Origin of the sequence: Dyella sp. LX-66 (genome assembly GCF_018599165.1) — a bacterium.
GTDB classification, from domain to species: Bacteria; Pseudomonadota; Gammaproteobacteria; order Xanthomonadales; family Rhodanobacteraceae; genus Dyella_D; species Dyella_D marensis.
Map to the genome: position 1 here is coordinate 1 of NZ_JAHFVJ010000007.1, position 54,961 is coordinate 54,961.

Below are 54,961 nucleotides of genomic sequence, written 5' to 3' on the forward strand. Positions count from 1 at the left end.
GGCGTGTCCCAGGAACCCGGTGTTGGGGTTCGCCTGCGGCTCACCCCAACCTACGCCGTCGTTATACGGCCAGGCCGGACAGGCCCGACGGCAACTCCTCGCACGGCAGCTCCGGCATCGCCGACGCCACTTCCACCGCTTCGGCCACACGCGCCGGCAGCCGCCCCGTGCGCACCAGGCGGTCGATGCACACCTGCACCTCGCGCCGGCCGAACGGCTTCTTGAGGAAATCGTCGGCGCCGAAGCGCTGCACGTAGAACTGCTCGGTGGCCTGCTGGTTGCCGCTGATCATCACGATCGGGATGTCGCGGGTGAGCGGATCGTGGCGCAGCGTGCGCAGCACGGCGAAGCCGTTGATGCCGGGCAGCACGATGTCCAGGAAGATCAGCGCCGGCTGTTCAGCGCGCGCCACGTCCAGCGCGCTTTCGCCGTCCAGCGCCCGCAGCGTGGCATAGCCTTCCTGGCCGAGCTGCCGGCCGAGCACGGCCAGCAAGGTGGGCGAGTCGTCGACCATCAGCACGCGCGCGCCTTCCGGCGCCTGCAGCCGCACGGCCTCTGCCTGCTCCTGTGCCGCGGCACCGAGCAGGCGCTTGAAGAATCCGATTCCAGACATGATGCGCGGCCCCTTTTCCGCTTGCTGCCGGGGCGGAACACGCCATCGCGCCGCGCCGTAGCCGATGCGAATGCTCGCTCAGAAGCGCCGGACAAACTGCGATGCGCTGCTCAGAGAGAGTCCTTTAAGCGTCGCAATTCCCGACGTTCCTGCTTGTCCGGGCGCCGCAGCGGGCCGACGGCGCCCACCAGGCGGCGTTGCTCGCGTGCCTTTTCGCGTGCCGCCAGGCTGGCTTCGGTCTCCCGGTACAAGGCCTGCGCCGCGGGTGCGGGGCCCCGTTTTTCGCTCAGCGCCAGCACCTCCACCTCCAGGCGTTCCTCGCCGCGGGTGATGCGCAGGCGGTCGCCTGAATGCAGGGTTTTGGCGGGTTTGCAGCCGGCATCGTTGACGTCGATCTTGCCGCCGTCGATGGCCTGCTTGGCCAGGCTGCGGGTCTTGAAGAAGCGCGCGGCCCAGAGCCATACGTCCACGCGCACGGCGTTGAGTTCGGTCGATGCAGTCATGCCGCCATTATCCGCCCAGCAGCAGGTTCGCCAAAGGCACCGTGGCCAGCGAGAGCACGATGCCCGCGCCCAGCACCGTATTGGCCAGCGACGGTTCCAGCCCGTGCTCGTCGGCCAGGATCGCCGCAGAGATCATCGGCGCCATCGCCGCCTGCAGCACGCCCACCGTCAGCACCAAGCCGCCCACACCCGCCGCCACGCCGACGGCCAGGCTGATCAGCGGCGCCAGCGCCAGCTTCCAGGCCAGGCCCATGGCCAGCGGCGCGGCCTGGCGTTCGCCGAGCTTGAACTTGAACTGCAGGCCCACCGAGAACAGCGCCAGCGGCGTCAGCGTATTGCCGACCGCGCCCAGCACGCCGTCGGCCACCGGCGGCCAGCCACCCAGCGCGCCGACGATGCCGCCCAGGACCAGCGCCAGAAACGCCGGAAAAGTGAGGATGCGCCGCACGATCGCGCCCGCATCGGTCGAACCGCCCGCGTAGAGATTGGCCACCACCACGCCGGCCGAGGCCAGCAGCGGAAAGCAGCCGAGCTGGTCGGCCACCACCGCCAGGGTCAGGCCTTCCGAGCCGTGCAGGGCCTGCATCATCGGGTAGCCCATGAACGAGGTATTGCCCAGCCCGCACACCAGGGTGAGCGCGCCGATGCGTCCGCGCGACCAGCCCAGCCCGCGCCCCAGCGCGGCGAACAAGGCCCAGGCGCCGAAGAAGGTGATCCACATGGTGGCCACCGGAAACCACAGCTGCGCATTCACCTGCACCTTCGGCACCAGCTGCAGCACCAGCGCGGGCAGCGCGATATTGATCACCCACCAGTTGATGCCCTGCACGGTGCCGGCCGGCGGCCGCGCGTAGCGCTGCACCAGCAGGCCGAGCAGGAGACAGGCGAACAGCAGGATCAGGGCGGTCATCGGCACCGGGGCTTGGAGAGAAACCAGGCCGCTAGTTTCGCAGCTTCGCCCGCGACCTTCGCCGGCCCGGCGCGAAGGCGAAGTGGAATGCCCATAATCGCCGCACCGCCACCTGAGAAAGGCATGCACCGATGAGCGACACGGACGCCCTGGTGATCGGCGCCGGCCCCGCCGGCCTGGCCTGTGCCGCCATGCTCGGCGAGCAGGGCCTGCGCAGCGTCATGCTGGAAAAAGCCGCCACCGTCGGCGCGGTCTGGCGCCGCCACTACGACCGCCTGCACCTGCACACCGACCGCGGCCATTCCGGCCTGCCGGGGCTGCCGATGCCGCGCGACTATCCGCGCTATCCGTCGCGGGCGCAGGTGGTGGCGTATCTGGAAAGCTATGCGGCGCACTTCGAGCTGCGGCCGGAATTCGGCAGCGCCGCGCGCGCCATCCTGCGCATGGAACACGGCTGGCGCGTGGAAACGCCTTCGCGCGCATGGAATGCACCGATCGTGGTGATCGCCACCGGCTGGGCCGACTTCCCGCACGTGCCCGCCTGGCCCGGGCAGGCCCAATACAGCGGCGACGTGATCCACAGCAGCAGCTACCGCAACCCCGCGCCTTACGCCGGCCGCCGCGTGCTGGTGGTGGGCTTCGGCAATTCCGGCGGCGAAATCGCGCTGGATCTGGCCGATGCCGGCGTCGACACCACCCTGGCCGTGCGCAGTCCGGTATGCATCCTGCCGCGCGAGCTGCTCGGCCTGCCCATCCTCACCTGGGCGGTCAGCCAGGCCGCGCTGCCGCCCGCTCTCGCCGATGCGCTCAACGCGCCGGCGATCCGCCTCGCCGTCGGTTCCATCGAACGGCTGGGCCTGGTGAAAGCGTCCAAGGGACCGCGCCGGATGATCGCCGAGGACCGCAAGATTCCGCTGCTGGATATCGGCACGGTGGCGGCGATCCGCGCCGGGCGGATCAAGGTGCGCGGCGGCATCGGACATTTCACCGCCGAGGGCGTGGCGTTCGAGCCCTCGCCCGCGACCGGCGGCAAATCGGTGACCGAAACTTTCGATGCGGTGATCCTCGCCACCGGCTTCCGTCCCGACCTGCGCACGCTGCTCCCCGACACGCCCGAGGCGCTCGATGCACAGGGCCAGCCACGCGTCACCGGCACCGCCGCCGCACCGGGATTGTTCTTCTGCGGCCAAAGTCCCTCGCCCACCGGCCAACTGCGCGAGATCGGCATCGAGGCGCGGCGGATCGCCCGGCTCGCCGCGGCCCGGCCGCGTTGACACCGGCCGGGGCCAGGATCAGAGTCCGCGCGGGAGGTGGCCGCAACAGCGGCCCGGAGGCCCCCACCCTCCAGCCAAGGAGCCAGCCATGAAGCGCATGCATTTCCTCGCGGTACTGGGCTTGTCGCTCGTCGCCTCGCAGGCGGCGATGGCGAGCGAATCGCTCAGCGACTTTCCCCTAAGAACCCTGCCCGTCCTGGTCAACGTCGACGCCGCCGGCAAGATCACCAGCGCCTCGCCGGCACGCGAACTGCCGCCGGTGATGGAACGGCTGCTGCGCACCAACCTGGACGAAATGGTCTCCGGCCCCGCGCACTGGAAGGGCAAGGCGATCAGCAGCCAATGCATCATCAACGTCGCGCTGAAGGCTTCGCCGCGCGACGACGGCAAGTTCGATGCGGGCTTCGCTTACCTGTCCGCGCAGCCGGTGCCGATCGGCCGCTGGCACTGGGTGAACCTGGACGGGCGCCGGCTGATGCTGGCCAATGACGACTTCCCGCGGCGCATGCACTCCCCGCGTTTCGAGGGCAACCAGAGCCGGTTCGGCTATCCGACCGGTGCCGAGCGCGCCCTGCAGTCGATGCCGTCGATGGGTGCACCTGCCAGCAATCCTGTGGCGCCGCCACCTGCCCGAGGCCACTGAGCAACCACACGGCGTCAACGAAAAAGCCCGCCGTCACCGGCGGGCTTTTTTCATGCGCGAACGGAGGCTTCGCTCAGCCGAGCAGCACGCGATTCATGCGCTGCACGAAGCCCGCCGGATCCGGCAGCTGCGCGCCGGCCGTGATCTCCGCCTGCTCCAGCAGCAGGTTGGCGAGATCGCGCGCCTTGCCCTCGTCGCCCTCCGCTTCCACGCGCTGCAGCAGGGCATGGCGCGGATTGATCTCCAGCGTCGGCTTGCTCTCGGGCGCGTCGTGCCCGGCTTCGCGCAGCAGGCGGGCCAGGTGCGGGGCCATCTCGAAATCGGACAGCGCCAGGCAGGACGGCGAATCGGTCAGGCGCGCCGATACGCGCACGTCCTTCACCCGCTCGCCCAAAAGCTCCTTCAGCTTGTGCAGCAGCGGCTCGGCGGCCTTGCTGGCTTCTTGCTGGCGCTGCTTGTCCGCCTCGTCCAGCGGCAGCTCGCCCTTAGCCACGTTCTGCAGCTTCTTGCCGGCGTATTCGTTGAGGCTGCCGAGCATCCATTCGTCGATGCGGTCGGACATCAGCAGCACTTCGGTGCCCTTGGCCTTGAACGCCTCCAGCTGCGGGCTGCCCAGCGCCGCCGCGTGGCTGTCGGCGGTGATGTACCAGATGGTTTCCTGGCCCGGCGCCATGCGGCCGATGTAGTCGTCCAGCGACACCGTCTGCGCGGCGCTCTCGCCCTTGGTCGAGGCGAAGCGCAGCAGCTTGGCGATGCGCTCGCGGTTGGCGTGGTCCTCCACGATGCCTTCCTTCAGCGTGTTGCCGAAGGCCTTGTAGAAGGTCGCGAACTTCTCGGGTTCGTCGCGCGCCATCTTTTCCAGCAGGTCGAGCACGCGCTTCACGCAGGCGCTCTTGATGCGCTCGAGCTGGCGGTTCTGCTGCAGGATCTCGCGGCTGACGTTGAGCGGCAGGTCGTCCGCATCCACCACGCCGCGCACGAAGCGCAGGTAGTTCGGCAGCAGCTCTTCGGCGGCGTCCATGATGAAGACGCGCTTGATGTACAGCTTCAGCCCCTTGCGCTCGTCGCGCCCGCCCATCATCAGCTCGAACGGCGGCTGCGCGGGGAGGTACAGCAAGGTGGTGAAGCTCTGGCTGCCTTCGACGCGGTTGTGCGCCCAGGCCAGCGCATCGTTGAAGTCGTGGCCGAGCGACTTGTAGAAGCTCTGGTAGTCCTCGTCGCTGATCTCCGACTTGGGCTTGGTCCACAGCGCCGAGGCGGCGTTGATGGTTTCCCACTCCTCGCCCGGCTTGCCGTCCACTTCCAGCGGCATGCGGATCGGGAAGGCCACGTGGTCGGAATAGCGGGTGATCAGGGACTTGAGCGTCCACGGCTGCAGGAACTCGTCCTCGTCGGCCTTCAGATGCAGGACCACCGTGGTGCCGCGCCCGGCCAGCTCCAGGCGCTCCAGCGAGTACTCGCCCTTGCCGTCGCTCTCCCACTTCACGCCCTCGCCCAGCGGCGCGCCGGCGCGGCGGGTCAGCACGGTGACGCGGTCGGCCACCACGAAGGCGGAATAGAAGCCCACGCCGAACTGGCCGATCAGGCGCGCATCGGTCTTCTGCTCGGCGCTCATCGCCTCCAGGAAGCGGCGCGTGCCGGAACTGGCGATGGTGCCGATATTGGCCACCACTTCGTCCAGGCTCATGCCGACGCCGTTGTCGCGCACGGTGACGGTGCGCGCGGCCGGGTCCCAGCTCACGTCGATGCGCAGCTCGCCGTCGCCGGCCAGCAGTTCGGGCTGGGCGATCGACTCGAAGCGCAGCTTGTCGCAGGCGTCGGAGGCGTTGGAGATCAGCTCGCGCAGGAAGATTTCCTTGTGCGAGTACAGCGAATGGGTGACCAGATGCAGGACCTGGGCGACTTCGGCTTCGAACTTGCGGGTTTCGGTAGTCATGGACGCGGTTTCGGCGTGGATGATGGCGAACAATAACAAGGGAGGCGGACGCCGCGCGTCCGCCTCCCGTGAAAAACGGTGTGGCTCAGCCCTGCTGCTGCAGCGCGGCGATGCGCTCGTCCAGCGGCGGGTGGCTCATGAACAGGCGCTGGAAGCCCGAGGCCAGGTGGCCGGAGATGCCGAACGCGGCGATGGTCTGCGGCAGGGTGCTCTCGCCGTGGTTGGCCTGCAGGCGCTGCAGGGCCGAGACCATGGCGCCGCGGCCGGCCAGCTTGGCGCCGGCGGCGTCGGCACGGAACTCGCGCCAGCGCGAGAAGGCCATCACGATCATCGAGGCGAACAGGCCGAACACCAGCTGCAGCACCATCACCGACACGAAATAGCCGATGCCGCCGCCGTCGCGCTCGCGCCCGCCGGACAGCCAGCTGTCCACCGCGCGGCCGACCAGGCGCGCCGCCACGATCACCAGGGTGTTGAGCACGCCCTGGATCAGGGTCAGGGTGACCATGTCGCCGTTGGCGACGTGACCGATCTCGTGGGCCAGCACGGCCGAGACCTGCTCGCGGTCCATCTGCTGCAGCAGGCCGGTGCTCACCGCCACCAGGGAGCTGTTCTTGCTCATGCCGGTGGCGAAGGCGTTCATTTCCGGCGCGTCGTAGATCGCGACCTCGGGCATGCCGATGCCGGCGTTCTGCGCGTGGCGGCGCACGGTGTCGAGCAGCCAGCGCTCGCCCTCATTCTGCGGCTGCTCGATCACGCGGGCGCCGGTGGACATCTTGGCCATCCACTTGGACATGGCCAGCGAGATGAAGGCGCCGCCCATGCCGAACACGGCGGCGTAGGCCAGCAGGCCGGGCATGCCGCCCAGCCCGCGCGAGGCGGCCCATTGGTCGATGCCGAGCAGCCGGCACACGATGCTGAGCAGGAACAGGACGGCGATATTGGTAAGCAGGAACAGTGCGATGCGACGCATGGCTGTCTCTCTGGGCAGTCATGAAAAGGGAATGCGGCGGGGCCGCACGCAAGTAATCGTGGCAAAGCGTACCGGTTTCAAGAGCGGCCGCGCCGCTGTCCCCTACAATGCATGGATGACCTATCGCGGACGCTTCGCCCCCTCTCCGACCGGCCAACTCCACTTCGGTTCCCTCGTTGCCGCCCTGGCCAGCTGGCTGTGCGTGCGCCACGCCGGGGGCCGCTGGCTGCTGCGGATGGAGGACATCGACCCGCCGCGCGAAGTCCCCGGTTCCGCGCGAAGCATCCTCGATGCCCTGCCCGCCTTCGGACTCGCCGCCGATGAACCGGCCTTGTTCCAATCACATCGCCTTGACGCTTACGAAGCGGCCTTCGAGCAGCTGCGCGAGCGCGACCAGGTCTTCCCCTGCTGGTGCAGCCGCGCCGACCTGGCGGCGGCCGGCGGCATGCACCGCGACGGACGCTGCGTGGCGGCACCGGATCCTTCGCGCGCGCCGGCCTGGCGCTTGCGCGTGCCTGACGTGGAGGTCGGCTTCGTCGACGGCTTGCAAGGCCCGCAGCGGCAGAACCTGCGCGAAGCCGCCGGCGATTTCGTGATCAGGCGCGTGGAAGGCTTCTACGCCTACCAGCTGGCCTGCGTGGTCGACGACGCATGGCAGGGCGTGAGCCAGGTGGTGCGCGGCAACGACCTGCTCGATTCCACCCCGCGCCAGCTCTGGCTGCAGCGCTGCCTGGGACTGGCCACGCCGACCTATCTGCATCTGCCGCTGGCAGTGGATGCGCAGGGGCGCAAGCTCTCGAAGTCTGAAAATGCGCATCCGGTCGACCCCGGCGATCCGCTGCCTGCCCTGCGCCGCGCCCTGCGTTTCCTCGAGCTTCCGTACGAGATGAAAGCGAACCATCCCGAGGACCTGCTGTCCCAGACGCTCGCGCATTTCGATCCCACGCGTTTGCCGCACTGCAGCGAACGATTGGCCTCCTGAAGCGCTGATTCCGGCGGCATAAACCGCTATAAAGACCGAGCCGCCACGGCGCAGCGCATCGCGCGCATGGCGGTTTCCTTACGTCGACGAATTGCCATGTTTCCCTATCAACATGGCCAGGCAACACCAGTTCGGCTTCCTCGCACTCTTCGCGCATCTATGGAGACAACGGCATGACGCAGCGCACGGCATTGGTCACGGGTGGCACGGGCGGCATCGGCACCGCCATCGTTCGGTATCTGGCCCGCCAGGGCCATCGCGTCGCCACCAATTATCGCGACCCGGCCAAGGCTGAGGCGTGGCGCGCCGCGATGAAACAGGAAGGCTACGACGTGGTGCTGGTGCAGGGCGACGTCTCCGATCCGGCTTCGTGCGAAACCATGGTGCGCGAGATCGAGGCCCAGGCCGGCCCGGTCGAGATCCTGGTCAACAACGCGGGCATCACCCGCGACACCACCTTCCACAAGATGAGCTACCAGCAGTGGATGGACGTGGTGAACACCAACCTCAACGCCTGCTTCAACGTCACCCGCCCGGTGATCGACGGCATGCGCGGGCGCAAGTGGGGCCGCATCGTGCAGATCAGCTCGATCAACGGCCAGAAGGGCCAGTACGGCCAGGCCAACTACGCCGCGGCCAAGGCCGGCATGCACGGCTTCTCCATTTCGCTGGCGCAGGAGAACGCCAAGTTCGGCATCACGGTGAACACGGTGTCGCCGGGCTATGTCGCCACCGACATGGTGATGGCGGTGCCGGAGGAAGTGCGCGAGAAGATCGTGGCGCAGATTCCGGTCGGCCGCCTGGGCAAGCCGGAGGAGATCGCCCATGCGGTGGCCTTCCTCACCGGCGAGGAAGCAGCGTGGATCACCGGCACCAACCTGGCGATCAACGGCGGGCATTACATGGGTTGGTGAGCGCCTGACGCTCCTTGGCCGGCGCAGCTCGCCGGCTGCGGAACCTTGAAGACGGGCAGGCCTTGCGCCTGCCCGTCTGCATTTCGGGGACCGCTCGATACACCTCTTCCGCGTTGACACCATCCGGCTCGCCCAGCGAATCGATGCAGGCCCCGCCCCCAGGCATGTGGCGCATTTGTGCTACATACCGCGCCCGTTCGAGGCGATAGCGTCGCCCCTCCGTGGTTGCCCCGACATCCGCCGGGCAACTGTCATCACACAGGGGAACGCTATGTCCGTCGATGCGAAAGAAGTTCTTGCCACGCAATCACCCCGCGCAGAGGCCAGCCCAGGCGCTGCCGATCCGTTCGGAACCGCCGACAGCCGCGTGCTGTTTCGCGATGAAGGCCTGGGCGTGCTGACCTGGGCCAGGGACGATTCGAAAGCCAGGTTCAATGCGCATCTGTTCAAGAGCAATCGTCAGCTGGACGAGTCGAAGGCCCACGACTTCGCGACCGGCAACGGCACCGCCGACGCCTATCTGCGCCACGCCGTGGCGGTAGGCCGGGTCATGACGGACGACTACGACGAATGTTTTGCGCTCAAACGCCATGCGGTGACCACGCTCAATCAGCAGCTGGCCCAGGTGACCTGGGAGGTCGCCAATCTGGGCGGCCCCGCGAAGGCGGCAAACATCGCGCTCCCGTCCTTCAAATTCACGGACAGGGTGAGTCTGCATGCCGACAACATGCACATGCAGACGCCGGCGGCACTGGCGATTGCCGATCTCGACGGCCTGGTGATCGACGGCCGCACGCGCGACGAGATCATCACCGTGCGCGAGACCACCGACTCCGACGTGACGCTGGAGGTGTTCAACTTCGCGTGGGGTCTGCCGCATGCGCACACGGCGGTCCGCCTGCCGGATCCGCTGGCTTTTCTGCCGCGGCTGGGCGAGTCGCAGCGCCGGCCCGGCACGGTGATCGTGAAGACGGGCGACTTCAGCGGCAACGGCAAGCGGCAGATCCTGGTGGTCTACCACGCGGCGGAACGTGCGAACCCCGAGAAGATCCGTATCCAGGCCGTCGTCTATGACTATTCGGTCGATGCCGGCGCGCGCGCGACAGGCCTGACCTTGCGCGAGAAGATCACGGTGGCCGACAACGTGACGGGCAATACGGGGCTGGACGTGGCGGTGGGCGATTTCCTGGGCCCGACCGGCCAGCGCAGGATAAATGGCGTATTGGTCGGCCAGGGACGCGAGCAGGTGGCGGTGATCTATCACGCTGATGGCCGCCGCAGCGGAAACAACGACAACATCTGCAACCTGATCGTCACCATGCTCGATCGCGATCCGTACTACGCCGCCAAGGAAGGCGCGGTGCTGGCGGTGCGGCATCACCACAAGGCGATCAACCGGGACGACTTCAAGGCCCGCCACAGGACACCGGATCCGGTCTTTCTGCAGGGCCCGAGAAAGCAGGTGTTCGCACTGGCGGCAGGCCAGTACCGGCTGGACCCGGCCAAGGGCTACACGTTGGGCCGCAAACAGCTGGCGGTGGTGTACTCGGTGCTCGCCACCAATAGGGGCAAGTTCGACTTCTATGAAGGGACTTACAACTACGTCAAGGCGGTCGGCTTCTCCATCTCGGCGGCGCAGGCCGGGGGCGATGGTTCGGCGGCGCCGGCGTGGAATTTCTCCTGGTATGGACAGGTCCAGACCCAGGACACCGGCGAGCTGATCGTGCAGCTCGATGCCAAGGCGGCCAATCTGTTCGACGGCCAGCTCAATCCACCGTCGCCGACCGACACCCTGGTGGCGGCCAGCCTCACCAACAACGGCTCGGGCAGGCCCGGCGTGGTCACGCTGCATCGAGGCACGCTCAATATCGATGGCGACCAGGGGATCACCGTCGCCGGCTATGACGAGAAAAACGCATCGAGCGACCCCGGCTTCAGCAACGCCACCAACACCGGCATCGCCATCGTTGCCTACGATTTCAAGGGGCGTTCCACCCGGCTGGCGCCGCCGGTGCGCATCACCATCGACAACATCATCAGCACCAATTACATCCTGCAGGAGCCGCCCAAGCATATCGACTACCTGCCCAACAACGATCCGCCGAGCCCGCTCGGCATCGTCAACGTCAGCCTCCAGGCGGGCTTCAACGTCACCTATACCGACGAGCAGAGCAAACAGGTGACCACCACCCACACCGGCACCGTGGCGAACACCTTCAACCATAGCGACGAACTCACCATCGGCGCGGGCGTCACGGTGGGCGACATCAAGAAAAGCGGCATGTCGTTGAGCGTGACCGAGACCGTCAAGTTCGGCTATGCCTACAACGAAAAAAGCACCGAACACGGCAGCGAAGCCAGCAGCCATTCCACCAAACTGTCGGCGAGCACCAACAGCGATGACGCGCTGAGCTATGTGCAGCGCACCGTGGACATCTACCGTTACCGCGTGCTCGGCCGCAAGGCGGCCAACGGCGACTACGTGTTCGTCGATATTTCGATGCCGCGCCCCCTTCCGCAGCAAGCGGTCTCCTGCGATGGCAGCACGCTGCCGGATGTCTATCAGCCGACCCACCAGAACGGCAACGCGCTGAGCTATCCGGTGCTTGCGCCGGGGATGAACGTCGGCTACACGCCTGCCGACATGGGTGAAATCCGCCGCCCCGGCGACAAGCCCGGACAAAGCGTCACGGTGACCGAACCGCTGACCACGCCGATCCTGTATTTCTGCAACGGCAACAGCGAAACCCAGGACATCAGCTGGAGCACCACGGCGGCCGGCACGTCGAGCTTCGAGTACAGCAAGACCCTGAGCGGCAGCTCCGACACGACGGTCTCGTTCGAGGCGAACGCTGACTATCTCGTCATGAGCACGAGCTTCAAAGCCAGCTTCAAGACCTCGACGGGCGGCAGCCACGGCTGGACCAACCAGCGCCTGGAAAACATCACCGGTGCGCGCACCCGGAAGCTGCTGCTGACCAAGCCGAGCTTCAACAAGAACATGGGCTACGCCTTCCAGCCGCTGTTCTACGCGACCAAGGACGGCACCCTGAAGATGTCCAGCGCCACCAGCTTCACCGAGGGCGTCGGTCAGGAATGGTGGGCGAAAACCTATGCCGCGCCGGACGCGGCGCTGAATCTGCCGTATCGCTTCCTGCCGGATGGCTCGGGCTTCAACACGCTCGACAACGCCCGCCGCATCCGGGGCGGCCTGGCCTGCTACGCAACCCCAAGCAAGACCACCGGCCTGCTGACGCCGGTATCGGGTGCGGTGGCGCCGGGCACCAAGCTGATGCTCGAGGTGCGCGTGCATAACTTCAGCCTCGGCAGCAAGCTCGGCCTGGCACCCGACGGCACCAGCAAGCCGGTCAAGGTGCGCTTCGACTACGTCGAGGTCGACAGCATCTCGCGCGAAGAGACCGGCGCCCGCGTCACCATCGGCACCGTCGCGGTCGAATTCCTCGACGCGAACCTGGCCGATCCGTCGCATCCGCATCCGGACAGTCAGCGCTCGGCGGCCGACGACAAGCACGTGATTCCGCCGCGCGGCATCGGCCGGGCCCGTTGCGCGTTCGAACCGCCCGCGCTGCCGGCGGGCAGCACGCGGCGCGAGTACCGTATCTACGCCGTGGTCGATCCCGACAACGAGATCCGCTGGAAGCGCGCGGACGGCACGCTGGCTCCGCAGACGCACGTGCGCCATACCGATTTCGCGGTGATCCGCCTGCGCAATATTCCGCTGCCGGGCGTCAAGTACACGATCGTGTTGCAGGACCAGCAGAAGCAGGTGCTCGATACCATCCAGTACGTCAGCCAGGGCGGCAGCGGCCAGGCCGAAGTGCTCAACGCGCTGGCTTCGGCGCTGCAGAGATCGACGGCATTCAAGAACGCGGGATTGCAGGTCAACCCCGACGCGCTGACGTCGTCGGCCTCGGTGATCCGCATCTCCAGCAGCGCCGGCAACGCCAAGGTCAAGCCGGGCAACGAATACCGTTCCGGCGTGGTGCTGGCGAACAACAGCGCCGTCTATTTCGTGCCGACCGTCGAAAGCGCCCTGGGCCAGGCGACCACCCACAACGCCATCAGCATCACCAACGACAGCCCGGCGCAGAACAAGGAGGGATGGTTCCCGCTGGTGGTCGCGTCGACGGCACTGCGGGCGAGCTCGGCCCAAGCCGCGCCGGCGCCTGCCCTGCTGGCGCTACCGGCCAGGCCGCTGGCGGTGCGCAACGCGCATGGCGAACTGGTGTCCGACCATGCGGAGCTGCCGGGCGGCCGGTATGCCGGCTTCCGCATCAGCGTCGGCGCCGGGATGGCGCAGCGTGCCGATGGCTGGGCCGAAGTGTTTCTCGGCGATCCGCAGCACGGCGGACAACTGCTGGGCCTGACGGCGTTGCATGCGCTCGGCGGCGGCGAGCCGGATCACGCGTGGGGCGAATGGCTGATCCCGCCGACGCCGGGCAGGTTCCCGCTGTTCGTGCGGGTGACGGGCGCCAACCGCGTCACCGCCAAGGCCATGGAACTGACGATCCTGGCCTAGCCCACGGAAGAGATGCGCCATCGCTTCGGCATGGCCAACCACCACCACCGGCGGCGTCAGGTCGCCGGTTTCTTTTCCAGCAGCTTCTCCAGCACCTTCCCCGCCGCGGCAAAGGCGAAGGTGCCGGTGACGTGCGTGGCCGCACCCAGGCCGCCACCGCAGGCCAGGTTCAAGGCATCGCCGCCCGGCGGACGCGTGCCGCAGACGGTGCCGTCCGCCTGCGGGTACTGCACGTTCTGCAGCGAGTACACCGCCGATACGCCGAAGTAGCGGTCGGGGTTGCGCGGGAAACCGAAGTCCTGGCGGAGCTTCTTGCGGATCAGGCTGAACATGGCGTCGTGTTCGGTGCGCGAGAGGTCGCGCACGCGGATCATGGTCGGGTCGGTGCGTCCGCCGGCCGAACCCACGCTCACCACCGGCAGCTTGCGGCGGCGGCACCAGGCAATGGCTTCGAGCTTGACGCGGAAGGCGTCGCAGGCGTCGAGCACCACGTCGTAGCCACGGTCGAGCAGTTCGTCGAGGGTGGACGGGGTAAGGAAGCGTTCGATCGCGTCGATCCGGATGGCCGGGTTGATCGCCCGCGCGCGCGCCGCGACCACCTCGACTTTCGGCTTGCCGTATTCGCCATCCAGTGCATGCAGCTGGCGGTTGGTATTGGAGACGCAGACCTCGTCCGCATCGATCAGGGTCAGCCGCCCCACCCCGCTGCGCGCCAGCGCCTCGGCCGCCCAGGAGCCGACGCCGCCGATGCCGATCACGCAGACGTGCGCCTGGCGCAGGCGCTCCACGCTGCCCACGCCGTACAGGCGCTCCACGCCTTGGAAGCGTTCGGCGGGAAAGGCCACGTCGTTCATGCGCGCGCTCCGCGGCGGGTCGAAAGGGTCATGTACATGGGGTGGATCGTTCGGTGCGTAAAGTCCGCCATTTTAGCCGGAGCGGGCGGCGGGCGCCGCGAGGCCGCGTGCTAACCTCGCGAACGGTCCGTTTCACATCAGGGATTAGGCAAGCATGCGCGCAGCACTTCTGATCGTCCTCGGCCTGGCCATCGGCATCGTCGGCACCGTCTTCGCCATGAACGCGCTCAAGCAGCGCAATCCTTTCCCGCATGCGGTGATGGACGTGATGGCGCACCACTCCGGCGCGCTGCGCAACACGGTCAAGGGCCAGCGCTGCGAAGCGGCCGCGAACGCCGAGCACCTGCAGCGGCTGCTGTCGACCTCGTCGGACATCGTCCCCGCCTTCCCCGGCATGGACCAGGGCTTTCTCGACGAGGCGAACCAGCTGCATACCCATCTGCAGGCCGCGGTGCAGGCCGCCCCGGCCGATTGCGCGGCGTTGGCCGCGGCGCTGAAACCGGTGGGCGAGACCTGCCAGTCCTGCCACCAGAAATACCGCTGAGAACCAGCGTAGGTTGGGGTGAGCCGCAGGCGAACCCCAACATTGCCGCACCGTTGGGGTTCGCCTGCGGCTCACCCCAACCTACAACTTCACTCGTCCCCTCAGCACGTCCCAATACATCACCCAGTCGCCCATCAGGCTGTACAGCGGATGGCGGAAGGTGGCCGGGCGGTTCTTCTCGAACACGAAGTGGCCGACCCAGGCGAAGCCGTAACCGGCCACGGGCACCAGCCACAGCCAGGCGAGCTGCTCGGTGCTCACGGCGAACGCGATCACCGCCAGCACCAGGGTGCTGCCGGCGAAATGCATGCGCCGGCAATTCACGTCGCTGTGTTCGCCCAGATAGAACGGATAGAACTCGCGGAAGCTGGCGTAAGCGGACATGCGGACTCCCTCTGGCATCGATGCAGCCTAGCGCCGCGCCCATGCGGGCGCATGCGCGAACGCAGCATCAGCGCACCGGCAGCGGAATGAATTCTTCCTCGTCGCCGGCCACCTTGCCGTAGCGCTGCTCCTGCCATTCCAGCTTGGCCTGCTCGATGCGCTCCTTGCGGCTGGACACGAAGTTCCACCACAGATGGCGCTCGCCATCCAGCGGCGCACCGCCGAACAGCATCACGCGGCTGCGCGTGGCGGCCTTCAGCGGTGCGGCGGTGTCTCCGGTCTGCACCGCCGTGTGTGCGGTGGGCACGCTCAAGTCGCCCCAGCTCACTTCGCCGTCGATCACGCAGACGCCGCGTTCGACGTGCTCGTCCGGCCAGGGCAGCTCGGCGCCGGCTTCCAGCGTGGCCTCGACGAAGAACATCGGCGCGAACACCTTCACCGGCGAGCGTTCGCCGTACGCCGTGCCGGCGATCAGCACCAGCTCGGCGCCGGGCCGGCGGATGCGCGGCAGCGCGTCGGCGTCGTGATGGTGGAACTCCGGTTCCACTTCCTCGTCATGCTGCGGCAGCGCCACCCACACCTGCACGCCGTGCATGCGCTGGCCGTCGCGGCGCTCGTCCGGCGGCGTGCGTTCGGAATGGGCGATGCCGCGGCCGGCGGTCATCCAGTTCACTTCGCCGGGACGGATGTCGGCCAGGCTGCCGACGGTGTCGCGGTGGCGGATGGCGCCTTCGAACAGCCAGGTCACCGTGGCCAGGCCGATATGCGGATGCGGCCGCACGTCCATGCCCTTGCCCGGCGCGAAAGCAGCCGGCCCCATCAGGTCGAAGAATACGAACGGCCCCACATGGCGGGCCTGCAGCACCGGCAGCAGCCGGCGCACGGTGAAGCCATCGCCCAGGTCGTGCAGGCGGCCTTCGATCAGCAGCGGGTTCTGGTCCACGTCGTTCTTCCTGATTACCAAGCCCGTCGATATTGCACCGGCGCGTCGATCGACGCACCCAGCTCCTGCGCCGCGCGGCGCGGGAAATACGGATCGCGCAGGCTTTCGCGGGCGATCAGCACGATGTCGGCGTCGTCCTGTTCGACGATGCGCGCGGCCTGCTCCGCTTCGGTGATCAGGCCCACCGCACCGGTGGCGATGCCCGCCTCGCCGCGGATGCGCGCGGCGAACGGCACCTGGTAGCCGGGGCCGAGCGGGATCTTCACGTGCGGCACCAGGCCGCCGCTGGAGACGTCGACCAGGTCCACGCCCAGCGCCGGCAGCTCGCGCGCCAGGCGCACGCTCTGTTCGATATCCCAACCACCCTCGTGCCAGTCGGTGGCGGAAATGCGCACCCACAATGGGAGTTCCACCGGCCACACCTCGCGCACCGCCGCGATGATGTCGCGCAGCAGGCGCGTGCGGTTTTCGAAGCTGCCGCCGTAGGCGTCCTCGCGCCGGTTGCTCAGCGGCGACAGGAACTGGTGCAGCAGATAGCCGTGCGCGGCATGCAGCTCGATCAGGCGGAAGCCGGCGGCGAGCGCGCGTTCGGCGGCGCGGCGGAAATCCTCGACCACCTGGCGCAGGCCTGCGTCGTCCAGCGCCTGCGGGGTGTGCCAGTCGTGGTCGAACGGGATCGCCGAGGGCGCCACCGTCGTCCACGCGCCTTCATGCAATGCGCCGCCGCCTTCCCAGGGGCGCTGCGCGCTGGCCTTGCGTCCGGCATGGGCGAGCTGGACGCCGGCGATGGCTCCCTGCATGTCGATAAAGCGGGTGACCGGGCGCCAGGCATCGCGCTGCGCGTCGTTCCACAGGCCGACGTCCTGCGGGGAAATGCGCCCTTGTGCCGACACCGCCGTGGCCTCGGCGATCACCAGCGCGGCGCCGCCGACCGCGCGGCTGCCCAGGTGCACCAGGTGCCAGTGGTCGGGCATGCCGTCGACAGCGGAGTACTGGCACATCGGCGCGACGGCGATGCGGTTGCGCAGCGTGAGGCTGCGCTGGACGAAGGAGGTGAACAGCTTCATGGGGAGATGCCGGCAAAGAATCGAATCCGCCACATGCCGGCGAAAAGACCCCGCTTCAAGAGGCGGCTTGCGCCCGGTCACGCTGAAGCACCGGCGCCAGGCCATCGGCAACGGCCGCGGCGACCGCGGCCGGCTGCTTCATCCAGGCGAAGTGGTCGGCCGGCACGCCCAGTTCGTCCGGATCCAGCACGGCGCGCGCGGGCCGGGACTGCGGCATCTTCGCCAGCAGCCAGTCCAGCGAGGCCTGGGGGCCGAGCCAGTCGTCGCGCAGGCGCAGGGCCAGGATCGGCAGCCGGACGCGCGCCATGGCGCTTTCCAGGTCGTCCGGCAGGCCGGCGGCGGCGTAGCGGCCGCTGCGTCCGCTGCGCGCCCAGTCGGCGACCACGCCGCGTGCCTCGTTGCCGCCGAAGCCCAGGCGCCGCCCGGGCAGATGGCCGACCAGGCCGGCCAGCACGGGCGCCAGCGCATAGGCCGCGCCGATCAGTGCGCCGCGGCGGAAACGCCGCCAGTACGGCGAGCCGCTGGCCACCAGCACCAGGGCCTCGAAGTCCTGCGGATGCAGGCCGGTGTAGAGCGAGGCGAGCTGGCCGCCGAGGCTGTGCCCGCCGATCGCCGCGGGCAGGCCCGGGCAGCGTTCGCGCGCCACCGCCAGGCCGGCGGGGAGATCGAATTGCAGCAGTTCGCGATAACCCCAGTCGCCGTGCCGCCCGGCGCGCCGGTTGCTGGAACCGATGCCGCGCCATTCGTGCAAGGCCACCGCGATGCCGCGCGCGGCCAGCGCCTGCGCCAGCGGCAGGTAATGCCGCGCGGCCACGCCCATCGCCGGCAGCCAGTACAGCAGGGCCGACGGCGCCTGCGCGGGGAGCATCAGCAGCAGCTCGGAAGATGCGCCATCGCCGGCCGTGACGGGCGCGATGGCGGTCGGTAGCTCGGCCGATGCTTCCTGCACAGCGCACTCCGTCAGCGGAAAAACGGCAGGCTAGCACGCGTTCCCGTGCAGGCGGCGCGCAAGAAAAAGGCCGGCTTGCGCCGGCCTTTTCCGTTCGGTTTGACCTGAAGATCAGGCCGGCATCACTTCCTCGGCCTGCAGGCCTTTCTGGCCATTGACCACCTTGAAAGTCACCGTCTGACCTTCTTTCAGGCTCTTGAAGCCCGTGCCCTGGATCGCGCGGAAGTGGACGAAGACGTCCTCCTTGCCGTTTCCCCTGTTGATGAAGCCAAACCCCTTGGCATCGTTGAACCATTTCACCGTGCCGGTTTCACGGCCATTACCTTCCGACATGACTTACTCCAATCGATTCGATTTGAGACAAGTCAGCCTCCCCCTTACGGCCGACGACTTACTGGGCTGCAGGGAACCGGTGAAGCGATGCGAGGCAAGGGCCGGGACATCGGGCACGCGCGTGGCCTGGCGAACACAGTGGACCGAGCATAGCCGATTTTTTTTCAAGGATAAGTGATGCCGCCGGGGACCCATGAACAAAGAAAGCCGGGCATCGCTGCCCGGCCTTCGTTCTTTGCGGCGGTTTTTACCCCGACCTCTCAGGCAGGCGCGACGTCCTCGGCCTGCAGCCCCTTCTGGCCGGTGACCACCTTGAAGGTGACCTTCTGGCCTTCTTTGAGGCTCCTGAACCCGGAACCCGAAATCGCGCGGAAATGCACGAAGACATCGGGACCGTTTTCGCGACTGATGAAGCCGAACCCCTTGGCGTCGTTGAACCACTTCACCGTGCCGGTTTCACGATTACCATCCGACATGACTCACTCCGATCGAATCGACACTGAGACAGGCCGGTCTCCCCCTTGCGACCGACGACTTACTGGGCATGCAGGGAATCGGTGGAGCGATGCGGGTGAAACCGTACATCGGGGCACGCGTGACCTGACAAACACAGTGGCCCGAGCATAGCGGATTTTTCGCACGGGTATGTGGGAAGACCCCATGCCGAAAGGCGTAAAAAAAGGCCGGGCATCGCTGCCCGGCCTTTTCAATCGATCAAGAATGCCTTGGATCAGGCCTTCTGCACTTCGTCGGCCTGCAGACCCTTCTGGCCCTGCACGACCTTGAAGCTGACCTTGTCACCCTCGGCCAGGCTCTTGAAGCCGTTGCCCTGGATGGCGCGGAAGTGGACGAAGACGTCCGGGCCGTTGTCACGGCTGATGAAGCCGAAGCCCTTGGCATCGTTGAACCACTTGACGGTACCGATCTGACGATCAGACATGTGAAACACTCCTAAAGGTTTTGATTGAGGCTCAGCCCTTCCTTCGGAAAGGCCGACTTACTGAGCTGCTAAGGAAAACCCTAGGGGTGAGGCGATGAAGCGGATCGCTGATCAGCGGCATCGGGTCACAAAACAGGTGACCCCGGCAAACACAGTCCGCACATCATAGCTGTTTCAAAGGGCGGAAAGCGAATACGGGGGTAGACGGAGAAAGCTGAACAGAAATAATCACGGCAGCATTTCCGCCCGTTCTTCACCCAAAACGCCATTCGATTCAGCTTTTCTTTACGACGCTCAGTGTCTATTGCGACTGCCTTTTGGCAACCGGGCGTTGCTCAACTTTCCATATCGCGGCACGGCCCGCCCGGGGCCGACAGTCAAGGAGATGCTCATGACCAGACTTCCCTCGCGCCTCGCCCTGCTCGTGCTCGCCGGCGGACTTGTCCTGGCCGGATGCAACGACAAAACCACCCGTCCCAGCTCCAGCGGGAGCTCCACCACAACCACCAGCAGCAGCCGCGGCACGGCGCCCGCCAGCACCACCCGCGCACCCGCCAGCAAGCCCAAAACCGCACCCAGCCAGGCCTTGCCGGACCAGACCGGCATCCCCGCCTGCGACAACTATCTGAACACCTATATCGCCTGCCACCAGGCCGCGGCGATCTATCCGGCGGACCAGATCGAGGGCCGCTACGAGGCGATGCGCGAAAGCCTGCTGCGCGATTCGCTGGATCCGGATATCCGCCCACAGCTCGGCAACCGCTGCACTTCGCTGGCCAACCAGCTGCACCAGGCCCTGCACGGCAAGACCTGTGCGCCGCAGCCGGTGGTGCCGGCCAGCGGCGGCTCGCACTGAGCCATCAGTCCATGGCGCGCCAGTGCGCGCGCAACGCTGCCGCCACGCTCGCGGGGCGGCAGCGGCCGAGGCGGATCTTCGGGGTGCCGTGCCAGCGCGCGGTTGCCGCGATCGCCTCGGCCACGTCGGCGATCCAGGCCGGCGTCGGCGTTTCGCCCTCTTCCAGGTAAAGCGCCTTCACCTCAAATACACATTCGGCTCGATGCGCCTTGGCATCGAGCCGGCCGACCAATTGCCCGCGGCGCAGGATCGGCAGCACGTAATAGCCATAGCGGCGCTTCGCCGCCGGCACGTAGCACTCGATGGTGTATTCGAAGCCGAACATCGCCTGCGCTCGCGCGCGGTCCCATACCAGCGGGTCGAACGGCGACAGCAGCGTCGTATAGGTGGCACGCAGGCCGCCGCGCAACGCCTGCGCCAGCTCGTCCGCATGGTCGGCGTGCACGTAGCCGGGCACTTTCCAGTCCGCCACCGCCACTTCGATCAGTTCGCCTGAAGCCACCAGCGGCGCCAGCTCGCTGTCGGTGACCGCGGGTTTCAGCCGGTGGTAGTCGGCGATCCAGCGCGCCTGGGTGACGCCGAGCGCGCGCACGGCGTCGACGATGAAGCGGCGGCGCAGCGCCTCCTGCTCCATGCCCAGCGGCGCGTCGTCGAACGATGGCTGCAGCTGCGCGATCACGCGCTCGGCCAGATCGTAGACGCGCTGGAAACGCTCGCGCCGGCTAACCATCAGCTCGCCCAACGCGAACCAGGCTTCCAGCCAGCGCTTCTCGGGCTTCCACGACCACCAGCCGCTGACCGCACCGGGTTGCTCGCGTTCGAAATCCGCCGCGCGCGCCGCGCCGTTCGCACGGATGCGTTCGAGCAGGCCATCCATGTCCTCGCGCTGCTCGCGATGCGTGCGCTCGGCATGGCGATACGCCCAATGCGTGCCGCGGCGCACGCCCCACGCGCGATGCCAGGCGTAGTCGGCGGCCGGCACAAAACAGGCTTCGTGCGCCCAGCATTCGGCGAGCCTGCCTTGCGCGAGCGCTTCGTCCAGCCATGCCGGTTCGTAATCGCCCACGCGCGAATGCAGCACCAGGTAAGGACTGCGCGCCACCACGTGGATGGTGTCGATCTGCAGCAGGCGCATGCGCGTGATCGCATCCAGCACGTCGTCGCGCCGTGCGCGGCGGCGCGGTGCGCGCAGCAAGCCTTGTGCGGCCAGTTGCAGGCGCTGCGCCTGTGCCAGCGTGAGACGCGGCTTGCCCGCCTGAAGTGCAGACGGCGACGACGAAGTTTTCACACCGACCACATCGAATGGTTGTGCAGGCATTTATCCGGCCTTTGTTAGCGTTGTCCTCAGCGCTGGACGAGCCATGCGCGGCCCGGCACCGTGGTCGCTTCCACGTCCTCGCGCCTTCCGTCCTCGAGCCAGTCATTCTGGCATGGAGCATCGACGATGAATCCCCGCAATCCCCTGCTTACTCTTCTTGCCTCCGGCTCGCTGATGTTCGCCGGCACCTTGATGGCGCAGAACCAGCCCGCGCAGCCCATGCCTCCGCCGCCTCCGCCGCCGCAGGCACAACCGCAACCGATGCCGCCGCCGCAGCCGGCGCAACCGCAACCCATGCCGCAGCCGCAAGCGCAGCCGCAGCCGATGCCTCAGCCCATGCCGCAGGCGCAGAGCGCACCCGCACCGCAACCCGGCCAGGACGCCGCGCAGTTCAACAGTGCGCAAGGCCAGGTCACCGTCAACTCCAGCATGCCCGCGGTCAAGGATGCCGGCCCGCCGCCGGACTTCGCCGCGCTCGCCAACGGCAAGGCGTATGTCACCGAAGACGACGCATCCGCCTATCCGCCGCTGGCCAACGACTTCCTGCACGCATCCGGTGGCGCGCAGCATCTGAGCAAGGCCGCCTATGCGCGCTGGTTGAAGCAGCGCTGAGCTTCCGGCACCCTGACGCCGGTCGCGGTCCGCCGCGGCCGGCGTTTTCGTGTGCGGCACCCGCGTTCGGCCGCGCCCTTCCCCTCGATGGATGTCCCCGCGCCCGCATGGGCCTGCTTTTGTGGAGTACGCAATGACGCGAACGAACGTCACCCTGGCGCTGCTGCTGGCGACCGGCCTGCTCAGTCCGCGCGCGCATGCGCAGAATCCCGATCCGATGGACATCCGCGCCTGTACCGCGATCGAGAGCGACGCGCAGCGCCTGGCCTGCTACGACCGCGCCACTGGCCGCGTGAACCTGCCCACCGCGCAGAAGCGCGTGAACGAGAACGCCGCGGCGCCCGGCGTGTTCGCTGCCGACAAGAGCCAGCGCGAAGTCGCCACGCAGGGCAATCCGGAAGTCAGCCGCCCGATGTCCCTGCTCGATTCGCGCTGGGAGCTCTCGCCGGAAAGCAAGCTCGGCACCTTCAACGTGCGCGGCTACAAGCCGCTCTATCTGCTGCCGGTCTTCGCCACCAGCAACCAGAACGCACAACCGCACAGCCCCAATCCGCTGAACACGGTGGACACGCCGCAGCAGCTGCAGAACGTCGAAGCGAAATTCCAGCTCAGCCTGAAGACCAAGGTGTGGCAGGGGGTGTTCGGCGACGAAGGCGACCTGTGGGTGGGCTATACGCAATCGTCCCGCTGGCAGGTCTACAACAACAAGACCTCGCGTCCGTTCCGCGAGACCAACTACGAACCCGAAGCGATGCTGATCTTCAACACCAACTATCAGATCGCAGGCTGGGACGGCCGCCTGCTCGGCATCGGCGTCAACCACGAATCCAATGGCCGCTCCAATCCGCTGTCGCGCAGCTGGAACCGCGTGATGGGCAATATCGGCTTCGAGCGCGACGGCTGGACGGTGATGTTCCGCCCCTGGTGGCGCGTGCCGGAGCACGGCAAGGACGACAACAATCCGGACATCAGCGACTACATGGGCCGCGGCGACGTGCAGATCGTGCACGAATGGAACGGCCAGGAATTCGGCCTGATGCTGCGCCACTCGCTGCGCGGCGGCGACCGCAGCCACGGTGCGGCGCAGCTCAGCTGGGCCTTCCCGATCACCGGCAACCTGCGCGCCTATATGGAGCTGTTCAAGGGCTACGGCGAGAGCATGATCGACTACAACCACAACGCGACCTATCTCGGCGTGGGCATCTCGCTGCTCGACTGGTACTGAGCACCGCCGTTTTACCGAGCAGGCCTGGTGGTCAACGCCACCAGGCCTTTTTCGTGCCGGTGAGGATCTTCAGCGTCTGCCCGCGCGCCAGCGGCAGGCGGCTCAGCGGATGGAAGGCCATGTCGCGCCACCACGCCAGGCCATCGCGCTGCGACTGGAACAGCGGCGTCAGCCAGCGGCTCATGCGCTGGTACACGGCCAGATGATGGCGGCGGCGGCGCGCGTAATCGGCCAGCGCCGCATCCGTGGTGGCCTGCGCGGCCAGCGCATCGGCCAGCGCCTCCGCATCCAGCAGCGCCATATTCACGCCCTGCCCCAGCTGCGGGCTCATCGCATGCGCGGCATCGCCGACGAAGACCACGCGGCCGTGCACCGGATGGCGCAGCACCACGTCGCGATAGCGCGCGCGATGCAACTGCGCGGGCGTGTCGATGCCGTTTAGCAAATACAGCGCTTCGGGCCACAGCTCTTCCACGCGCTGCCGCAGCCGCGCCAGCGCCGCGTCGTCGAAACCGTCCACCTGCTCGCCCGGCAGGCTGAAGTAGAACGTGAGCCAGTCGCCCTCGCGATCCACCCGCCGCCCCACCGGCAGCAGGCCGATCATTTCGCGCGTGCCGGCATAGCGCTGGCGCAGCTCGCCGCGGTGCGGCCAGTCGCCCGCGGGCAGCAGGCACCACATCGCGCCCCAGGGATACACCGACTCGCGCCGGCGCTGCGCTGCCGGCAGATGGCGCCGCAGGTGCGAGTGCGCGCCATCGGCAACCACGATCAGATCGAACGGGCCGTGCAGGCCGCCGGCGCTGTCGCGCAGATGCACGCCGTCCTCGGCCACCGCCTCGATGCACACGCCGGTATGGATGCGCGCGGCATCGGCGTAGGCATCGCGCAGCAGGGTGAACAACGAACCGCGGGTGAGGCCCAGGCCGAAGCAGGCTGGCGCATGGTCGGCGTAGCGCATGTCCATCACGCGGCGGCCGCGGCGGTTCTCGCCATGCAGCCGCTCGATGCGCTGCCCTTGCGCCAGCGCGCCTTCATGCAGGCCCAGGCGCGACAGCACGCCCAGGCCCGTGGGCTGCAGCAGGAAGCCGGCGCCGACGGGGCCGGGCGTGGCCGCCTGCTCGTACACGCTCAGCGCGTGTCCCTGGGCGGCGAGAAACAGCGCCGCGGCCTGGCCGGCGGCGCCGTAGCCGACGATGGCGATGCGCAGGGATTCCTGCATGGCGACTCGATCCTTGAGCTGGCAAGCGGGCGCACGACGCCCATAAAAAAAGCCGGCCCGGTCGAAACCGGGCCGGCGCGTGTCAGTGCTTAGTGCTCGTGGCCGCCTTCGCCGTGGACGTGGCCGTGGGCCAGCTCTTCCTCGGTGGCTGCGCGCACGTCGGTCACCTCGATGGCGAAGTGCAGGGTCTTGCCGGCCAGCGGGTGGTTGCCGTCGATATGCACGACCTGGTCGTCCACCGCGGTCACGGTGACGTTGATCACGCCCTGCGGGCCGTGGCCCTGGAACTGCATGCCGGGCTGGATGTCTTCCACGCCCTGGAACGCTTCGCGCGGCACCGACTGGGTGAGCTCGGCGTGGTGCACGCCGTAGCCTTCTTCCGGCGCCACGTCGACCTTGAACTGGTCGCCGGCCTGGCGGCCGGTCATGGCCTTCTCCAGGCCCGGCACGATCTGGCCGACGCCATGCAGATAGGTGAGCGGCTCGCGGCCTTCGGAACTGTCGAGCACCTGACCCTGGTCGTCGGTCAGCGTGTAATGGAAGGAGGCGACGGAGCTCTCGGCAATCTGCATGGTGATCTCGCAAAGGGGGAAGAGTGGAACCGGTCCAGGCCCATGCATGGATGGGGGCCGGCAAGGCAATGGCCGGGAAGACTACCAGCTTGGGCGTCAATGCGCTGTTTTCCACGGCGCCGCGCACGGCGCTACGCTGCGCCATCCCCCACCATCCGCCGCCCCATGTCGCCCATCCTCGAAGCCTGGCGCCACCGTCCCACCCATCAGCGGGTGTGGGCGCTGGCCGTACCGATGATCTTGTCCAACCTCACCGTGCCGCTGGTGGCCCTGGTCGACAGCACCGTGGCCGGGCATCTGCCGCAGACGCAGGATCTTGGCGCCGTGGCGGTGGGCAGCGCGATCTACGCCCTGCCGGTGTGGAGCCTCGGCTTCCTGCGCATGGGCACCACCGGCTTCGCCGCGCAGGCCGAGGGCGCGGGCGACCGCGCCGCGCTGCGCACGGTGCAGGTGCAGGCCCTGCTGCTGGCCGCGGTGCTGGGCGTGGCGGTGGGCCTGCTGATGCTGCCGCTGCTGCCGTGGCTGATCGGGCAGATGCACGCCACGCCGGCGCTGGCCGAGCGCGGCCAGGGCTATGTGCAGCTGCGCCTGCTCGGCCTGCCGGCCGCGCTGCTCAACTACGCGCTGGCCGGCTGGTTTATCGGCGCGCAGCGCGCGGGCACCACGCTGGCCCTGCTGCTGGTGGCCAACCTGGTGAATATCGCGCTGAACCTGCTGTTCGTACTCGGCTTCGGCTGGGGCGTGCCCGGCATCGCGCTGGCTTCGGCCTGCGGCGAGTGGTGCGGGGCGCTGTACGGCCTGTGGCGCGCGCGGCGCGCGGTGCACGGCTGGCCGGGCAGCGTGGACTGGCAGGCGCTGCGCGGCTGGGCGCACTGGCGACCGCTGCTGATGGTCAACCGCGACATCTTCATCCGCACGCTGGCGCTGGAAGGCGTGTTCTTCAGCATCTCCCTGCTCGGCGCGCGCCTGGGCGACGCCACCGTGGCGGCCAATGCGCTGCTGCTCAACGGGCTGATGCTCACCGCCTTCGGCCTGGACGGGCTGGCCAATGCGGTGGAAGCGCTGTGCGGCCACGCCATCGGCGCGCGCGATGCGCAGGCGCTGCGGCGCGCGCTGGTGGTGGCCGGCGGCTGGTCGCTGCTGGGCAGCATCGGCTTTGCGCTGCTGTTCGCCGGCGGCGGCCCGCTGTTCGTGGACCTGCAGACCAGCCTGCCGGAAGTGCGCGCGGTGGCGTATCACGCGCTGCCGTGGCTGGCCGCGCTGCCGGTGGTGGCGGTGTGGAGCTATCTGCTGGACGGCCTGTTCATCGGCGCCACGCGCGGCCGCGAAATGCGCGACGGCATGCTGGTGGCGGTGGCGCTGTTCGCCCTGCTCGCCTGGGCCGCGCGCGGCTGGGGCAACGACGGCTTGTGGCTGGCGTTTCTGGCCTTCATGGCGGTGCGCGGCGCCGGGCTGGGCTGGATCGCCTGGCGGCTGCGCCGGCGCGATGCGTGGATCGCCCCGCTGCCGCATCTGCGCGAGGCTGCGTAATACTGCGCGCCATGAACAAACTGCTACGGATCAGCTCCCTGCTCGCCCTGTTCGCCGCGCTGTGCGGCGGCGCCCATGCCGACGAAGCCTCGTCGCTGGCCTCGCGCATCGAAGCGCAGATCGCGCAGCCGCGCTTCGCCGGCGCGCGCTGGGGCATCGCGGTGGTGTCGCTGGACAGCGGCCGCACGCTCTACGCGCACGACGGCGACCGGCTGTACCAGACCGCCTCCACCGCCAAGCTGTTCACCGCCGCGCTGGCGCTGAGCGAGATCGGCGCCGACTACCGCATCCCCACCCGCCTGCTGGCCGGCGAGCAGGTGCGCAACGGCGTGCTGGACGGTCCGCTGATCCTGTACGGCATGGGCGACCCCACCCTGGGCGCGGACCGCGCCACGGCCGACTGGGCGGAACACATGGCGCAGCAGGTGGCGGCGCGCGGCATCCGCAGCGTCAAGGGTGGGCTGGTCGCGGACGACAGCTATTTCGCCAGTCCGTCGATGGGTTCGGGCTGGGAAGCCTCGGACCTGCAGAGCTGGTTCGCCGTGCCCACCTCCGCGCTGAGCGTGCAGGAAAACCAGGTCGAAGTGACGGTCACTCCCGGCGCGGAAGGCCGCCCGGCGATCGTTGCGCTGGACCCCGCCGGCGCCGTGCCCGAGGTCGCCAACCGCATCGCCACGAGCGCGCGCGGCGTGCGCAACGACATCAATCTCTACCGCGCGCCGGGCGACCGCACGCTGTATGCGTTCGGCAGCATCGCCGCGCGCACGCCGCCGCAGCGCTTCAAGCTGGCCGCGTACGATCCCGCGCTGTTCGCCGGCGAGCAATTGCGCAGCGCGTTGGCGCGGCATGGCGTGGCGCTGCAAGGCGGCGTGCGCGCGCTGCACTGGCCGCAGAGCGACGAAGAGCTGCGCGCGGACGCCAGGATCATCGCCGAAGTGCAATCGCCGCCGGTCGGCGAGATTCTCCAGCGCGGCCTCAAGCGCTCGCAGAACCTGTATCTGCAGAACCTGCTGCTGATCGCCGGCGTGCGCGCGCAGGCCGCGGCGATGCAAGGTCCCGCGCCGCCCACCGGTTTTCTCAGCACCGAGAACTGGGGCATGCGCGGCATGCGCGAGCTGCTCGAACAGATGGGCCTGCCGCCGGGCAGCACGGTGATCGAGGAAGGCACCGGCCTGTCGCGCCGCGACCTCAGCACGCCGAACGCGATGGCGCGCCTGCTGTCCTTCCTCGCTGCGCAGTCATACGCGCCGGTGCTGTTCGAGGCACTGCCGCTGGCTGGCGTGGATGGCACCTTGCAGTGGCGCATGCGCGACACGCCGGCCAACAACAACCTGCGCGCCAAGACCGGCAGCATGTCGCTGGTGCATTGCCTGGCCGGCTACGTCACCACCGCCGGCGGCGAACGGCTGGCGTTCGCCATCATGCTCAACAACTACGACCCGCCGGCCGGCGCGCCGGGCGCCAGCCGCGATATCGATGCGATTGCCGAAATGCTCGCCGGCCTGCGCGCGGAAGCGCCGCTGCCGGAGAAAGCCGTGGCCGCTCAGCCGGCCAATTGAACCTTGACGTCCTTGGCGATCTTCTCCGGCGTGTCGGTGGGCGCGTAGCGCTTCACCACCTCGCCATCCGGGCCGACCAGGAACTTGGTGAAGTTCCACTTGATCGCCTCGCTGCCGAGGATGCCCTTGCCCTCGCTCTTCAGCCACTTGTACAGCGGATGCGTGCCGGCGCCGTTGACCTCGATCTTGGCGAACATCGGGAAGGTGACGTCGTAGCTGAGGCTGCAGAAGTTCTTGATCTCGGCCTCGTCGCCCGGCTCCTGGTGGCCGAACTGGTCGCAGGGGAAGCCCAGCACCACCAGGTCCTTGTCGCGGCCGGCGCGCCACAGCTTTTCCAGGCCTTCGTACTGCGGGGTGAAGCCGCACTTGGAGGCGACGTTGACGATCAGCAGGGTCTTGCCGCGCCAGTCGGCGAGGGAGCGCTCGTTGCCGTCGATGTCGCGCGCGCTGAAGTCGTAGGCCGTGGTCATGGCAAAGCTCCGTCAAGGGTGGCGGCAGTCTACGCCAAAGCCCCGCGTGGCATAGAATGCCGCCTCCCGGTCACTGTCCAAGGCCCGTCGTGATCCGCTTTGCCGATGTCCACAAGTCCTACCGCGTCGACGGCAAGGACATCCCCGCCCTGCAGCCCTTCAGCCTGGACATCGCCGACGGCGAGGTGTTCGGCATCATCGGGCATTCGGGCGCGGGCAAGTCCACGCTGATCCGCCTGATCAACCTGCTGGAGCGCCCCAGCGGCGGCAGCATCCGCATCGGCGACACCGAGATGACCACCCTGGGCGATGCCGCGCTGCGCGCGCAGCGGCGGCGCATCGGCATGATCTTCCAGCACTTCAACCTGCTCGCCTCGCAGACGGTGGCCGACAACATCGCCTTCCCGCTGCGCCTGGCCGGCGAGCGCGACGCCGGCAAGATCGCCGCGCGCGTGGACGAACTGCTGCGCCGCGTGGGTCTGGAAGCCCATGCGGCCAAATATCCATCGCAACTTTCGGGCGGCCAGAAGCAGCGCGTCGGCATCGCCCGCGCACTGGCCAACCGGCCGTCCATCCTGCTGTGCGACGAAGCGACCAGCGCGCTCGACCCGCAGACCACCGCCTCGGTGCTGGAGCTGCTGGCCGAGATCAACCGCGAGCTGAAACTCACCATCGTGCTGATCACCCACGAGATGGACGTGGTGCGCCGCGTCTGCGACCGCGTGGCGGTGCTGGACGCCGGCCGCATCGTCGAGCACGGCGCGGTGGCGGACGTGTTCCTGCATCCGCAGCACCCGACCACCAGGCGCTTCGTCAACGAAGCTCTGCCGGAAGAAGCCGCCGGCGAGCTGGCGCCGTACAGCCATGTGCCGGGCCGCATCCTGCGCCTGTCCTTCCGCGGCGACGCCACCTGGACTCCGGCGCTGGGCCAGGTGGCGCGCGACACCGGCGTGGACTTCAACATCCTGGCCGGCCGCATCGACCGCATCAAGGACCTGCCCTACGGCCAGCTCACACTGGCGATGCAGGGCGACAACGTGGACCAGGCGCTGGTGTCCTTGCGCGCCGCCGGTATCGAGATCGAGGAACTGAGCCGATGAGCGCGCCCCTGCTGCAAAGCCTGTTTCCGAACATCGACGACTGGGCGGAGATCGGCCACGCCTGCATCGACACCTTGCTGATGCTGGGCGGCTCGCTCGCGCTCACCGTGCTGATCGGCCTGCCGCTGGGCGTGCTGCTGTACCTCACCGGCAAGGGCCAGCTGCGCGCGATGCCGGCGTTCTATGCGGCACTGTCGCTGGTGGTGAATGTGCTGCGCTCGATCCCCTTCATCATCCTGATGATCGTGCTGATGCCGCTGACCTATGCCCTGGTCGGTACCAAGCTGGGCATCCGCGGCGCGATCCCGCCGCTGGTGATCGGCGCCGCGCCGTTCTTTGCGCGCCTGGTGGAAACGGCGCTGCGCGAAGTGCAGCGCGGCGTGATCGAGGCCAGCCAGGCGATGGGCGCCAGCACCTGGCAGATCGTGCGCCACGTGCTGCTGCCGGAAGCGCGCGGCGGCCTGATCGCCGGCACCACCGTCACCGCCATCGCGCTGGTCGGCTATACCGCGATGGGCGGCGCGATCGGCGCGGGCGGGCTGGGCGACCTGGCGTATCGCTACGGTTACCTCAGCTACAAGTCGGACTATATGTTCGTCACGGTGGTACTGCTGATCGTGCTGGTGCAGCTGCTGCAGATGGTCGGCGACCGCGTGGTGGCGCGCTACACCCGGCACTGAGGCCGGCTCGGTGTTGGGGTTCGCTTCGCTCACCCCAACCTACGCCAGCCATCGGGCCGGCTTTGCAAGCAGCCGTATGGACGGCTATTCTGGTGCATCGCATCAAGGATTCTGACGCCATGAAGAAGCTGCTCCTCGCCCTCGCCGCCCTGCTCGCGCTGGCCGGCTGCTCGTCCTCCGGTTCCGGCGACGCTGCCGCCGGCGGCAGCCAGAAGCTGGTGGTCGCGGCCACCGCCGTGCCGCACGCGGAGATCCTCAAGCAGGTCAAGCCGCTGCTGGCCAAGGAAGGGGTGGAGCTGGAGATCAAGGTCTTCGCCGACTACGTGCAGCCCAATACCCAGGTGGCCGAGAAGGCGATCGACCTGAATTACTTCCAGACCAAGCCCTACCTGGACGAATTCAACCGCCAGCGCGGCACCCAGCTGACCATTGTTACCGGCGTGCACATCGAGCCGTTCGGCGCCTACTCGCGCAAGCTCAAGAACATCGCCGACCTGCCCGACGGCGCCACCGTCACCCTGCCGAACGACCCGAGCAACAACAGCCGCGCCCTGCTCCTGCTGGCGCGCCACGGGATCATCACGCTGAAGGACCCGAACGACGAGCTGGCCACGCAGAAGGACATCACCGCCAATCCCAAGCACCTGAAGTTCCGCGAGCTGGAAGCGGCCATGCTGCCGCGCACGCTGGACGAAGTGGACCTGGCCCTGATCAATACCAACTACGCGCTGGCCGCCGGCCTCAATCCGACCAAGGACGCGCTGCTGATCGAAGGCAAGGATTCGCCCTACGTGAACTACCTGGTCGGCCGCCCCGACAACAAGGACGACCCGCGCGTGCAGAAGCTGGCCAAGGCGCTGACCAGCCCGGAGATCAAGGCCTTTATCGAGCAGAAGTACCAGGGCGCGGTGCTGCCGGCGTTCTGAGCGGCATCATGCGGTACACGCGAAAACGCCGGGCATTGCCCGGCGTTTTTCGTTTCAGGCGCAGGCGGCCTCGTCGGCCGGCTGGGGGATGTCGAACACCTGCCGCAGATAGGCCACGTAGGCCTTGTCCTCGCACATGTTCTTGCCCGGCGAATCGCTGAGCTTGGCCACCGGCTGGCCGTTGCAGCGGATCATCTTGATCACGATGTTGAGCGGCGTCGGGCCCACGTCGTTGGTGAGGTTGGTGCCCACGCCGAAGGCCAGCAGGCAGCGGCCGCGGAAGTGCTGGTACAGCTGCATCACCTTGGGGATGTCCAGGCCGTCGCTGAAGACCAGCACCTTGCTGCTGGGGTCGACGCGGTTGGCGCGGTAATGCGCCAGCACGCGCTCGCCCCAGGCGAAGGGGTCGCCGGAATCGTGGCGGGTGCCGTCGAACAGCTTGCAGAAGTACATGTCGAAATCGCGCAGGAAGGCGTTGAGGCCGTAGACGTCGGACAGCGCTATACCTAAGTCGCCGCGGTATTCCTTGGCCCAGGTTTCCAGCGCGGCGACCTGCGAATCGCGCAGGCGCGGCCCCAGCGCCTGATGCGCCTGCAGGTACTCGTGCGCCAGCGTGCCCAGCGGGGTCAGGCCCAGCTTCCAGGCCAGCCACACATTGCTGGTGCCGGCCAGCTTCGGACCCAGTCCGTCGCGCAGCGCTTCCACCACCTCGGCCTGCCACTCGCGCGAGAAGCGGCGGCGGGTGCCGTAGTCGGCGATGCGGCAGGCTTCGTAGCCGGGCGTGTCGCGCAGCAGGGCGATCTTGTCGCGCAAGCGCTGGCGGCCCTCGTCGACGCCGAGCCCCGGATGCGTATTGCGGAAGTACACCTCGTTGACGATGGCCAGCAGCGGCACTTCGAACAAAATGGTGTGCAACCACGGGCCGACGATGCGGATCTCGATCTCGCCGTTGCCGCTGGCCGCCGGTTCGATGCTCACGTACTTGGCATTGAGCTGGAACAGCCCGAGGAAGTCGACGAAGTCGCTCTTGATGAAGCGCCAGGAGCGCAGGTAGTTCAGTTCTTCCTCGCTGAAGCGCAGGCTGCACAGCGCGTCGAGTTCGGCGCGGATTTCCTCGATGTACGGCACCAGGTCGATACCCGGGTTGCGGCACTTGAAGCGGTATTCGACCTGGGCGGCCGGATAGTGGTGCAGCACCACCTGCATCATGGAGAACTTGTACAGGTCGGTGTCGAGCAGGGAGCGGATGATCATCGGGTATCCGGCGGGGGAGAGAGCGGCGCGAGCCGTCCGCGATTATCCCCGTGCGCCGCGCCGGAACGCGAGCCTGGGAACCTTTCCAAGGGCCGGAAAAATGAAAACCCCGGTAGCCAGGGGAGTAGCTACCGGGGTCTTGTCAGGCCGTCCTCTACAAAGAGGGGGAGAAACGGAGGCGGCCCCCGATGGTGCGATCTTTTGCCCCATCTCATTTCGCCTCACGGCGATATGGAAGGTTAGTGTGGCCGGTCCGGACATAGTTCAAGAGCGGATTTAGATCGGTTCAGGTTTCCGCCAGCTTCGGGAAAACCCGGGGAAAATCCGGCAACGGGTTTCAGCCTGCAAGCATCGGCCCCCGCGGCCGGGCCGGGCTCGGGGCGCATGCCACAATGCGGCGCTTGCCTCCCCGGGGACCGTCCATGCTTCTGCGCCACCTGTGCATGCTCGCGCTCCTGATCGCCCTGCCCGCCGGCGCCGCCGAGCTGAAGATCGACCTGGGCCATGGCGTGCAGACGCTGGACAGCCGCCAGCTGGCTGCACGCCCCGATACGCGCAGCATCGAGATCCCCCAGGACGTGGCCTACCACCGCGCCATGCGCTACCGCGCCGTGCCGCTAAAGGCCCTGCTGGCCGGGGCGGCGGCGGGCGACCACCTGCAGTTCGTCGCCAGCGACGGCTTCGCCGCCGAGGTGCCGGCCGCATTGATCCTGGATGGTCACGGCGCCCAGGCCTGGCTGGCCATCGAGGATCCAGGCCAGCCCTGGCCCGCCCTTCCCGGCAAGAGCCAGAGCGCCGGGCCGTTCTACGTGGTGTGGACGCGGCCGGAGGCCGGCGGCATCAATCCCGAGCAGTGGCCGTACCAGCTGGCCGCGATCCGCAAGCTGGACGTGGTAGCCGCGCGCTTCCCGGCCATGGCGCCGGACCCGAAGCTGGCCGCCGCCAGTCCCGAGCGCCGCGGCTTCGAGGTGTTCCAGCGCATCTGCCTGGCCTGCCACACGCTCAACGGCCAGGGCGACGCCAAGCTGGGGCCGGACCTCAACGTGCCCTACAACCCCACCGAATACCTGCGCGCCGACCTGCTGCGCGCCTACGTGCGCAATCCGCAGTCGCTGCGCCACTGGCCGCAGGCGAAGATGCCGGGCTTCGACGCCAAGGTGCTGAGCGACGCCGACCTGGACGCCCTGCTCGCCTACCTGCGCCACATGGCCGGGCGCAAGCACGGCCCCTGAGTCAGCGCGCGGGCTCCTGCTCCGCGTGCAAGGCGGCGGGCGCGGCCTCGCCCAGATAGACGTTCATATCCAGCAGCCCCTGTTCGCGTGCCACCAGCACCGGCACCAGCATCTGGCCGGTGACATTGGTCATGGTGCGCATCATGTCCAGCACGCGGTCGATCGCCACCAGATAACCGATGCCCTCCACCGGCAGGCCGGCCGAACTGAGCACCAGGGTGACCATCACCGTGGCCGTGCCGGGCACGCCGGCGGTGCCGAACGAGCCAAGCACCGAGGCCAGCAGGATCACGAAGTACTGCGCCGGCTCCAGGCTCAGGCCGAAGTACTGCGCGACGAAGATCGCGCTGATCGCCGGATAGATCGCGCCGCAGCCGTCCATCTTGATGCTGGCGCCCAGCGGCACCGCGAACGAGGCATAGGCCGGCGCCACGCCCAGGTTCTGCGTCACGCTGCGCAGCGCCACCGGCATCGAGGCAAAGCTCGAGGACGAAGTGAAAGCCACCTGCATCGCCGGCAGCACGCCGCGGAAGAAGCGGCGCGGACTGAGCCCGTGCGCCAGCAGCAGGCCGCCGTAGACCAGCACGATCTGCACCGCGCACGCGGCATACAAGGCCAGCACGAACTTGCCCAGCGGCAGCAGCTTCTCGAAGCCGTAGCCGGCCACCAGGGCGGCGATCAGGCCGAAGGTGCCGATCGGCGTCATCTCCAGCACGAAGCGGGTGACCTGGATCATCGCGTCGTTGGCTTCGCCGAACAGCTCGCGCAGGCGCGCGGACTTCTCGCCGATCTTCACCAGGGCCAGGCCGAGCAGGCCGGCGAAGAAGATCACCTGCAGGATTTTGCCTTCGGACAGCGCGCGAAACGGGTTGGTCGGCACCACATCGAGCAGCACCTTCACCGCCGAGGGCACTTCACGCACCTTGTAATCCGCCGCCATCGCCAGCTGTCCGACGCCCAGGCCCGGGTTGGTCAGATGTCCGACCAGCAGCCCCACGCCCACCGCCAACGTGGCCGTCACCGCGAACCACAGGAAGGTGCGCCCGCCCAGCGCCGCCATGCGTTGCACGCCGTGCAGGCTCGATACGCTGTTGACCACGGCGAAGAACACCAGTGGCACCGCGATCATCTTGATCAAGGCCACGTACACGTCGCCCAGCGGCTGGAACCACGCCACCACGCCCGGTCCGCATGCCCAGCCGGCGAGTGCGCCCAGCACGAAGCCCGCGAGCACGCGCTTCCAGAAACGGATACCGAGCCACCAGGACACCAGCTTCAAGGGCCTTCTCCACGCACGCGAAAGGCCCGACCATACACCGGTTATGGCCGTATGGACGTCCATACGGCAACACAGCGTTTCGTTTTCGGAACGATCCAGGCTTACGGGGCCTGCCCGTCGGCTGCTGCCGCGGCAAGACGCCGCAGTTCGCCATCGCGCGCATCCTTGGGCAGTTTCGCCAGCCGGCGCACGTCGGCGTAGAACACCGGCCACTGCCCTTCCGACTGGCGGAACAGCTCGGCGAAAGCCGGCTTCCACTGGTCGTAGAGGCCGAACGGCAGCAGGCGCGCGTTGTTGATCGGCGCCGCCACCCAGGCGTCGTAGCGGTGGTCGTTCGGCCAGTTGGCATCGCGCCACTGGCTGTAGCGCTGGCGGAACGCGGCGATCTCCGCCTGCTTGGCCGTCTCCAGCGCGGCCTCGCCGCCGCCCTTGGCATAGGCCTGGCGCAGGCGGTTGCGCAGTTCCAGCACCAGCTTGGTAAAACCGTCGTCCTCGGCCTGCTCGCGGCCCAGCAGCGGCGGCAGCTTGCGCGAGGCGCGCCATTCCTTCAGGCCCTGCTCCTGCACGAAGCTGGCGAAGGATTCGTTGAAGGCGCTGTCGTCCTGCACGTAGATCAGCTGGTGCGCCAGCTCGTGGAAGATGGTGCCGGCCAGCTCGTCGTCGTCCCAGCGTAGCATGCTGCTGAGGATGGGGTCGGCGAACCAGCCCAGGGTGGAATACGCGGAGACGCCGCCGACGTAGACGTCGTCGCCCTCCGCCTTCATCCGCGCAGCCTCGCCCTTGGCCTTGGCCTCGTCGAAATAGCCGCGGTAGGCCACGCAGCCGGCCACCGGAAAGCAATGCCGCACGGCATCCACCGAATAGCGCGGGGTGGCGAACACGTTCCACACCACGTAGGGGCGGTCCAGTTCCACGTAGCGGGTATAGCTGCGGTTGTCGGGCAGGCCCAGTTGCTGCGAGGCGAAGCGGCGCGCCTGCTGGGCCAGTTCCAGGCGCCTGGCCAGGGCGGGTTTGGTCGCCGGGTCGGCGATCACCCGGCCGACCGGGCGCTGGTTCAACAGCAGCTGGCTCTGCCCGTGGGCCACGTGGGCGTAGTAGCGCAGGCCGCCGCAGGCGGATAGCAAAAGGCCCACCGCCACGAGGACGATGAGCCTGTTGAATCGTTGCGGCAGACGCTTGCCCGGATAGCTCATCCGGCGATTGTGCCGGGCCGGCCCTCAGCGGGCCAGGGCGGACTCAGCGGCCGTGGCCGCTCCAGTGCCCGCCGCGGCCACCGCTCCAATTGCCGCGATGTCCACTCCAGCTGCCGCCGCGCCAGTTGCCGCCGCCGCGGTAATAGCGGCCGCCGCGATCGTGCCAGCGCGAGCCGCCGCCGTACCACACGCCGCTGATGCCCACCGTCACCGGCGGGGCGTAGCAGCAGCCGTAATAGCCACCGCTGTAATACGTGGGATAGGCCGGCGCGTAATAGCCGTCGTCGTAGACCACCGTGCGGCCGGAGCCGTAATAGGCGTCGCCCACATAGCTGGAACTGCGGACGTAGCTGTAGCCCGGATCGTAGTAGCAACCCGACAGGGCCGCGGTGGCGGCGACCAGGGTCAGGCCGGCAAGCAGGCGTTTCATGGCGCACCTCGGGAGGTTGATGGCGCCACGCTAGGCCCGCCGCGTTGAATGCGCACTGAGCGGAAACGCCCTCTTCCGGCGCCGGTTAAACCCGGGTCCGCGGCGTTCAGAAACGCGGGCGCGCCAGTTCGCTAAGGAAGTGTGAGATCAGGTCCGGCTTCATCACCAGGGTGAAGGCCACGCCATACGCCGCGCCCCACAGATGCGCGCTGTGGTTGACGTTGTCCTGGCCGTGGCGGTCCATCCAGATCGAATAGGCCACGTACAGCACCGCATAGACGATCGCCGGCATCGGCACGAAGAACACGCCGATGCGCGCCCACGGCGCCACCAGGATGAAGGCGAACAGCACCGCCGACACCGCGCCCGACGCACCCAGGCTGCGGTACCTCTCGTTATGACGGTTGGCGATATAGGTCGGCAGGATCGAGACCACCAGCGCGCCGAGGTAGAACAGCAGGAAGCCGGTCTTGCCCAGGTAAGCCGTATAGGTCGGCTCCATCGCGCGGCCGAAGAAGAACAGCGTGATCATGTTGAACAGCAGGTGGTAGAAGTCGGCATGGATGAAGCCGTAGGTCACCAGCCGGTGGTATTCCTTCTTCTTCTCGATCGCCGGCGGCCACAGGATCAGGTCCTGCATCAGGCGCGCGTTATTGAACGCGATGAAGGACACGATGCAGTTGACGGCGATGAGCAGCAGGGTGATCAGCATGTACGGTTTCCGTGCGCGGGTACGGCAAAGCGCGCATCTTGGCCGGCCGGCCGGAGCTTGTCGACCTCGCCCTGGCGTGCCCGCGCGACGTATCATGCGCGGCTAAGTGCTTCTTCCCCCGCCACACGCTTCCCCTCATGCCCCCCATCCGCTATCTGCATCTGGACGTCTTTGCCGCTGCCCACGGCGGCGGCAACCACCTCGGCGTCGTCACCGACGCCACCGGCTGGAGCGACGCGCAGATGCAGCGCTTCGCCCGCTGGACCGACCTGGTCGAGACCACCTTCCTGCTGCCGCCGTCCAGTCCCGAGGCCAGCTACCGCGTGCGCATCTTCACCCCGCACAAGGAAATCCCCTTCGCCGGCCATCCCAGCATCGGCAGCGCGCATGCGGTGCTCGAATGCGGCCTGGCCGCGCCGCGCGACGGCGTGCTGTGGCAGGAATGCGGCGCCGGCGTGCTGCCGATCCGCATCGAAGGCGCGGGCGACACCCGACAGTTGCTTCTGCAATCACCGCAGGCCACGGTCGAGAAGACCGGCGCCGACGTCCATCCGCTGCTCGCCGCGGCGCTGTCCGGCATCGGGCTGGGCACGCTGCCGCCGGCCTATGTCGCCGGCGGCCGCCACTGGTGGCTGGCCGAATGCGCCGACGAAGCCAGCCTGCGCGCCTGGCAGCCGGACCACGCCGCCATCGGCGCGCTGGCCCGCGCCACCGACAGCCTGGGCCTGTGCGCGTTCGCGCGCGCTGAGCACCCCGACTACCAACTGGTGGTGCGCGCCTTCCCCGCCGGGGTGGGCATCGTCGAGGACCCCGCCTCCGGCGCCGCCAACGGCCTGATCGCCGCCTACATCGCCCACGCCGAACCGCAGGGCGCGCTGGCCGCCGGCTATACGGTGAGCCAGGGCCGCGAGATCGGCCACGACGCCAGCCTGCGCGTACGCATCATCGACGGCACCGTCTGGATCGGCGGCCGCACCAACACGGTGGTCGACGGCACGCTGCACTGGAACGGCCAGCCGTGAAGCTGCCCGCCGCCAACGCGGATGCGCACATCTGGGTCGATGCCGACGCCTGCCCGGTGGCGATCAAGGAGATCCTGTTCCGCGCCGCCGAGCGCGAACAGGTGCAGGTCACCCTGGTGGCCAATCAGTTCCTGCGCACACCGCCGTCGCGCTTCGTGCGCGCCATCCAGGTACCCGGCGGCTTCGACGTGGCCGACGCGGAGATCGCCAACCGCGTGGCGCCCGGCGACCTGGTGGTGACGCAGGACATTCCACTGGCCGCGCAGGTGATCGCCAAGGGCGCGCTGGCGGTGCATCCGCGCGGCGAGCTGTTTACGCCCGACACCATCGCGCAGCGCTTAGGCATGCGCGATTTCATGGAGGAACTGCGCGGCGCCGGCGTCGATACCGGCGGCCCCGCCGCCTTTCATCCACGCGACAAGCAGGCCTTCGCCAACCAGCTCGACGTGTGGTTGGCGCGGTTGCGCCAAGCCCGCAAAGCCGCGCCTTAGTCCTTCAAGCCCGCGCGGCGCGCGGCCACCGTCGACAGCGCCGACCAGTCCACGTCCTCGTCGCCCAATGCCAGCGTTTCCAGCAGGCTGTCGCGCAGCACGCTGGCGAACGGCAGCGGCACGCGCGCGGCGTCACCGGCCGAAAGCGCCAGGTTGATGTCCTTGTAGCCCAGCGGCAGCGCGAAGCCGGCCGGCTTGAAGCGCTGCTCGGCAATGAGCTTGGCGTAGCCCTGGTACGGTGGCGAGGCAAACAGCGTGCTGGTCATCAGATGCAGGAAATCGCCGGCACTCACGCCATGCGCGCGCGCCAGCGCGGACGCCTCGGCCATGCTTTCGATCGCCGCGCCGAGCATGAAGTTGCCGGCGATCTTCACCACGTTGGCACGCTCCGCTTCTTCGCCCATCGGCCAGATCGCGCCGCCCATCGCTTCCAGCAGCGGCCGCACGCGTTCGAGCACGGCCGGCTTGCCGGCGGTGACGATATTGAGCTTGCCGGCGGCGGCCACGTCCGGCCGGCCGAACACCGGCGCGGCGAGATAGTCGATCCCGCGCTGCGCATGCGCGGCGGCCAGTTCGCGCGCCAGCGCCACCGACACGGTGGCGTGATTGACGTGCACGGTGCCCTTGTCCATCTCGTCGAGCAGGCCGCCGTCGAACACCACCGCGCGCACCGCCTGGTCGTTCGACAGCATGCTGAACAGCGCATCGCCCTGCGCCGCGCGCTCGGGCGTGCTGGCCACCTTGGCGCCCAGCGAAGCGAGCGGTTCGGTGGCTGCCGGCGAACGGTTCCACACCGTCACGCTGTGGCCGGCCTTGAGCAGGTTGCTGGCCATCGCGCTGCCCATCGCGCCCAGGCCGATAAAACCGACTTTCATGGAGAATTCCTCAGCAAGGGAAAACGGAAAACAGGTCGATCACCGTGCGCCACGCCGGGTGGATGGCACGTGACTCAGGCGGCCAGCCCGGCGGCATGGCCCGACGCCCATGCCCACTGGAAGTTGTAGCCGCCCAGCCAACCGGTCACGTCCACCACTTCGCCGATGAAGTACAGACCGGGCACCAGCTTCGATTGCATGGTGCTGGACGACAGGCCGTCGGTATCCACGCCGCCGAGCGTGACTTCGGCCGTGCGATAACCCTCGGTGCCGCTCGCCACCAGCGGCCAGTCGCGCAGCTGCGCGGCGATCGCATCCAGCTCGGCGGGGCGGTATTGCTTCATCGGCCGGCTTTCGAACCACAGCTCGCACAGGCGCTGCGCGAGGCGGCGCGGCAGCAGGTCGCCCAGCACGTTCTTCAGCTCCATCGCCGGGCGCGCATTGCGCTGCGCATGCAGCCAGCCGGCCGCGTCCCGGTCGGGCAACAGATCGATACGCAGGTCGTCGCCCGCCTGCCAGTACGAGGAAATCTGCAGGATGGCCGGCCCGCTCACGCCGCGATGGGTGAACAGCATGCCGGCGCGGAAAGCGCGCTTGCCGACGCGCGCCTCCACCAGCGGCAAGGCCAGGCCGGACAGGTCCTGGTAATGCTCCTGATGCTTGCCGCTCAGGGTCAGCGGCACCAGGCCCGCGCGCGTGGGCAAGACCTGATGGCCGAACTGCTTCGCCAGTTCGTAGCCGAAACCGGTGGCGCCCATGCTGGGAATCGACAGGCCGCCGCTGGCCACCACCAGCGATTGCGCATGCACTTCGCCGCGCGCGGTGTGCACAGCGAAGCCCTCGTCGGTCTTGCACACGCGATCCACCGCGCAACTGGTTTCCACGCGTGCGCCGGCCGCGGCGCATTCGTCCAGCAGCATGCGCACGATCAGCTTCGACGATTCATCGCAGAACAGCTGGCCGAGTTCCTTCTCGTGGTAGGCGATGCGGTGCTTTTCCACCAGCGCGATGAAATCCGCCGGCGTATAGCGCGCCAGCGCGGACTTGGCGAAATGCGGGTTGGCGGACAGGTACTGCGCCGGCGTCACGCCCAGGTTGGTGAAATTGCAGCGCCCGCCGCCGGACATCAGGATCTTCTTGCCCGGCTTGTTGGCATGGTCGAGCACCAGCACGCTGCGCCCGCGCTGCGCGGCCACGATCGCGCACATCAGGCCGGCCGCACCCGCGCCGATCACCAGTACATCCACCTTCACGCCATCACCCACCCTAGCTGCGAGGGGACGGATTATCCCCTACCCGCGTACACTTCCCTACCGTTTTCCCCTTGCGAGATGCCGACATGCCTTCCTTCGACGTAGTTTCCGAAGTCGACAAGCACGAACTCACCAACGCCGTCGACCAGGCCAACCGCGAGCTGTCCACCCGCTTCGACTTCAAGGGCACCGAGGCCAAGTTCGAGCTGGACAAGTTCGTGATCACCCAGAGCGCCCCCAGCGAATTCCAGCTGGAACAGATGCTGGACATCCTGCGCGGCCGCCTGGTGTCGCGGAAGATCGACGTGCGGGCGCTGGACGTAGCGGACCCGGAAACCAACCTGGGCGGTTCGCGGCAGAAGATCACCGTCAAGCAGGGCATCGAGCAGCCGGTGGCCAAGAAGCTGGTGGCCTCGCTGAAGGAGGCCAAGCTGAAGGTCGAGGCGCAGATCAACGGCGACAAGCTGCGCGTGACCGGCAAGAAGCGCGACGATTTGCAGCTGGCGATGCAGGTATTGCGCAAGGCGGAAGTGGAGCTGCCGCTGCAGTTCGACAATTTCCGCGACTGAAGCCACCAACGCTACGGCGTAGGTTGGGGTGAGCCACCGGCGAACCCCAACATCGCAACGTTCAACCGTGCCACATCGTTGGGGTTCGCCTGCGGCTCACCCCAACCTACGCCTTGCCCGCCACCACATTCACGCTCAACGCAATGATGAACACGTTGAAGAAGAACGCGATCACGCTGTGCAGCAGCGCCACGCGGCGCAGGTAGCGGCTGGTGATCTGCACGTCGGAGACCTGGAAGGTCATGCCGATCACGATGGCGAAATACGCGAAGTCCCAGTAGTCCGGCTCCGGCGTCTCCGGAAACTGCAGCCCTTCGTGCTTCTTGCCGAAGTCGCCGTAATAGCCATGCGCATAGTGCATGGCGAACATGGTGTTCATGAACAGCCAGGACAGCACGATGCTGCCGGCGGCCAGCACGATCGAGGCCATGCCGCCCTCCGCGCCGCCGTGCAGTTCCGCGCCCAGCGCGACCATCACCACCGCGGTCAGCACGATGGCGCTCCACAGGAAACCCCAGCGCCCCGTGTCCTGCGCGCGCGCCTGGCAGCGCATCAGCTCGGGGCTGGCGCGGCCGAACAGCACGGCCAGCAGGCTGAGGTAAACCAGCGCGGCGAGGTCGAAGGCCAGCAGCAGCGCCATCGAGGCGCGCGTGCCATACACCAGCAAGGCGGCCAGCGCAGCGGCGAAGATGCCCATCGACACCATCAGGCGCGGACGCGCGCGCAGATAGTGGAAGCGCCGGTACGTCCTGGGCCGGGGCTTGCTCGGGGCGGTGCTGTTCATGGCGATCTCCCTGGGAGCCGCGGCGACCATCGCAGCGACCGCGCGATGATAGCGAGCGGATCAGCCTGCGCGCAGGTCTTCGTACTCCGGGTGGTGGCGCATCCACGCATCGGCGTAGGAACATGCGGGACGCACTTTCCAATGCTGCGCGCGTGCATGGTCCAGCGCGGCTTTCACCAGGGCCGAGGCGATGCCGCGTCCTTCCAGCGGCCGCGGCACGCCGGTGTGGGTGATGGTCATCACTTCGCCGGAGGGCGTGGGCGACAAGGTGTAGTCGAGCACGCTCAGTTCCAGCTCGACCGCGGTGGAGAAGCGTCGCTCGTTCGGCTGGTGCTTGATCTCGTAGTTCATGGCGTGGACCGCGATGGATGAAGCGGGCAGCTTAGGGCAGGCCGCGTGCCTGCGCCTGTGAAAGGCGGCAGCGGTTGTCATCCATGGCTTCGCTTCGGGCGTTCCCACTGCATTGCCGTTGTCTTTGGAGAATTTCCGCCGATGCCCATCCGCACCCGCCGCCATTTCGTCCAGGCCTGCCTCGGCGGCCTCGCCGCATTGCCGTTCGCGCGCGTGCGCGCCCTGCCCGGCGGCACGCCGGCCTGCCGCTTAAGCGCGGAGCAGACGGAAGGGCCGTATTACCTGGATCGCGGGCTGCTGCGGCAGGACATCACCGAAGGCAAGCCGGGCCTGCCGCTGGCGCTGGAATTCGAAGTGCTGGACAGCCGCACCTGCCGTCCGCTGCACGATGTGGCGCTGGAAATCTGGCATTGCGATGCGCAAGGCGTGTACTCGGGCTTCGGCCACGATCATGGCGGCGGCGCAGGCGGTCCGGGCCCTGGCATGCCGCCACCGCCGGGTCCGCCGCCGCACGGCGCGATGCCGCCGGGCGGTCCGCATCCGGGCGGTGGCCATCCACCGCAGATGCAAGCCAGCGACGCGCTCACCTTCCTGCGCGGTGCGCAGCTTGCGGATGCGCGCGGCAAGCTGGCCTTCCGCACCATCTTCCCCGGCTACTACGCGGGTCGCTGCAACCACATCCATCTGAAGCTGCACGTCGGCGGCATGGCGAAGGACGGCCATTACCGCGGCGGCCATACCGTGCACACGGGGCAGCTGTTCTTCCGCGAGGAAGACACGCAAGCAGCGATGGCGCTGGCCGCTTATCGCCGCGAGCATCTGGCGCGCACCACGGTGCAGCAGGACGACATCTACGGCTCGCAGCACGGGGCGCAATCGGTGGCGCAGGTGACGCGCGGCAACGGACACGACCCGTGGACCGCGCGCCTCACGCTCGCGGTCGATCCCAGCCAGAGCAGCCGCGAAGGTTCCTGAGCGCGGCTCAGCAACCCATCACCTTCAACACCCCACGGCCTGCCGCAACCGCGCCGCCACGCCCGAACCCGCGCGGCGGCGGCGCACCGCTTCGTCCAGGCGTTCCAGTACACCGAGCGACGTCTCCCAATCGATGCAGCCGTCGGTGATGCTCTGGCCGTAGCGCAAGGCTTCGCCCGCCACCAGTTCCTGGCGGCCGCCGACCAGATGGCTTTCCACCATCACGCCGATGATGCGGCGCTCGCCGTCTTCCAGCTGCAGCGCGATATCGTCGATCACGCGCGGCTGGTTCTCCGGCTGCTTGCTGCTGTTGGCATGGCTGGCGTCGACCATCAGGCGCGGCGCCAGGCCCGCGCGTGCGATCGCTTCGCACGCGGCATCCACGCTGTCCGCGTCGTAGTTCGGCTGCTTGCCGCCGCGCAGGATCACATGGCAGTCCTCGTTGCCGATGGTGCTGGCGATGGCGGTGCGGCCGTCCTTGGTCACGGCCATGAAATGGTGCGGCTGCGAGGCGGCCTGCACCGCGTCCACCGCGATCTTGACGTTGCCGTCGGTGCCGTTCTTGAAACCCACCGGGCAGGACAGCCCCGAGGCCAGCTCGCGATGCACCTGGCTTTCCGTAGTGCGCGCGCCGATCGCGCCCCAGGCCACCAGGTCGGCGATGTACTGGGGCGTGATCATGTCCAGGAATTCGCAGCCGGCCGGCACGCCCAGTTCGTTGATGTCGCGCAGCACGGTGCGCGCCAGGCGCAGGCCCTTGTCGATGCGGAAGCTGCCGTCGAGATCCGGGTCGTTGATCAGGCCCTTCCAGCCGACCGTGGTCCGCGGCTTCTCGAAATACACGCGCATCACGATCTCCAGCGTGTCCGCATAGCGGCGCCGCTGTGCCAGCAGGCGGCGTGCGTACTCCATGGCGGCGGTGGTGTCGTGGATCGAGCAGGGGCCGATCACCACCACCAGCCGGTCGTCCTGGCCGGCGAGGATGTCGTGCACGGCGCTGCGCGCATGCGCCACGGTGTCGAGCGCGCGTTCGCCGGCAAGGCAGTCGCGCATCACGTCGGCGGGCGTACTCAAGGGGGTGATCGCGCGGATGCGCAGGTCGTCGGTGTGCGGCAGTGTCATGGCTCGGATTCCTGGGTGGGGGTCCAGTGGCGGCCATGAAAAAAGCCGCCAGTGGTGGCTGGCGGCTTTTCGGAAGTGTGGTCGTTGGGTTCTGCTTACGATCGCACCTCTTCCTCCGCCGCCGGCATCGGATAGCCGTAAAACCAAAAGTAATAGCGGGCGGAGGAGAAGGTCATGGGGCGTATGGATAACACAGCATCCGGCCGCTGCAAACCCCTGAGGATGAAATCCGGAAAATACCGGCGACGGTTGCGATCGCAACCATTGCATTTGGACATCCAAACGCCGGCCCATGGCGGCCCGCTAGAATCCGCGCCATGGCTTCCCCGCTGCAGTTCCTCACCCTCCCCGCCCAGGCCTCGATCCGCCGCTGGGTGCTCGGCGCGTTTCCCAGGCACGGCAGCGGCAACCTGGATTACGACCACCCGCCCGGCGACCCCGGCCTGTTCGGGCCGGACAGCGCCACCTGGCGCGTGCATTCCGATTTCCCCGGCATGCTGGCCGGCGGCCTGGCGGCGCTGATGCTGCAGACCCTGCATCCGCGGGCCCTGGCCGGGGTATGGGACCACTCCAATTTTCGCGAGGACCTGGTCGGCCGCCTGCGCCGCACTACCGCCTTCGTCGGCGGCACCACCTATGCACCGCGCGAACAGGCGCGGCAGCTGATCGGGCACGTCAGGCAGATCCACCTGCAGGTGACCGGCACCGCGGAAGACGGCACACCCTACGCCGCGGACGATCCGGACCTGCTCACCTGGGTCCACGTCACCGAGGCGCACAGCTTCCTGGAGGGCTACCGCCGCTTCAGCCATATCGCGATGCCGCCGGATGCGGCGGACCGCTACTACGACGAAGCCCGCCGCATCGCCGAAGCGCTGGGCGCGCGCGATGTGCCCGCCTCGGAAGCGCAGGTCGCCGCGTACTTCGAACGCGTGCGGCCGCAGCTGCTCTACGCCGAGCGCTCGCGCACCGTGCTGGAGATCCTGTCGCGCGTGCACCTGCCGGTGCCGGCGGCGGGACTGTCGCGCGACCTGTTCCTGTTCGCCGGCGCCTCCTTGCTGCCGCCGTGGGCGCAGGACCTGCTGCAACGCACGCCCATGCAGCGTGCCCGCGCGCGCATGGCGGCGGGCACGCTGTCGGCCATGTCGCCGCTGTTCCGCGCGGCCTTGAAGGACGGCATCGCCAGCCGCGCCTGCCGGCGCACCGGCGTGGCGCCGGATACGCTGCAGCGCTGGCGCTGATCAGCCGCCGGCCATCATCGCGTCGTAGCGACGCTGCATCTCTTCGGGGCTCACTTCCTCGATCGAATGGCCGATCAGCCACTCGTGCCCGAACGGATCGCGCACCGTGCCGCCGCGCTCGCCGTAGAACGCATCGGCCGGCGGGCGCACCAGCTCGGCGCCGGCGGCCACCGCGCGATCGATCAGGCGGTCGGCGTTGTCCACGTGCAGGTGCAGGGTGATGCTGGTGCCGCCGACGGATTTCGGCCCGACGATGCCATATTCGGGATATTCGTCGGACAGCATCAGCACCATGTGCTCGCCGAACACCAGCTCGGCATGGCCGATGCGGCCGGTGCCGGCTTCGTCCAGGCGCAGGCGCAGCGTGGCGCCGAACACCTGCTGGTAGAAGGCCAGCGCGGCCGCGGCGTCGTGCACGCGCAGATAGGGATACAGCTCGTGGATCTGCGGCAAGGAAGAGGCATCCATGACAGGCTCCTTGGGGGTGGGAACGGCCATCATGCACCCTCCGCCAGGCCCCGTCCCATGCGGTCCGCCCTGCCAACCGCGAATTGACACCGATCCGCGATCCGCTAACGTCGCCGCCACACGCAAAAGGGAAGCGAAGGTGGCAACGCTCATTCCAACCAGAAACAGCTGCCTGTCGCGCATGACCAGCGGCGAAAAGCGCTTTTCCGAGCGCCTGGAACAGAAGCTCGAGGAAGACTACCTGCTGTGGTACGACGTGCCGATCGGCCCGCGCCAGCGCCGCCCGGACTTCATCGTGTTCCACCCCCGCCGCGGCCTGCTCGCGCTGGAAGTGAAGGACTGGAAGCCGGACACCATCCAGCAGGCCGACCCCACCCTGTTCACCCTGCTCACCGGCCGCTCCAGCGTGAAGGAGCACAACCCCCTGATGCAGGCGCGCGACTGCGCCAGCGAGGTCTACAAGCTGCTGCAGCGCGACCCCGCGCTGCGCCATCCGCCGGGCCATCCCTACGAGGGCAAGCTGATCATGCCCTGGGGCTACGGCGTGGTGCTGGCCAATATCAGCCGCAAGCAGTTCGATGCGGGCGGGCTGGATGCGGTGATTCCCGCGCACCTGGTGATCTGCCAGGACGAGATGTACGAGTCGGTCGACGCCGAAGGTTTCCAGGAACGCCTGTGGGCGATGTACCCGCAGATCTTCCCCACCGCGCTCACCCTGCCGCAGATCGACCGCGTGCGCTGGCACCTGTTCCCGGAGATCCGCGTGGAACCGGGCTCGGGCCAGTTCGGCCTGTTCGATGCCTCCACCGCCGGCGCGGTGGCCAAGGTGGAGATTCCCGACCTGATCAAGGTGATGGACGCGCAGCAGGAACAGCTGGCGCGTTCGCTCGGCGACGAGCACCGCATCATCCACGGTGTGGCCGGCTCCGGCAAAACCATGATCCTGGGTTTCCGCGCCATGCACCTGGCGCGCGCGCTGAGCAAGCCGATCCTGGTGCTCTGCTACAACAAGACGCTGGCCGCGCGGCTGGACCAGCTGATGGGCGAGCGCGGCCTGAGCGACAAGGTGCAGGTCTACAACTTCCACAAGTGGTGCCGCGCCATGCTCAGCGCCTACCACGTGCCGCTGCCGCCGGAAGGCCGCGGCTTCTTCGACGCGCTGCCGCCGGCGGTGATCGAGGGCGTCGACAAGGGCCAGATCCCGCGCTTCCAGTACGGCGCCGTGCTGATCGACGAAGGCCACGACTTCGAGCCGGACTGGTACAAGCTGATCGTGCAGATGATCGATCCCAACACCAACTCGCTGCTGGTGCTGTACGACGACGCGCAGAACATCTACGGCAAGCCGGACCGCAAGCGCCTGAGCTGGAAAAGCCTGGGCGTGCAGGCGCAGGGCCGCACCACCATCCTCAAGCTCAATTACCGCAATACGCTGGAAATCCTTTCGGTGGCGCGCGGCTTCGCCAACGAGCTGCTGCTCGGCCACGACGACGCCGACGAGGACGGCGTGCCGCTGGTGGCGCCGGAAAGCGCCGGCCGCCGCGGCGCCCTGCCCGAGCTGGTCCGCGTGGAACGCACCGAGGACCAATTGCCGGCCATCATCGACCGCCTGCGCGAGGAGCGCACCCTGGGCCGCCCGCTCGCCGACATGGCGGTGATCTTCCGCAACAAGTGGGAAGGCGAGCGCCTGCACGAGGCGCTGCAGCGCGCGGAGGTTCCCAGCACGCTGGCCGACGGCGACGGCAAGCGCGCGCTGTTCGAGCCGGGGCTGGATACGGTCAAGCTGGTCACCATGCATTCCAGCAAGGGCCTGGAATTCCCGCTGGTGATCATCCCGGGCCTGGGCTCGCTGCCGATGCCGGGCAAGGACGAGGCGGAGGAAGCGCGCCTGCTCTACGTGGCGATGACGCGCTCCACCGAGCGGCTGGTGATGATCCACCACGCAGATTCGATCTTCACCGTGCGCATCCGCCACTCGATCAACGACGTGCAGACCCAGCTGCAGCAATAACCTGCGGCGCCGCATGCTGCGGCGCTCCTTCACGCCGTCGGCGCGCCGGGTCGATACTCGGGATTCGCCGCCGACGGAATCCGCCATGACCGAACTGCTTTCGCCCGACGTGCTCGCGCCGCAGGCGCTGGACCATGCGCTGGCGCTGTCCGCCCGGTTCTATACCCACCCCGCCGCACCGGCGCTGGACGCGCGCGCGGTGTTCGCGCCGAGCTGGCAGCTGGTCGGCCATCGCTCGCAGCTGGCCGAAGTCGGCGACCACCTGGTGACCCAGATCGCCGGCCTGCCGCTGCTGGTGGTGCGCAGCGACGAAGAAAACATCCGCGCCTTCCACAACGTCTGCCGCCATCGCGCCGGCCCGATCGCCAGCTGCGACGGCAAGGGCGCCAAGGCGCTGCGCTGCCGCTACCACGGCTGGACCTACGGCCTGGACGGCGTGCTGCGCGGCGCCCCCGAAATGGGCCGCACGCCGGACTTCGACCCGGCGCAGATCCGCCTGCCGGAAGTGCGCGTGCAGCTGTGGCAGGGGCTGGTGTTCGTGGCGGTGGGCGAGGCACCGCCGTTCGAGCAGTTCGTCGCCGGCATCGACCAGCGGCTGGGGCCGGATCGTTCGCTGGCCGATTTCGAATTCCACCACCGCGTCGGCTACGACGTGGCCTGCAACTGGAAGGTGTACGTGGACAACTACCTGGAGGGTTACCACGTGCCGCACATCCATCCGGGCCTCAACAGCCTGCTGGATTACCGCAGCTACATCACCGAGACGGCGCAGTGGTACTCGTACCAGTACAGCCCGCTGGAAAGCGCGTCCGATCTCTACGGCAGCGGCGAGGCGCTGTATTACTTCCTGTATCCCAACGCCATGCTCAATATCCTGCCCGGCCGCCTGCAGACCAACCGCGTGCTGCCGCTGGGCGTGGACCGCTGCCGCGTGGAATTCGATTTCTACTACGCGCCGGAACCGGGCGACGCCGCGCGGGCGCGCCGCGCCGCCGACATCGCCTTCAGCGACGAGGTGCAGGTGGAAGACGTGACCATCTGCGAGGACGTGCAGCGCGGGCTGGCTTCCGGCTCGTACGAAGCCGGACGGCTGAATCCGCTGCGCGAGAATGCCGTGCACCACTTCCACGAACTGCTGCGCCGCGCGTACCGCGAAAGCGCGCAGGCATGAAGGCGCCGGCCCGGCTGCTGGGCCCGTGGATGCTCACCGCCCTGGTGGTGGGCAACATGATCGGTTCGGGCGTGTTCGTGCTGCCGGCCGCGCTGGCGCCGTTCGGCGCGGCCAGCCTGCTCGGCTGGGCCTTCACCATGGGCGGCGCCCTGCTGCTGGCGCTGGTGCACGCGTGGCTGTCGCAGATCGTCGCCAACCATGGCGGCGCCTATGCCTACGCGCGGCTGGCCTTCGGCGACAGCGCCGGCTTCGTCGCGGCGTGGAGCTACTGGACCTGCGTGTGGACAGCCAATGCGGCGATCGCGGTGGCCTTCGCCGGCAGCCTGGGCGCGATCTGGCCCGCCGCCAATGCCACGCCCTGGCGCGGCACCGCGGCGGCGCTGGGCGTGCTGTGGTTCTGCACCGCGATCAATGCGGCCGGCGTGCGCGAAGCGGGCCGCATGCAACTGGTGACCACCGCACTGAAAGTGATTCCGCTGCTGGTGTTCGGTGTGTGCGGCCTGGCTCTGGTGCATGGCGCGGCCTACCGCCCCTTCAACCCCAGCGGGCAGGCGCTTACGTCGGTGACCACCGCCACCGCCGCGCTCACCCTGTGGGCTTTTCTCGGCCTGGAAGCCGCCACCGTGCCCACCGGCGTGGTGCGCGATCCGCAGCGCACGGTGCCGCGCGCCACCGTGGCCGGCATGCTGATCGCTGGCGTCGCCACCATGCTCGCCTGCACCGCGGTGATCGGCCTGCTGCCGCATGGCGCGGCGCAGGCTTCGGCCGCGCCGATGGCGGCGGCCGCCGCGCAGACCTGGGGCCCGGCCGCCGGCTGGGCGATGGGGCTGGTGGCGACGGTCTCGTGTCTTGGCGCGCTCAACGGCTGGGTGCTGCTGCAGGGGCAGACGCCGTACGCGGCCGCGCAGGACGGCTTGTTTCCCGCGCCGTTCGCGCGCACCGACGCACGCGGCACGCCGTGGTTCGGCCTGCTGCTCAGCAGCGTGCTGGCCAGCGTGCTGATCGCCGCCAATGGCAGCAAGTCGCTGGTGGCGCTGTTCACGCTGTCGATCCTGCTGTCGACCGCGGCCACCCTGCTGCCCTACGTGCTGAGCGTGCTGGCCTGGTGGCGCATCGACCGCGGCGCCAGCGTGGCGCGCCGCACGGCGGCCGTGCTGGCGCTGGCCTACAGCCTGTGGGCGCTGATCGGCACCGGCGCGGAGGCGCTGCTGTGGGGCGGCGTGCTGTTGCTGCTGGGCTTGCCGGTGTTCCTGTGGCAACGCTATCGGCCGGCGGCGCGGCGGGTGTCGCCGGAGCGCTGAGGCCTATCTCTTTAGGCCGAGTCAGGCCCTGACGTTTTGTGACCTGGCGCAAACAATTTTCGCATCCCGTTCAGGATCCCGCGCCAGGGATTCACAGCCAATCCATTGTTTTACGGAAATATTTTCGCCACACCACGCGTGGCATAGCTTTTGCCGCCTATCCAGCGAAACACCGGGATCGACGCCCGCCGACAGCACGCAGCGGGACCGCCTTTATCGAACAGCGACACGTTCCACTCCGGCGCCATGCCGGCAGGGGCCGGGATGCCTTTGCCCGCGGGAGCCACCCAGGGGAAGCCTATGAGCACGCAAGCACAAGACTGGTCCAGCTATCCGCGGCCGCTGCCGCCGCTGGAATCCGCGCCGGCCAGGCCCGCCGACGGCGAGCGGCACCGCCGCTATTACCTTTCGGTGCGCCTGAAGTTCGCGCTCACCGTCGCGCTGGCGCTGTGCTGGTCGATCGTGTCCTACCTGCTCGCGCGCCGCTGGCTGCACGACCTGGCCGCGGTGGAAGGCAGCGTGCTGGCGATGATCATGATCTTCGGCATCGCCATCCTGCCCGGCTTCATGAATGCCTTCCTGGTATTCGGCCTGCTGATGGACCGCCGCCCGCAGCGCCGCTACGTGCCCGACGCCGAACTACCCGGCATCACCGTGCTGGTGGCCGCGTACAACGAAGAGGATTCGATCCTCTCCACCATCGCCAGCATCGAGCGCCAGTACTACGGCGGCGCGCTGGAAGTGATCGTGATCAACGACGGCTCCACCGACGGCACCATGGACCGGCTGCGCAGCGTCAATCATCCATGGCTGCACGTGATCGACCTGAAGTGCAACGGCGGCAAGGCCAATGCGCTCAACGTCGGCCTGCGCCATGCGACGCAGCCGCTGACCATCACGCTGGATGCGGATTCCTATCTGTACAAGCATGCGCTGCACCGCCTGGTCGAGCGTTATCTCAGCGATCCGCCGAACACCGCCGCCGTGGCCGGCGCCGTGCTGGTGCGCAATTCGCGGCAGAACCTGATCACGCGCATGCAGGAGTGGGATTACTTCCACGGCATCGCCGCGGTGAAGCGCCTGCAGAGCCTGTTCCAGGGCACCCTGGTGGCGCAGGGCGCGTTCTCGCTGTACCGCACCGACATCCTGCGCCAGGCCGGCGGCTGGCCCGAGGACGTGGGCGAGGACATCGTGCTGACCTGGGCGATCCTGCGCATGGGCCACCGCGTGGGCTATTGCGAGGACGCGGTAGCTTTCACCAATGCGCCGGCCACCTTCCGCCAGTTCATCCGCCAGCGCCAGCGCTGGTCGCGCGGCCTGATCGAAGCGTTCAAGGAACATGGCGCGCTGCTGTTCCAGCGCCGCATGAGCACCCTCTTCATCTGGTGGAACCTGCTGTTTCCGTACATGGACCTGGTCTACACCCTGGTCTTCATTCCGGGACTGGTGCTGGCCTGCTTCGGCATCTACTGGCTGGCCGGCCCGATGACCCTGCTGGTGCTGCCGATGGCCGGCCTGGTCAATTACCTGATGTTCTTCATCCAGTCGCGCATGTTCCGCGCGCAGGGCCTGAAGGTGCGCCACAACCCGCTGGGGCTGCTGGTGTACACATTGTTCTACGGCATCGTGCTGCAGCCGGGCTGCGTGCTGGGCTATGCGTCCGAGCTGCTGAAGCTGCGCAAGCGCTGGGGGACCAAATGAACACGCCACGCCTGCTGTTCGCCTTGTCGCTCGCTCCCGTCGCGGCCCTGCATGCGCAGGCCGCCGCACCCGCGCAAGAACTGCGCGCCGGCCGCGCGGCGATCGCCGCCAACCAGCCCGCGCAGGCGCGCGACCATTTCGCCGCCGCGCTCGCCGACCAAGGCTCGCCCGACGAGCGCTACGCCGCCGCCATGGGCCTGGGCCAGTCCACCTTGTGGCTGGGCGACTACGCCGCCGCCGACCGCGCCTTCCGCATCGCCCGCGACGCGGCGCCGGACGACGCCGCGCGCCAGGCCGCCTCCACCGGCCTGGCGCAGGCGCTCAATGCTCGCGACTACCCGCGCGAAGCGCGCGCCCTGGTGGCGCCGTATGCGATGAGCCAGACCCGTCCCACGGTGGAACTGCTGCGCGCCGAACAGGCGCTGGGCTGGCTCGACCGCGGCCAGCCGTATCTCGATGCCGCGCCCGCGCCGGATGCCGCCGGCTACGTCGGCACGCAATACCGCCTGCTCAAGGACGACGTCGCCTTCAACCGCGCCGCGCAGCTGGAAGGCGGCTTCGGCTACAGCCACGACAGCGACGGCCTGGATACCTGGCGCGTCGGCGCGGCCTACCGTTTCGCGCCCTCGTCGAGCGAGGACTTCAGCCAGCGCTGGGGCGTCGCCGCCGGCACCACGCACCTGGACCACGACGGCCGCTCGCGCCGCATGGACGACCTCTCGCTGACCGCGCAGCTGCGCGTGGGCGAGGACAACACCATCAATCTGCATGCAGGCCCCGGCCGCGCCAATGGCTGGCACTACCTGCAGGGCAATGCCGACTGGACCCTGCAGCCCAGCGACGTCTTCAGCTTCAGCGCCGGCGCGGAACGCGCGCCGGTGCCGACCGACACCGCCGTCGACCATCACCTGCTCTACAACCTGTTCAGCGCCGGCGTCAGCGTGCGTCCCGCGCCGCGGCTGTACGTGCTGCCCACCTATTACCGGCAGAACTTCAACGACGGCAATCATCGCGACGGCGGCGTGCTGCGCGTGTTGCTCAGCCCCTACGACATTCCCGGCACCAGCGCGGCGATCGGCGCGGAGTTCTCCGGCCGCATCTTCCACAGCAGCGAACCGAGCCACGGCGTGTATTTCAATCCGCGCAATTACCGCTCGGGACAGTTCGGCCTGGTCGGCGTGTACAGCATCGATACGGAATGGAAGCTGCGCGCGGTGGTGTCGGGCGGGCGGCAGGTGATCGACGGCAACAGTGCCGGCGTCTACACCGTCGGCATCTCGCTGCAGGGGCGCCTGCCCGGCAACGGCCGCCTCGATCTGCAGCTGGGGCGCAGTTCCGCCGCCTCGGCCAGCAATGGCGGCTCCGGCTACTGGAACAACAGCATCAACCTGGTGGTGCGCTACCCGCTTTAGGCCGTAGCTGTCTTGACCCAGGGCCACCAGGAGGCGCCGCCGACGCGCGCATAGCGGTCGGCGGCACGCTCGAACGGATTGCGCGCGCTGACGCCGCCGCACAGCAGGTACAGCGGCAGGAACAGCGGGCCGAGCAGCATGTACTGGTAGACGTGGGCGCGTTCGTGCGCGGCCAGCGACACCGGTGCTTCCGCGCCGCGGCCGGCGCGATGGGCGTAGGTGAGACAGGGCGTGTCCAGCTCGTCGCCGGTGTAGAGGATGACGTTGCCCAAGGTCAGCGCGCCGCCGCCGCGCCATGGCACGCGGACGAAGGCGAGCGCCAGTTCGCTACCGCGCCAGCGCAGCTTTGCGCCAGCCAGCAGGCAGCACAGTCCGGCCAGCAGGCCCAGCGCGGTGTTGGGCGACGTCCACAGCATGCCGGCGAAGCGCAGGGCCCGCATGCCGATACTGCCGGTGCTTGCTTTCGTTGCAGCCATCACTATCTTCGCGTCGAAACCGACCGCCGGAGTCTGCCATGTCCGCCACCACCGATGTCCCCTGCCCCCACTGCGGCTCGCTCAATCGCGTGCCCACGGAGCGGCTGGCCGACAAGCCTTCCTGCGGGCATTGCAAGCAGCAGCTGTTCGAAGGCCGCGCGATGGAACTGGATACCGCGCGCTTCGACCACGTGGCCCTGCGCGGCGACCTGCCGGTGCTGGTGGATTTCTGGGCGAGCTGGTGCGGGCCATGCCGCAGCTTCGCGCCA

General features: G+C 68.3%; 55 protein-coding genes (1 of these 55 cut by a window edge). 26 read left to right on the forward strand and 29 right to left on the reverse strand.

All coding sequences use genetic code 11. The features are described 5' to 3' along the window. Nucleotides 1–61: 61 nt before the first annotated feature. The 3 genes from KK141_RS14705 to KK141_RS14715 form a co-directional block, all read right to left on the reverse strand. Nucleotides 62–613: a response regulator gene (locus KK141_RS14705; protein ID WP_214571325.1), complete on the reverse strand. Its 552-nt coding sequence runs from the start codon at nt 611–613 to the stop codon at nt 62–64. A gap of 110 nt (nt 614–723) precedes the next feature. Next, nucleotides 724–1,116: an RNA-binding S4 domain-containing protein gene (locus KK141_RS14710; RefSeq protein WP_214571326.1), complete on the reverse strand. Its 393-nt coding sequence runs from the start codon at nt 1,114–1,116 to the stop codon at nt 724–726. A gap of 7 nt (nt 1,117–1,123) precedes the next feature. Further along, the gene (locus KK141_RS14715; protein ID WP_214571327.1) at nt 1,124–2,026 is read right to left on the reverse strand and encodes an AEC family transporter; all 903 of its coding nucleotides are present in this window, start codon (nt 2,024–2,026) and stop codon (nt 1,124–1,126) included. Nucleotides 2,027–2,157: 131 nt separating this feature from the next. On the opposite strand from KK141_RS14715, the gene KK141_RS14720 reads away from it, so the two are divergent. Both KK141_RS14720 and KK141_RS14725 read left to right on the forward strand, forming a co-directional pair. After that, nucleotides 2,158–3,300: an NAD(P)/FAD-dependent oxidoreductase gene (locus KK141_RS14720; RefSeq protein WP_214571328.1), complete on the forward strand. Its 1,143-nt coding sequence runs from the start codon at nt 2,158–2,160 to the stop codon at nt 3,298–3,300. A gap of 88 nt (nt 3,301–3,388) precedes the next feature. Then, the gene (locus KK141_RS14725) at nt 3,389–3,943 is read left to right on the forward strand and encodes a hypothetical protein (RefSeq protein WP_214571329.1); all 555 of its coding nucleotides are present in this window, start codon (nt 3,389–3,391) and stop codon (nt 3,941–3,943) included. Nucleotides 3,944–4,016: 73 nt separating this feature from the next. On the opposite strand, the gene htpG is transcribed toward KK141_RS14725, so the two are convergent. Both htpG and htpX read right to left on the reverse strand, forming a co-directional pair. Next, nucleotides 4,017–5,879, reverse strand: coding sequence for a molecular chaperone HtpG (gene htpG / locus KK141_RS14730; protein ID WP_214571330.1), 1,863 nt, complete (start codon nt 5,877–5,879; stop codon nt 4,017–4,019). A gap of 85 nt (nt 5,880–5,964) precedes the next feature. Beyond that, complete coding sequence (htpX, locus tag KK141_RS14735) at nt 5,965–6,852, reverse strand: protease HtpX (RefSeq protein WP_214571331.1); 888 nt, start codon at nt 6,850–6,852, stop codon at nt 5,965–5,967. A gap of 115 nt (nt 6,853–6,967) precedes the next feature. Between htpX and gluQRS the strand changes: the two genes are divergently transcribed. The 3 genes from gluQRS to KK141_RS14750 all read left to right on the forward strand — a co-directional run bounded on the left by gluQRS (nt 6,968) and on the right by KK141_RS14750 (nt 13,288). Continuing rightward, nucleotides 6,968–7,834, forward strand: coding sequence for a tRNA glutamyl-Q(34) synthetase GluQRS (gene gluQRS, locus KK141_RS14740; protein ID WP_214571539.1), 867 nt, complete (start codon nt 6,968–6,970; stop codon nt 7,832–7,834). 173 nt (nt 7,835–8,007) lie between these two features. Continuing rightward, entirely contained in the window at nt 8,008–8,748 is a 741-nt protein-coding gene (gene phbB, locus KK141_RS14745) for an acetoacetyl-CoA reductase (protein WP_167254335.1), read from the forward strand. 367 nt (nt 8,749–9,115) lie between these two features. Further along, complete coding sequence (locus tag KK141_RS14750) at nt 9,116–13,288, forward strand: hypothetical protein (RefSeq protein WP_214571332.1); 4,173 nt, start codon at nt 9,116–9,118, stop codon at nt 13,286–13,288. 56 nt (nt 13,289–13,344) lie between these two features. Here KK141_RS14750 and KK141_RS14755 read toward each other — a convergent pair whose 3' ends face one another. Further along, nucleotides 13,345–14,142: a tRNA threonylcarbamoyladenosine dehydratase gene (locus tag KK141_RS14755; RefSeq protein WP_214571333.1), complete on the reverse strand. Its 798-nt coding sequence runs from the start codon at nt 14,140–14,142 to the stop codon at nt 13,345–13,347. Between the two features lie 154 nt (nt 14,143–14,296). On the opposite strand from KK141_RS14755, the gene KK141_RS14760 reads away from it, so the two are divergent. Then, nucleotides 14,297–14,686 (forward strand): cytochrome c, encoded by a 390-nt coding sequence (locus tag KK141_RS14760; protein ID WP_214571334.1) that lies wholly within the window; start codon nt 14,297–14,299, stop codon nt 14,684–14,686. A gap of 81 nt (nt 14,687–14,767) precedes the next feature. On the opposite strand, the gene KK141_RS14765 is transcribed toward KK141_RS14760, so the two are convergent. The 7 genes from KK141_RS14765 to KK141_RS14795 form a co-directional block, all read right to left on the reverse strand. Continuing rightward, nucleotides 14,768–15,070: a DUF962 domain-containing protein gene (locus KK141_RS14765; protein WP_214571335.1), complete on the reverse strand. Its 303-nt coding sequence runs from the start codon at nt 15,068–15,070 to the stop codon at nt 14,768–14,770. A gap of 67 nt (nt 15,071–15,137) precedes the next feature. Continuing rightward, nucleotides 15,138–16,013 carry a pirin family protein gene (locus KK141_RS14770; protein ID WP_214571336.1) on the reverse strand — a complete coding sequence of 292 codons (876 nt, stop codon included), beginning with the start codon at nt 16,011–16,013 and terminating at the stop codon, nt 15,138–15,140. Nucleotides 16,014–16,027: 14 nt separating this feature from the next. After that, nucleotides 16,028–17,080, reverse strand: coding sequence for an NADH:flavin oxidoreductase/NADH oxidase (locus tag KK141_RS14775; protein WP_214571337.1), 1,053 nt, complete (start codon nt 17,078–17,080; stop codon nt 16,028–16,030). A 55-nt stretch (nt 17,081–17,135) separates the two neighbouring features. Then, nucleotides 17,136–17,948, reverse strand: a complete 813-nt coding sequence (locus KK141_RS14780) for an alpha/beta fold hydrolase (protein ID WP_214571540.1) — start codon at nt 17,946–17,948, stop codon at nt 17,136–17,138. 192 nt (nt 17,949–18,140) lie between these two features. After that, entirely contained in the window at nt 18,141–18,362 is a 222-nt protein-coding gene (locus KK141_RS14785; protein ID WP_167254321.1) for a cold-shock protein, read from the reverse strand. Nucleotides 18,363–18,622: 260 nt separating this feature from the next. Beyond that, nucleotides 18,623–18,838 carry a cold-shock protein gene (locus KK141_RS14790; RefSeq protein WP_167254319.1) on the reverse strand — a complete coding sequence of 72 codons (216 nt, stop codon included), beginning with the start codon at nt 18,836–18,838 and terminating at the stop codon, nt 18,623–18,625. A 254-nt stretch (nt 18,839–19,092) separates the two neighbouring features. Further along, nucleotides 19,093–19,302: a cold-shock protein gene (locus tag KK141_RS14795; RefSeq protein ID WP_026636216.1), complete on the reverse strand. Its 210-nt coding sequence runs from the start codon at nt 19,300–19,302 to the stop codon at nt 19,093–19,095. Between the two features lie 391 nt (nt 19,303–19,693). Here KK141_RS14795 and KK141_RS14800 point away from each other — a divergent pair, with 391 nt between their 5' ends. Next, nucleotides 19,694–20,158, forward strand: coding sequence for a hypothetical protein (locus tag KK141_RS14800; protein ID WP_214571338.1), 465 nt, complete (start codon nt 19,694–19,696; stop codon nt 20,156–20,158). Nucleotides 20,159–20,162: 4 nt separating this feature from the next. Here the strand turns inward: KK141_RS14800 and KK141_RS14805 are convergent, their stop codons facing one another. Next, on the reverse strand, nt 20,163–21,476 hold the full coding sequence (locus KK141_RS14805) for a crosslink repair DNA glycosylase YcaQ family protein (RefSeq protein WP_214571339.1): 1,314 nt from the start codon (nt 21,474–21,476) through the stop codon (nt 20,163–20,165). A gap of 126 nt (nt 21,477–21,602) precedes the next feature. On the opposite strand from KK141_RS14805, the gene KK141_RS14810 reads away from it, so the two are divergent. Then, nucleotides 21,603–22,088 (forward strand): hypothetical protein, encoded by a 486-nt coding sequence (locus tag KK141_RS14810; RefSeq protein ID WP_214571340.1) that lies wholly within the window; start codon nt 21,603–21,605, stop codon nt 22,086–22,088. 133 nt (nt 22,089–22,221) lie between these two features. Then, nucleotides 22,222–23,313, forward strand: a complete 1,092-nt coding sequence (locus KK141_RS14815) for a phospholipase A (RefSeq protein ID WP_214571341.1) — start codon at nt 22,222–22,224, stop codon at nt 23,311–23,313. A gap of 31 nt (nt 23,314–23,344) precedes the next feature. Here the strand turns inward: KK141_RS14815 and KK141_RS14820 are convergent, their stop codons facing one another. After that, nucleotides 23,345–24,532 (reverse strand): NAD(P)/FAD-dependent oxidoreductase, encoded by a 1,188-nt coding sequence (locus KK141_RS14820; RefSeq protein WP_214571342.1) that lies wholly within the window; start codon nt 24,530–24,532, stop codon nt 23,345–23,347. An 89-nt stretch (nt 24,533–24,621) separates the two neighbouring features. After that, nucleotides 24,622–25,104, reverse strand: a complete 483-nt coding sequence (locus KK141_RS14825) for a peptidylprolyl isomerase (protein ID WP_167254309.1) — start codon at nt 25,102–25,104, stop codon at nt 24,622–24,624. A 165-nt stretch (nt 25,105–25,269) separates the two neighbouring features. Here KK141_RS14825 and KK141_RS14830 point away from each other — a divergent pair, with 165 nt between their 5' ends. Continuing rightward, nucleotides 25,270–26,634: an MATE family efflux transporter gene (locus KK141_RS14830; protein ID WP_214571343.1), complete on the forward strand. Its 1,365-nt coding sequence runs from the start codon at nt 25,270–25,272 to the stop codon at nt 26,632–26,634. An 11-nt stretch (nt 26,635–26,645) separates the two neighbouring features. Then, a complete protein-coding gene (gene dacB / locus KK141_RS14835; protein ID WP_214571344.1) occupies nt 26,646–28,193 on the forward strand; it encodes a D-alanyl-D-alanine carboxypeptidase/D-alanyl-D-alanine-endopeptidase in 1,548 nt (515 codons plus the stop codon). Here the strand turns inward: dacB and KK141_RS14840 are convergent. Next, nucleotides 28,178–28,663 carry a glutathione peroxidase gene (locus tag KK141_RS14840; protein WP_214571345.1) on the reverse strand — a complete coding sequence of 162 codons (486 nt, stop codon included), beginning with the start codon at nt 28,661–28,663 and terminating at the stop codon, nt 28,178–28,180. The two genes, dacB and KK141_RS14840, sit on opposite strands and share 16 nt — an antisense overlap. An 89-nt stretch (nt 28,664–28,752) precedes the next feature. Between KK141_RS14840 and KK141_RS14845 the strand changes: the two genes are divergently transcribed. The 3 genes from KK141_RS14845 (at nt 28,753) to KK141_RS14855 (ending at nt 31,369) form a co-directional block, all read left to right on the forward strand. Next, nucleotides 28,753–29,763 carry a methionine ABC transporter ATP-binding protein gene (locus KK141_RS14845; RefSeq protein WP_214571346.1) on the forward strand — a complete coding sequence of 337 codons (1,011 nt, stop codon included), beginning with the start codon at nt 28,753–28,755 and terminating at the stop codon, nt 29,761–29,763. Further along, complete coding sequence (locus KK141_RS14850; protein WP_214571347.1) at nt 29,760–30,443, forward strand: methionine ABC transporter permease; 684 nt, start codon at nt 29,760–29,762, stop codon at nt 30,441–30,443. The genes KK141_RS14845 and KK141_RS14850 overlap by 4 nt, the downstream gene beginning before the upstream one ends. A gap of 119 nt (nt 30,444–30,562) precedes the next feature. Then, nucleotides 30,563–31,369: a MetQ/NlpA family ABC transporter substrate-binding protein gene (locus KK141_RS14855; RefSeq protein WP_214571348.1), complete on the forward strand. Its 807-nt coding sequence runs from the start codon at nt 30,563–30,565 to the stop codon at nt 31,367–31,369. Nucleotides 31,370–31,423: 54 nt separating this feature from the next. Here KK141_RS14855 and pncB read toward each other — a convergent pair whose 3' ends face one another. Beyond that, nucleotides 31,424–32,623, reverse strand: a complete 1,200-nt coding sequence (pncB, locus tag KK141_RS14860) for a nicotinate phosphoribosyltransferase (RefSeq protein ID WP_214571349.1) — start codon at nt 32,621–32,623, stop codon at nt 31,424–31,426. A 422-nt stretch (nt 32,624–33,045) separates the two neighbouring features. Here pncB and KK141_RS14865 point away from each other — a divergent pair, with 422 nt between their 5' ends. Next, nucleotides 33,046–33,855 (forward strand): cytochrome c, encoded by an 810-nt coding sequence (locus tag KK141_RS14865; RefSeq protein ID WP_214571350.1) that lies wholly within the window; start codon nt 33,046–33,048, stop codon nt 33,853–33,855. Nucleotide 33,856: 1 nt separating this feature from the next. On the opposite strand, the gene KK141_RS14870 is transcribed toward KK141_RS14865, so the two are convergent. The 4 genes from KK141_RS14870 to KK141_RS14885 all read right to left on the reverse strand — a co-directional run bounded on the left by KK141_RS14870 (nt 33,857) and on the right by KK141_RS14885 (nt 37,469). Further along, nucleotides 33,857–35,134 (reverse strand): dicarboxylate/amino acid:cation symporter, encoded by a 1,278-nt coding sequence (locus tag KK141_RS14870; protein ID WP_214571351.1) that lies wholly within the window; start codon nt 35,132–35,134, stop codon nt 33,857–33,859. Nucleotides 35,135–35,235: 101 nt separating this feature from the next. Continuing rightward, nucleotides 35,236–36,267 (reverse strand): aminopeptidase, encoded by a 1,032-nt coding sequence (locus KK141_RS14875; protein ID WP_345777588.1) that lies wholly within the window; start codon nt 36,265–36,267, stop codon nt 35,236–35,238. A 103-nt stretch (nt 36,268–36,370) separates the two neighbouring features. Next, nucleotides 36,371–36,757 (reverse strand): hypothetical protein, encoded by a 387-nt coding sequence (locus KK141_RS14880; protein WP_214571353.1) that lies wholly within the window; start codon nt 36,755–36,757, stop codon nt 36,371–36,373. 106 nt (nt 36,758–36,863) lie between these two features. After that, entirely contained in the window at nt 36,864–37,469 is a 606-nt protein-coding gene (locus KK141_RS14885; RefSeq protein ID WP_214571354.1) for a rhomboid family intramembrane serine protease, read from the reverse strand. A 137-nt stretch (nt 37,470–37,606) separates the two neighbouring features. Here KK141_RS14885 and KK141_RS14890 point away from each other — a divergent pair, with 137 nt between their 5' ends. Both KK141_RS14890 and KK141_RS14895 read left to right on the forward strand, forming a co-directional pair. Further along, nucleotides 37,607–38,491, forward strand: a complete 885-nt coding sequence (locus tag KK141_RS14890; protein ID WP_214571355.1) for a PhzF family phenazine biosynthesis protein — start codon at nt 37,607–37,609, stop codon at nt 38,489–38,491. Next, nucleotides 38,488–38,982 (forward strand): YaiI/YqxD family protein, encoded by a 495-nt coding sequence (locus KK141_RS14895; protein WP_345777583.1) that lies wholly within the window; start codon nt 38,488–38,490, stop codon nt 38,980–38,982. Before KK141_RS14890 ends, KK141_RS14895 begins: the two co-directional genes overlap by 4 nt. On the opposite strand, the gene KK141_RS14900 is transcribed toward KK141_RS14895, so the two are convergent. Then, entirely contained in the window at nt 38,979–39,857 is an 879-nt protein-coding gene (locus tag KK141_RS14900) for an NAD(P)-dependent oxidoreductase (RefSeq protein WP_214571356.1), read from the reverse strand. The genes KK141_RS14895 and KK141_RS14900 overlap by 4 nt on opposite strands. A 74-nt stretch (nt 39,858–39,931) precedes the next feature. Then, nucleotides 39,932–41,110 carry an NAD(P)/FAD-dependent oxidoreductase gene (locus KK141_RS14905; RefSeq protein ID WP_214571357.1) on the reverse strand — a complete coding sequence of 393 codons (1,179 nt, stop codon included), beginning with the start codon at nt 41,108–41,110 and terminating at the stop codon, nt 39,932–39,934. Nucleotides 41,111–41,196: 86 nt separating this feature from the next. Here KK141_RS14905 and KK141_RS14910 point away from each other — a divergent pair, with 86 nt between their 5' ends. Then, nucleotides 41,197–41,679, forward strand: a complete 483-nt coding sequence (locus KK141_RS14910; protein WP_167254277.1) for a YajQ family cyclic di-GMP-binding protein — start codon at nt 41,197–41,199, stop codon at nt 41,677–41,679. Nucleotides 41,680–41,785: 106 nt separating this feature from the next. Here the strand turns inward: KK141_RS14910 and KK141_RS14915 are convergent, their stop codons facing one another. Both KK141_RS14915 and KK141_RS14920 read right to left on the reverse strand, forming a co-directional pair. Beyond that, complete coding sequence (locus tag KK141_RS14915; RefSeq protein ID WP_214571358.1) at nt 41,786–42,463, reverse strand: DUF1345 domain-containing protein; 678 nt, start codon at nt 42,461–42,463, stop codon at nt 41,786–41,788. Between the two features lie 60 nt (nt 42,464–42,523). Further along, on the reverse strand, nt 42,524–42,814 hold the full coding sequence (locus KK141_RS14920; protein WP_214571359.1) for a GNAT family N-acetyltransferase: 291 nt from the start codon (nt 42,812–42,814) through the stop codon (nt 42,524–42,526). A gap of 141 nt (nt 42,815–42,955) precedes the next feature. Between KK141_RS14920 and KK141_RS14925 the strand changes: the two genes are divergently transcribed. Further along, nucleotides 42,956–43,789 carry a hypothetical protein gene (locus KK141_RS14925; protein WP_214571360.1) on the forward strand — a complete coding sequence of 278 codons (834 nt, stop codon included), beginning with the start codon at nt 42,956–42,958 and terminating at the stop codon, nt 43,787–43,789. Nucleotides 43,790–43,813: 24 nt separating this feature from the next. On the opposite strand, the gene KK141_RS14930 is transcribed toward KK141_RS14925, so the two are convergent. Further along, on the reverse strand, nt 43,814–44,911 hold the full coding sequence (locus KK141_RS14930) for a 3-deoxy-7-phosphoheptulonate synthase (RefSeq protein ID WP_214571361.1): 1,098 nt from the start codon (nt 44,909–44,911) through the stop codon (nt 43,814–43,816). Between the two features lie 317 nt (nt 44,912–45,228). Between KK141_RS14930 and KK141_RS14935 the strand changes: the two genes are divergently transcribed. Next, nucleotides 45,229–46,152, forward strand: a complete 924-nt coding sequence (locus tag KK141_RS14935; protein WP_214571362.1) for an oxygenase MpaB family protein — start codon at nt 45,229–45,231, stop codon at nt 46,150–46,152. Here KK141_RS14935 and KK141_RS14940 read toward each other — a convergent pair whose 3' ends face one another. Beyond that, entirely contained in the window at nt 46,153–46,620 is a 468-nt protein-coding gene (locus KK141_RS14940; protein WP_214571363.1) for a VOC family protein, read from the reverse strand. A gap of 181 nt (nt 46,621–46,801) precedes the next feature. On the opposite strand from KK141_RS14940, the gene KK141_RS14945 reads away from it, so the two are divergent. From KK141_RS14945 to KK141_RS14965, 5 genes are all read left to right on the forward strand, one after another. After that, complete coding sequence (locus KK141_RS14945; protein WP_214571542.1) at nt 46,802–48,631, forward strand: 3'-5' exonuclease; 1,830 nt, start codon at nt 46,802–46,804, stop codon at nt 48,629–48,631. A gap of 85 nt (nt 48,632–48,716) precedes the next feature. Further along, nucleotides 48,717–49,802, forward strand: a complete 1,086-nt coding sequence (locus KK141_RS14950) for an aromatic ring-hydroxylating dioxygenase subunit alpha (protein WP_214571364.1) — start codon at nt 48,717–48,719, stop codon at nt 49,800–49,802. Beyond that, on the forward strand, nt 49,799–51,103 hold the full coding sequence (locus tag KK141_RS14955) for an amino acid permease (protein ID WP_214571365.1): 1,305 nt from the start codon (nt 49,799–49,801) through the stop codon (nt 51,101–51,103). The genes KK141_RS14950 and KK141_RS14955 overlap by 4 nt, the downstream gene beginning before the upstream one ends. Nucleotides 51,104–51,403: 300 nt before the next feature. Next, nucleotides 51,404–52,804, forward strand: coding sequence for a glycosyltransferase (locus tag KK141_RS14960; RefSeq protein WP_214571366.1), 1,401 nt, complete (start codon nt 51,404–51,406; stop codon nt 52,802–52,804). Continuing rightward, entirely contained in the window at nt 52,801–54,216 is a 1,416-nt protein-coding gene (locus KK141_RS14965) for a tetratricopeptide repeat protein (RefSeq protein WP_214571367.1), read from the forward strand. The genes KK141_RS14960 and KK141_RS14965 overlap by 4 nt, the downstream gene beginning before the upstream one ends. Here the strand turns inward: KK141_RS14965 and KK141_RS14970 are convergent. After that, nucleotides 54,213–54,692 (reverse strand): hypothetical protein, encoded by a 480-nt coding sequence (locus KK141_RS14970; RefSeq protein ID WP_214571368.1) that lies wholly within the window; start codon nt 54,690–54,692, stop codon nt 54,213–54,215. The genes KK141_RS14965 and KK141_RS14970 overlap by 4 nt on opposite strands. Nucleotides 54,693–54,730: 38 nt before the next feature. On the opposite strand from KK141_RS14970, the gene trxC reads away from it, so the two are divergent. After that, a protein-coding gene (gene trxC / locus KK141_RS14975; RefSeq protein WP_214571369.1) for a thioredoxin TrxC crosses the window boundary here: on the forward strand, nt 54,731–54,961 show its 5' portion. It continues 207 nt past the right edge of the window; 231 of the gene's 438 nt are visible here — the first part of the coding sequence; it begins with the start codon at nt 54,731–54,733; its stop codon lies off the right edge, out of view.

What these genes read in the sequence shown, in the direction of transcription:
- KK141_RS14965 (WP_214571367.1), top strand. Translation starts at nt 52,801, where the DNA reads ATGAACACGCCACGCCTGCTGTTCGCCTTGTCGCTCGCTCCCGTCGCG.
- KK141_RS14955 (WP_214571365.1), top strand. Translation starts at nt 49,799, where the DNA reads ATGAAGGCGCCGGCCCGGCTGCTGGGCCCGTGGATGCTCACCGCCCTG.
- KK141_RS14760 (WP_214571334.1), top strand. Translation starts at nt 14,297, where the DNA reads ATGCGCGCAGCACTTCTGATCGTCCTCGGCCTGGCCATCGGCATCGTC.
- KK141_RS14865 (WP_214571350.1), top strand. Translation starts at nt 33,046, where the DNA reads ATGCTTCTGCGCCACCTGTGCATGCTCGCGCTCCTGATCGCCCTGCCC.
- KK141_RS14755 (WP_214571333.1), bottom strand. Translation starts at nt 14,142, where the DNA reads ATGAACGACGTGGCCTTTCCCGCCGAACGCTTCCAAGGCGTGGAGCGC.
- KK141_RS14810 (WP_214571340.1), top strand. Translation starts at nt 21,603, where the DNA reads ATGAATCCCCGCAATCCCCTGCTTACTCTTCTTGCCTCCGGCTCGCTG.
- KK141_RS14705 (WP_214571325.1), bottom strand. Translation starts at nt 613, where the DNA reads ATGTCTGGAATCGGATTCTTCAAGCGCCTGCTCGGTGCCGCGGCACAG.
- KK141_RS14825 (WP_167254309.1), bottom strand. Translation starts at nt 25,104, where the DNA reads ATGCAGATTGCCGAGAGCTCCGTCGCCTCCTTCCATTACACGCTGACC.
- KK141_RS14885 (WP_214571354.1), bottom strand. Translation starts at nt 37,469, where the DNA reads ATGCTGATCACCCTGCTGCTCATCGCCGTCAACTGCATCGTGTCCTTC.
- KK141_RS14935 (WP_214571362.1), top strand. Translation starts at nt 45,229, where the DNA reads ATGGCTTCCCCGCTGCAGTTCCTCACCCTCCCCGCCCAGGCCTCGATC.
- KK141_RS14830 (WP_214571343.1), top strand. Translation starts at nt 25,270, where the DNA reads ATGTCGCCCATCCTCGAAGCCTGGCGCCACCGTCCCACCCATCAGCGG.
- KK141_RS14795 (WP_026636216.1), bottom strand. Translation starts at nt 19,302, where the DNA reads ATGTCTGATCGTCAGATCGGTACCGTCAAGTGGTTCAACGATGCCAAG.
- KK141_RS14920 (WP_214571359.1), bottom strand. Translation starts at nt 42,814, where the DNA reads ATGAACTACGAGATCAAGCACCAGCCGAACGAGCGACGCTTCTCCACC.
- dacB (WP_214571344.1), top strand. Translation starts at nt 26,646, where the DNA reads ATGAACAAACTGCTACGGATCAGCTCCCTGCTCGCCCTGTTCGCCGCG.
- KK141_RS14945 (WP_214571542.1), top strand. Translation starts at nt 46,802, where the DNA reads ATGACCAGCGGCGAAAAGCGCTTTTCCGAGCGCCTGGAACAGAAGCTC.
- KK141_RS14780 (WP_214571540.1), bottom strand. Translation starts at nt 17,948, where the DNA reads ATGCTCCCCGCGCAGGCGCCGTCGGCCCTGCTGTACTGGCTGCCGGCG.
- KK141_RS14840 (WP_214571345.1), bottom strand. Translation starts at nt 28,663, where the DNA reads ATGACCACGGCCTACGACTTCAGCGCGCGCGACATCGACGGCAACGAG.
- KK141_RS14930 (WP_214571361.1), bottom strand. Translation starts at nt 44,911, where the DNA reads ATGACACTGCCGCACACCGACGACCTGCGCATCCGCGCGATCACCCCC.
- KK141_RS14850 (WP_214571347.1), top strand. Translation starts at nt 29,760, where the DNA reads ATGAGCGCGCCCCTGCTGCAAAGCCTGTTTCCGAACATCGACGACTGG.
- phbB (WP_167254335.1), top strand. Translation starts at nt 8,008, where the DNA reads ATGACGCAGCGCACGGCATTGGTCACGGGTGGCACGGGCGGCATCGGC.
- KK141_RS14855 (WP_214571348.1), top strand. Translation starts at nt 30,563, where the DNA reads ATGAAGAAGCTGCTCCTCGCCCTCGCCGCCCTGCTCGCGCTGGCCGGC.
- KK141_RS14970 (WP_214571368.1), bottom strand. Translation starts at nt 54,692, where the DNA reads ATGGCTGCAACGAAAGCAAGCACCGGCAGTATCGGCATGCGGGCCCTG.
- KK141_RS14725 (WP_214571329.1), top strand. Translation starts at nt 3,389, where the DNA reads ATGAAGCGCATGCATTTCCTCGCGGTACTGGGCTTGTCGCTCGTCGCC.
- htpG (WP_214571330.1), bottom strand. Translation starts at nt 5,879, where the DNA reads ATGACTACCGAAACCCGCAAGTTCGAAGCCGAAGTCGCCCAGGTCCTG.
- KK141_RS14765 (WP_214571335.1), bottom strand. Translation starts at nt 15,070, where the DNA reads ATGTCCGCTTACGCCAGCTTCCGCGAGTTCTATCCGTTCTATCTGGGC.
- KK141_RS14900 (WP_214571356.1), bottom strand. Translation starts at nt 39,857, where the DNA reads ATGAAAGTCGGTTTTATCGGCCTGGGCGCGATGGGCAGCGCGATGGCC.
- KK141_RS14815 (WP_214571341.1), top strand. Translation starts at nt 22,222, where the DNA reads ATGACGCGAACGAACGTCACCCTGGCGCTGCTGCTGGCGACCGGCCTG.
- KK141_RS14950 (WP_214571364.1), top strand. Translation starts at nt 48,717, where the DNA reads ATGACCGAACTGCTTTCGCCCGACGTGCTCGCGCCGCAGGCGCTGGAC.
- htpX (WP_214571331.1), bottom strand. Translation starts at nt 6,852, where the DNA reads ATGCGTCGCATCGCACTGTTCCTGCTTACCAATATCGCCGTCCTGTTC.
- gluQRS (WP_214571539.1), top strand. Translation starts at nt 6,968, where the DNA reads ATGACCTATCGCGGACGCTTCGCCCCCTCTCCGACCGGCCAACTCCAC.
- pncB (WP_214571349.1), bottom strand. Translation starts at nt 32,623, where the DNA reads ATGATCATCCGCTCCCTGCTCGACACCGACCTGTACAAGTTCTCCATG.
- KK141_RS14915 (WP_214571358.1), bottom strand. Translation starts at nt 42,463, where the DNA reads ATGAACAGCACCGCCCCGAGCAAGCCCCGGCCCAGGACGTACCGGCGC.
- KK141_RS14720 (WP_214571328.1), top strand. Translation starts at nt 2,158, where the DNA reads ATGAGCGACACGGACGCCCTGGTGATCGGCGCCGGCCCCGCCGGCCTG.
- KK141_RS14910 (WP_167254277.1), top strand. Translation starts at nt 41,197, where the DNA reads ATGCCTTCCTTCGACGTAGTTTCCGAAGTCGACAAGCACGAACTCACC.
- KK141_RS14805 (WP_214571339.1), bottom strand. Translation starts at nt 21,476, where the DNA reads ATGCCTGCACAACCATTCGATGTGGTCGGTGTGAAAACTTCGTCGTCG.
- KK141_RS14880 (WP_214571353.1), bottom strand. Translation starts at nt 36,757, where the DNA reads ATGAAACGCCTGCTTGCCGGCCTGACCCTGGTCGCCGCCACCGCGGCC.
- KK141_RS14940 (WP_214571363.1), bottom strand. Translation starts at nt 46,620, where the DNA reads ATGGATGCCTCTTCCTTGCCGCAGATCCACGAGCTGTATCCCTATCTG.
- KK141_RS14820 (WP_214571342.1), bottom strand. Translation starts at nt 24,532, where the DNA reads ATGCAGGAATCCCTGCGCATCGCCATCGTCGGCTACGGCGCCGCCGGC.
- KK141_RS14790 (WP_167254319.1), bottom strand. Translation starts at nt 18,838, where the DNA reads ATGTCGGATGGTAATCGTGAAACCGGCACGGTGAAGTGGTTCAACGAC.
- KK141_RS14960 (WP_214571366.1), top strand. Translation starts at nt 51,404, where the DNA reads ATGAGCACGCAAGCACAAGACTGGTCCAGCTATCCGCGGCCGCTGCCG.
- KK141_RS14925 (WP_214571360.1), top strand. Translation starts at nt 42,956, where the DNA reads ATGCCCATCCGCACCCGCCGCCATTTCGTCCAGGCCTGCCTCGGCGGC.
- KK141_RS14785 (WP_167254321.1), bottom strand. Translation starts at nt 18,362, where the DNA reads ATGTCGGAAGGTAATGGCCGTGAAACCGGCACGGTGAAATGGTTCAAC.
- KK141_RS14715 (WP_214571327.1), bottom strand. Translation starts at nt 2,026, where the DNA reads ATGACCGCCCTGATCCTGCTGTTCGCCTGTCTCCTGCTCGGCCTGCTG.
- KK141_RS14800 (WP_214571338.1), top strand. Translation starts at nt 19,694, where the DNA reads ATGACCAGACTTCCCTCGCGCCTCGCCCTGCTCGTGCTCGCCGGCGGA.
- KK141_RS14775 (WP_214571337.1), bottom strand. Translation starts at nt 17,080, where the DNA reads ATGAAGCTGTTCACCTCCTTCGTCCAGCGCAGCCTCACGCTGCGCAAC.
- KK141_RS14890 (WP_214571355.1), top strand. Translation starts at nt 37,607, where the DNA reads ATGCCCCCCATCCGCTATCTGCATCTGGACGTCTTTGCCGCTGCCCAC.
- KK141_RS14710 (WP_214571326.1), bottom strand. Translation starts at nt 1,116, where the DNA reads ATGACTGCATCGACCGAACTCAACGCCGTGCGCGTGGACGTATGGCTC.